Source organism: Aequitasia blattaphilus (genome assembly GCF_024721305.1).
GTDB classification, from domain to species: Bacteria; Bacillota; Clostridia; order Lachnospirales; family Lachnospiraceae; genus Aequitasia; species Aequitasia blattaphila.
The window spans coordinates 1-52,187 of record NZ_JAMXOD010000019.1; the positions used below are offsets into that span (position 1 = coordinate 1).

Sequence of the window (52,187 nt, forward strand, 5' to 3'; positions counted from 1 at the left end):
AGCCACTTAAGGCTTTTACGAGGGTGGAATGCAAATAAGGTGTCAAAGACCCGATAGTAAAAAAACTGGAAAGGAAAACGTATGTTAACAATAAGGGAAATTTTAGATCAAGTATCCATGGTGACTTACATGCGGGGACGTGAGATCTACAATAATAAAGGGGTTTATAATATTCGCATTGAGGAAGATTACGAAGATGAAACAGATACTGTTTCGGCTCAGATTCAAGGCAGTGGACGAAAAACTTATTACACAGAATTTATTTATGACTGGGTAAGTGAAGAAATTATCGATGAATTCTGTGAATGTCCGGCTTTTCGGAATTACTCGGATCCTTGTAAGCATTGTGTTGCCCTGGAGTTGGAATACATTTCAAAGAATGGAACGATTGGTTCTGGAGAAGAAGAGACATTGACAGAACAAGGAGAGCACCCGCGCTTATCCACAACGCCTTCGATGAAAAGGCTTCTGTCAAAAGGATTGTCAAGGAAAATCAATAGCTTGAATTTAAGCCCGGATATTGGGAGAGTTGAGCTGGTTCCAAAGCTTACATTAAGTCAGCGATCCTGTGAAGTGGAATTTACTATTGGTGTGCCTCAAAAGCATATGTATATTCTGAAAAATGTGAGAGAGTTTGCTTCACTTATGGTAAGTGGAGGGTTTCATTCTTATGGAAAAAGGTTGGAGATGCGCCATGAAATGGATATGTTTCGTGATGTGTCAAAAAAGTATGCAGAGTTTATTGTGGATTGGTGCGGGAGAAATCCAGATGAATATATTGATTATGGATTTGGCGGCTACGGAGCAAGCGTAAGGGGAATTAGTCTGAATAGTATGGAGCTGATAAGGTTCCTTGATATAGTAGAAAACAAAAGCATACACTGCATATTTTCAGGAGTAGAGAGTAGAGAAACAAAGATTGTAAGGGGTGGATACCGTCCTGAGGTTTCCATTCTTGGCGGGGAAAAAGGAATAAAAATACTTTTGGAAAGTGCGTCGATTTTTGCGGTGATAGGTGAATTTTTGTTCCTGAGAGAAAGCACAATCCACCGTGTAGATGAAAACGACCTCAAACCTGTAGAAGAGTTTTTGGAGACGATGTTTTCTACTCCCGGCAAGCAGGCATTTATAGAGAATAAAGATGTTCCAGCTTTTTGTAGGGAGCTGCTTCCTGCAATTCGGGCGTGTCTGAATCTTAAGAAGATTAACTTTGATGAAGAAGATTTTGGGATTGTACCAGTGGAATTTGAAATTTATCTGGATTTACCAAAGCCTCAGGTTATTTCAGCTAATATTAAAGCGGTGTATGAGGAAGAGAAATATGACTTGATTGGAAAAACTATTGATGCCGGAAAGAGAGATTTGGAAAAAGAATATCAGGCAGGGCAGAAGATAGCACGTTTCTTTAATAGGGAGGATGCATTTAAAAATGTACTTCTTCTGGAAGATGATGAGGAGCGTATGTATGAACTTTTGACGACTGGTATCGATAAAATGCGAGAAATTGGTGACGTATATATATCAGATGAGTTGAAACGTATCAACGTATCCAGGTCACCTAAAGTTGCAGTCGGGGTTTCCTTGTCAGGAGATTTATTGGAGCTCCACATAGCAACGGAAAATATGACGACAAAGCAGTTGGTAGAGCTTCTGACAAAGTACGACAGGAAGAAGAAATACTATCGTTTGAAAGATGGCACTTTTTTAGATGTGCAGGATGAGGGACTGCAATCTTTGGTAGAGCTTAATGACGGATTGGCGTTGAATAAAAGCCAATTAAAGGATGAACAGATATTTCTCCCCAAATACCGCGCACTTTATCTGGATCAGGAGCTAAAGGATAATAAAGGAATCAAAACCAATAAGGATAAAGCCTTTAAAACCTTGATTCGAAATATGAAAACAATTGAAGACAGTGATTTTGAAGTGCCAAAACCTCTGGAAACTATTCTAAGGAACTATCAAGTACAGGGATATATGTGGCTTAAGGTATTAAAGAGCAACGGTTTTGGAGGAATACTTGCAGATGAAATGGGTCTTGGAAAAACACTTCAGGTCATTACCTTTCTGCTCTCTGAGTTTATGGAGAATGAAGGGAAAATGCCAAATACACTGATTGTTTCTCCGGCGTCCTTGGTGTATAACTGGCAGGCGGAGATTGGAAAATTTGCGCCACATTTACCAACTGTTGTGGTTGCAGGAACCGCACAATCAAGAAAAAGTATGATACAAGAGTCTCATACAGGAGCTGTGCTGATTACGTCCTATGATTTGCTGAAACGGGATATAGAGGATTATTCAGACATCTCTTTTGCAAATCAGATAATTGATGAATCTCAGTATATTAAAAATCATGGAACTCAGGCAGCCAAGGCGGTAAAGGAAATAAAAGCGGGATTTAAAATCGCGTTGACGGGAACGCCGATTGAAAATAGATTAAGTGAATTATGGAGTGTATTTGATTATGCTATGCCAGGGTTTTTGTATGGATACACCCGTTTTCGGGACGAGATAGAGCTTCCGATTGTTCAAGGAGAGGCACCGGAAGCCTTGGAGCGGATTCGGAAAATGGTTTCACCCTTCATACTACGTCGGTTAAAAAGGGATGTATTAAAGGATCTCCCAGATAAAATCGAAGAAAATTACTACGCAAGACTTTCAGGAGAACAACAGAAGCTTTATGATGCACATGTGAAGAACCTCCAGATGACATTAGGAAAACAAAATGAACAGGAGTTCAAAAGTTCAAAAATTCAGATTCTTGCAGAGCTTACGAGACTGCGCCAGATTTGTTGTCATCCGGGGCTTATTTTCGATCAATATAAGAAGGAATCTGTTAAAACAGACCTGTGTATGGAGCTTTTGAAAAAAGCCAGCGAAGGAGGTCATAAGGTGCTCTTGTTTTCTCAGTTTACCTCTATGCTGGAACTACTACAGGAACGTTTGCAAAAGGAGAAAATTTCTTTTTATACATTGACAGGCTCCACACCGAAGAAAACAAGAATGGAACTGGTGGATTCATTCAATCACGACGATACGTCAGTTTTTTGTATTTCTTTGAAAGCAGGAGGAACAGGGTTGAACTTAACGGCAGCAGATATTGTGATTCACTATGATCCGTGGTGGAATGCAGCGGTGGAAAACCAAGCGACAGACAGAGCCCATCGTATCGGACAAAAAAATGTGGTGACAGTCTATAAGCTGGTGGCAAAAGACACCATTGAGGAGAAAATTGTCAAGCTTCAGGAAAAGAAGAGTCAGTTAGCAGATCAGGTTCTTGAGGGAGAAGGGATTGCTACAGCCAGCTTTTCGAAAGAAGAGTTGTTGGAACTTTTACAATAGAAACGCCTTGATAAACGAAATAAATAAGTGTATAATAAAAATATATTTACAAATAAACGATATTTATGAGGTGAAAATGAAGAGGGTTTCAACAATTGCGGATACAATACATGGAACGATTGAAATAACCTATTTCGAAAAAAAGGTTATTTCTCATGTGATATTTAATCGGATGCATGATGTATATCAAAATTCTACGGTTTATTTGACTTTTCCGTGCAATAGGACAAAGAGATTTGAACATAGTGTAGGAACAATGAAGTTGTGTAGTGATATTTTTTACAATTCTTTTAAAAATGCGGATACAGAGACTATTAATACTTTTCTGGATGTATTTAAAAAGAGTTTATTAGAGTTGTTAAAGAATATGAAAGAAACAAAACAGGCAAAGTATGAACATAAGTTTGGTGGACGCTTAAGGAAAATACCAATAGATGTTATACCGAATAAAATTGAGTATGTAGATAAGATATTCAATATTCCGCAGAAAATGAAAGACAATTCGGCGGTTTATGTGATTTTGATGCAAGCAATACGTGTTGTGGCGTTATTGCATGACATAGGTCATCCTCCTTTTAGTCATATATCAGAGTTTGCATTGGAAAGCATATATGATAATTATAAAACTACGGATGAAGGTGGGAAAGAGAGACCGCGCGAATTTGTTCAAATCCTTGATGCTGCGAAGAAGGAGGGAACAAATAAGAAGCTACATGAGTTAATGGGGGATCATATTGTTAATCTTATTCTAGACAGTGTTATTGAAGATTTAAAAGCCGAAGACGCTAAAGATTGTGAAAAATATGAAATGCAAATATACGAAGTTCTAATTAAAGAGACGGTTTGTGCTATCTTTGAAAATAAACCACCGTTTGACCAATTACATAGGATAGTAGATGGTTCTTTGGATGGTGATCGATTGGATTATGTTACGAGAGACGCGCTGAATTCTGGACTTGATAAAGGGAAAATTGAATATGACCGATTGTTTAGCAATATGACATTGATCGAAATGCCTTTGCAAGAAAGGCGTGAATTTGTATTTTGTCCAAACATTAAAGCGTTAAACACTGTTGAGGATTATTTAATGAGAAGATGGGATATATACAAGAATATTATATTTCATCACAGAGTGGTAAAAACGGATTATCTGATGCAAAGTGTTATTGAAAAATTGGCAATTTATCATATGGAGTCAAGTGGAGAAAATAATGCAATGAGTGAGCTCTTACCATCTGATATTTCAGGATTATGGAAGGCCTTTAAACGAGAAGCTTCTCTGGATAGCATACATGCAATATCACAGTGGGATGATTCTTGGCTTATTACGGTCTTGAAAAAGCATTATTTTGAAGAATTTTTGGATGATCCGAAGAATGTGATTTTACACAAACAGCTATCCGAGTTGCTGACAAATCAGAAATATTATTTTTCGGCAATTAAACGATTTGAAGATTTTCAAATTGTTGATAAAGCAATTGCAAAGGTAGTAAGTGATAATACTAAAAAACTGGATGAGAAGATAGATGAGTTACGGAAATGCAGCACATGTTACTATAAGGAAGAGCTGGAGAATACAGAAATAAATAGTGAGGATGATTTTGTAGACATTCATCAATTTTTAGCAGATATTCAGGAAATAGTAGTACAAGCAAATTCCATTATGAATAAAGATATAAACCAAAAATTGATTTTTGCGAAATTGCGAAGAATGTTTAATTCGAGCAGTAGGTTGTTTACATCGAAGGCGTTAAGTGATATTCTAAAAGAGCTAATCCTTCGGTCAAAAGAAGAATTTTTCAAGTCGAACGAAGTAGTCGATGTAGTTTGTGTTATGAAAAAGTATGATATTGGAGTGAAAGATCCGATTTACTTATACAGTGCACGTAGTAAAAGTGTGCAGAATATCATTGATATAAGTCCTATTGTTCAGATACTTGAATTAAGTTATGATACATTTCCACAATTTTTCATTTATATACTTAAGGCAGAAGATGCGAGAAAGATGATTGACGTTGACGGCTATTTAAAACATGTAGGTGAGAGTATTGGTACATTTTTTATGGATGAATGGATGCAAGTTATGAATGAGTCGATTGACGATATGATGAAAGAGGAGAAAAGATATGTGTAGAGTACCATTAAGAATGAAAAGAGATAATACAATTGATTATATCATATATAGTTTGGTTTCTTCTAAATCGAGAGGAAGATTTACAATCGAATTTGTTTCAGAAGAGTTAAGAAAAGCTAATATTGATGTACCAGAAAAGAGAATTGTGGATGTGGTGGATAAATGGGTGGATGATGGAATTGTTTATGATAATCGAAGAGAATATGTGTTTAGTTCGGCACAGATTAATTATAATGCAGAATTATTAACCTTAAAAAGTGCAAGATAAGGTGTTGGAAATTTTCGGTAAATTTGAATTCATAACATATCCTGGAAGACAAGCGTGTTTTCCGGGATTTATTATTTTAAATGCAGATGAATTGTAAGACTTAAGCTAGTAATTTTTGGTTAAAAGCTGTACAATGTACAATATTGGTAAAAGATATAAAGTGATGTAAGTAGGGAAGGTATATATGAAAACAAGAGCAAATCTATCAGTAGAAGAGATGGAACGTTTATGCGATAAGGCGAATATAGGGCTATTGAACTTAAATGTCCAAACAGGAGAAATACAATTAAACAGACCACTTACCCTTTTAGCAGGGTATGAACCAGGGGAGCTTCCACACTCAAAAGATACGAAGCTTCTCTTGGTGTGTGAGGATGATAGACCAAGAGTGATGGCGGCTATGGGCAAGCTGATGTCAAGAGAAGCAGAGGAATACAGTCTGGAATATAGAATGCGAAGAAAAGATGGAAGCATGGTTTCAATCTTTGAACATTGTTACGTGGCAGAAACAGATGAAAAGGGTGGAGTGGTTCGTATTGTGGGAATTGCGACAGATCTCTCAATATTAAAATGGGCAGAAGAAAAAGCTCGAATGATGGAAAGAGAAAATCGAAAACTATCAAAATCTGCAACCCACAGTGAACTGGAAGAACAAAACCGCATGCTTCGTGCGGCCAATCATGCAGCGACAATGATTATTGGTGGATTCCATCAAGATTATGAAGTGGTCTTGCAGCAATCCTTACAGATTTTAGGAGAAAGTATCCAGGCTCAGCGAGTGAGACTTTGGAGAAATGTTGAAATTGAAGGAGAGCTATGCTGCTTTAACAGAGCCCAATGGTGGGGACAGATTTCGCCAATGGTTGAGGCGGATGAAACAGTCTTATCTTATCGGGACATTATTCCAAATCAAGAAGACCAGTTTGAATACGATAAAGATATAATCAGTTTGACAAAGGAATTGAGTAAAGGCTTTGAGCCTTATGTAAATAATGAAATCAAATCTCATATTGTGATTCCCCTCTTTTTACATGGTGAATTCTGGGGAGCAGTAGCTTTTGGTGATGTCAACAGAGAACGTGTTTTTACAGAAGATGAAATTGAAATTATGTGCTCTGGAACTCTCGTGATTGCATCCTCTGTATCAAGAAATGAGACGTTTGGAAAACTGAATGAGGCGCGAGAGAAGGCGATGGCAAGTACAAAGGCAAAAGGCGAATTTTTGTCTCGAATGAGCCACGAAATACGTACCCCTATGAATGCTATAATTGGAATGACAACAATAGCAATGGAGACAGATGAACCGGAGAGAGTACGGTATTGTCTGGAAAAGGTTGATACGTCTTCAAAACAACTTCTGGAGCTTATAAATGACGTTTTAGATATGTCCAAAATTGAAGCGAATAAATTGGAAATCATGAGAGATGCTTTTGACTTCGAGAAAATGATTCAATATGTGGCTGGAATGATGCAAGTGAAAATTGATGAAAAAAATCAGGAATTCCACGTTGCAATCGAACGGCCATTTAAGCGCCAGATGATAAGCGATGAGCTTCGGCTTTCCCAGGTGCTTTTGAACCTTCTCAGCAATGCAATTAAATTCACACCGGAACATGGTCAGGTTACCCTTAAAATAAAAGAGACGGAACTCAATGCAGATAAGTCCCGCCTTCATATCGAAGTAATTGATACTGGTATCGGAATTGAAAAGGAAAAGATCGAAACGCTATTTGATTCTTTTGAGCAGGCAGATGGCAGTATTACAAGACAATATGGCGGTTCTGGCCTTGGGCTTTCCATTAGCCAAAGTATTATAAAGCTAATGGGTGGAGAAATTTGGATTGAGAGTGAGGTAGGAGTTGGATCGAAATTTATATTTGAGATTGATGTAGATTGGAACGGAGCAATTGAAGATACAAACTTCGATATGGAGCTGCCTTCAAAAGTGAGAGTATTAGTAGTGGATGATAAAGAAGATGTGTTGGAATACTTCTACAATATACTTCATGGTTTCTCAATTCATACAAATGTAGCATTAAATGGAGAGACTGCTATTGAGCTAGTGAAAAAAAGCCTGGAAAGTAATAAGCCTTACGATGTAATCTTTGTTGATTTTAAAATGCCGGGATTAAATGGTGTAGATACAATCAAGGAAATCAGAAGCTTAGTAGATAAAAAAACATCTTGTGTTATGATGTCTGTCTCAGAGCGAAGTGATGTGGAAGAAGATATGAAGGACTTAGGAGTTTCCAACTTCCTTACGAAGCCAATTCTGCCAAGTGTTTTATATAACAATATTTTAGAGCTGACACAGAAAAACATTGTAAAGCCTATGACGGAAAAAACGAAAGAAGTGCCGGATTGGTCGAATAAAACAATTCTTCTGGCAGAGGATGTAGCAATTAACCGGGAGATTGTAGATGCAATTTTAAAGAAAACCCACGTCAATCTTATTTTTGCAGAAAATGGAAAAGTGGCACTGGATCAATTTAAAGAATACAATGAGAAGATTGATTTGATACTAATGGATGTGCAAATGCCTATAATGGATGGATTGTCTGCAACCAGAGCAATTCGGGAGTTAAGCCATCAGGAGTATGAAAGAATACCAATTGTTGCTATGACGGCTCATGCATTCAAAGAAGATATAGAACGTTGTAAAGCTTCTGGTATGGATGATCATCTGGCAAAACCCATTAATGTAGATGAGGTATTCCGGGTGCTAAACAGATATTTATAGTAAAGAGAAAAAGAAACTCAATTACGAAAGTAATTGGGTTTCTTTCTTTTTACTATTGCAATATTTTGAAAAAGGTATTATAATAACACCAACAGTTAACCAAAACATGTCTAAAATATAACAAATAGACAGAGAAAGAGAGGAAGAAAATGAGCGAAACAAAGAGATTAATGCCTTTTATAAATGGCGAATTTGTAGAATCAAAGACAGATAAATACACAGATGCGTTTAATCCAAGCACTGGCGAAGTGATTGCAAAAGTACCGTGTTGTACAGTGGATGAGGTTGAACTTGCAGTAAATAAAGCAAAAGAAGCGTTTGGACCCTGGTCATCCACTCCGGTTATTAAAAGAGTTCAGATTTTATATAAACTGAGAGATTTAATCGTAGAGCATATGGATGAATTAACAGAACTCTTGGCAAGAGAAAATGGGAAAACCTGGGCAGAAGCACAAGGTGACGTTTTAAAAGCGAAAGAAGGAACAGAGCAAGCAATCGCTGCACCTTCTTTAATGATGGGGGACAGCATGCTGGATGCATCCAGAGGATACGATACCGTTCTTTATAACGAACCAGTTGGAGTATTTGCAGGAATTGTTCCTTATAACTTCCCGGCTATGATTCCAATGGGATGGATGGCGCCTATGTGTATTGCATGTGGAAACACAATTGTAATCAAAGCAGCAACTTTTGTACCTCAAAGTGCACTTCGCTTTGCAGAATTATACAAGGAAGCAGGCCTTCCAGATGGTGTGTTAAATGTTGTTACGTGTTCCAGAACAGAAGCAGAAATTTTCTTGAATCACCCAGATGTAAAAGGAATTTCCTTTGTAGGATCTACCTCTGTAGGAAAACACATCTATACAGTGGGAGCAAGCAATGGAAAAAGAGTACAGGCTCTTTGTGAAGCAAAGAACCATGCACTTGTATTAGATGATGCACCAATTGAAAGAACGGCAGCAGGAATTATCAACTCAGCATTTGGCTGTGGCGGACAAAGATGTATGGCATTACCTGTCGTAGTTGTACAAGAAGGTATTGCAGATCAGTTAGTAGCGAAAATTAAAGAAATTGCGTCCAGAATTAAATTAGGACCAGCATATGAAAAAGACTCAGGACTTGGACCTGTAATCAATGCAGGACACAAGAAATTCGTGCAGGATTGGATTCAAAAAGGAATCGATGAAGGTGCAACAGTTGTTCTGGATGGAAGAGATCCTGTAGTAGAGGGATACGAAAATGGATTCTACATTGGACCTACAATTTTAGATCATGTAACAGAAGATATGAGCGTAGGACAAAAAGAAGTATTTGGTCCAGTTCTTTGTATCAAGAGAGTAAAAAGCTTTGAAGAAGGATTGAAGATCATGAATGCAAATGAATTTGCAAACGGTTCCGTAATCTATACACAAAGCGGATACTATTCAAGAGAATTTGCAAGACACACAGACGGCGGAATGGTTGGTATCAACGTAGGAATTCCTGTTCCAGTTGGAATGTTCCCATTCTCAGGACATAAAAACTCGTTCTTTGGTGATTTACACTGTCTTGGAAAAGACGGCTACCGCTTCTATACAGAGACGAAGGTTGTAACAAGCCACTGGTTTGATGAAGAAGAGGGTAAAAAAGAAGAAACATCCACATGGGATGGAACCATCTAAGTAATTAAATATACAAAAAATGCGCCCAGCCAGGCGCATTTTTTGCTAATTAGTAGTATCTAATGTAATATTATGTTCTTTAAAGTAAGTTAAGTATTCTTCTGTTGGCACGTCGTCTGTAATGATGTGCTGAATGTCATCTAAGTTCGCAAAAGTCATTAAAGTAAATTTTCCAAACTTGGAATGATCTGCCAGAAGAAAATGCTCCTCTGTATTTTCCATAACTGCCTGTTTTACCAAATACTCTTCGGTGGTAGCATTTGTGAGCCCATTTTTAATGGAAACCCCGGTACTGCACATAAAGGCTTTGCTTATGTTGTATTTTTGGAGATAGTGTCCGGCATCATTTCCAACATAGGAGAGCGTGTCCCGCTTTAGCTTTCCCGGTAAAGAAAAAATTTCTAGATTAGGATACTGGACGCCTTTTATAGCGACCTGAAGGCTGTTTGTTACAACGATACAATGGCGGTCTCCAATATAATCAATTAGATTTTGGCTGGTAGTTCCGGTGTCAATATATATGATGTCATTGTCATTTACAAAGGATGCAGCAAGCTTGCAAATATTGTTTTTTTCCTTTTGAAATAACTCACTTCGTTTTGAAAAGGGTGTAAGAGTCATGAAATTCGAACTACTGCTTGTTGCTGTGACCCCTCCATAAACTTTTTTTACAGAGCCCCTCTTAGTAAGGGTGTTAACATCTCTTCGGATTGTGTTTAAAGAAACGTTGAATTGGTCACAAAGTTCCTCTAAAGAGACATTCTTTTTATTTATAATATAATCTTCAATTAAATCAATTCTCTCGGCTCTCATGATTACCTCCTTTTGCTACATTATAATATAATATTGACAAGTTGGCAAGAAGATGATAATATAATCAAAATATACTCATGAAATAATCAATATATAACAAGAAAGAGGTACGAAGATGGCGTTGGTTAAAATGAAGGATCTGCTTAAGAATGCAGAGAAAAAGAACATTGGAGTAGGAGCCTTTAGTGTAGGGAATATGGAGATGATTCTAGGTGCGGTCAAAGCGGCGGAAGAGGAAAACACTCCGATTATTCTCCAGATTGCAGAAGTGCGTTTAAAACATTCTCCATTGTATCTGATGGGGCCTATGATGGTAATGGCAGCAAAAAAAGCAAATGTAGACGTAGCGGTACATTTGGATCACGGACTTACGATTGGAACAGTACAGGAAGCATTGGGCTACGGATTTACCTCTGTTATGTTGGATGCTTCTCAAGAGAGCTTCGGAAAAAATATTGAAATGACGAAGGAAGTAGTTGCAATGGCTGGAAAGACAGGGGCAACCGTTGAGGCAGAGCTGGGCCTTGTTGGAGGCAGTGAGGACGGCAGCAGCGACCACGGGATTTTGTGCACGGATCCAGAGGAGGCAAAGACTTTTTGCCAAGAGACAGGAATTGATGCCTTGGCAGTAGCCATTGGAAATGCACATGGGAACTATCCTGTTGCACCTACCTTGGAATTTGGTGTGTTGGAAAAGATTAAAGAGAAAGTGAATATTCCTTTGGTTCTACATGGAGGAAGCGGCATAACAGACCGTGATTTTCAAAGAGGTATCTCTCTTGGTATTCGAAAAGTGAATATTGCGACAGCAAGCTTCAATTGCCTGACGGCAAAGGCAAAGGAATATATAGTAGGTCATGACAAGATTAATTATTTTGGTTTGAATGAAGCAATGGTGGCAGGTACTTATGAGAATGTAAAAAAACATATCAAAGTATTTAATGAACCGTTTTTGGCATAATGTTCTCACAACCGAAAAGCACGCAAAGTCTTGCGTGCTTTTAAAGCGTATGATATGATTGTGTAGAAGACAAAGGAGAAAGATTATGGCAGGAACAATAAAAGAAATCGCAGAGCTTGCGGGTGTATCCAGAGGTACAGTGGATCGGGCCTTAAATGACAGAGGTAGAATCAAGCCGGAGGTTGCGGAGCGGATTAAGAAAATTGCAGATGAGCTGGGTTATATTCCACGGAAAAAGAAACAAGCAGCTGGTTCCTCAAGTGCTAAACTTGGCGTTGTAACACAACTGGCAAAAGCCTCTTTTATGGTCCAGGTGTATAAGGGAATTGAAGACGCACGAAAAGAACTAAATAACAGAGAAATTGAGATTTATTTAGAAGAGTGTGAAAGCGTAGATGAAGAAGAACAGCTAGGGGCAATTAGCAGGTTGGAAAATCGTGGCATTACTGGACTGGCCATTATGCCTGTAGAGAGTGATAAGATTCGTGGTAAGCTCAATGAGTTGATTGATAAGGGGATAAAAGTCGTTACATTTAATTCCGATATAGTGGGAACAAAACGAAGCTGTTTTATCGGCTTGGATAACCAAAAAAGTGGAAGAACGGCAGCAGGACTTATGGGGATGCTAACAGGCAAAGAAGGGAAAATTCTTGCCATAACCGGATATTTTGGAAACAGTGTAAATAGTATGCGGGTGGATGGGTTTATCCAGGAGATTAAGGAAAACTATCCAGACATGAATCTGATAGGTGTGCAAAGTAGTTTTGATGATGAAAAGGAAGTAGAAAGCATTATTATTTCAGCTCTTTCGACTTTTCCGGAGTTAAAGGGAATTGTGGTGTTTTCAGGTGGTCAGTCAGGTGTGACAAAAGCATTTTCTAAAATGAAGATGGAAAAAAGGCCCAATGTAATTGTCTATGACTTGACAAAAGAAAACATTGGAGCCTTAAAAAAGGATGTGACAGATTTTGTAATTGATCAAAATGGGTACACACAAGGGTACCGATCCTTGATGATTTTGGCCAATATGATTCAGGTCAGCCAAAAACCACTGAAAGAATTTTTGTACACAGATATCATTATCAAAACAAAGTATAATGTATAATTTATTCGTAGAATTTCATTAATGCCTGGGTGCCAAGATCGCCCAGGCCATTTTTTTCTAATTCTTTATAATGAGCAAGGGTGCGGGACAGTATTTCTAAGGAGAGAGAGCTGTTTGTGGCTTCTTTTTCGGCCAGAGCCATATCCTTAATAAAGTGTTTGATAAAAAAACCGGGAGCGTAGTCTTTTATAAGCATTTTCGCGCCATTCGTATCCAACTGCATGCTGCCGGCAGCTCCGGTAGATACGGAATCAAATAGAGTTTGTAAATTTAGCCCCTTTGTTTTTCCATAGGCAAATGCCTCGCAGATACCGGAAATGGTACCAGCAATCATAATCTGATTCGCTAGTTTGGCATGTTGCCCACAGCCTGCTAAGCCTTGATAGTTGATGTTTTTCCCCATGGACTGAAAGAGCGGCATGGAAGCGTTAAAATCTTCCTCATCCCCACCGACCAAAATTGAAAGGGTGGCATCTTTTGCCCCAATATCTCCGCCGGTTACAGGAGCATCTAACACATGATACCCCTTTTCTTTTCCAATCCCATATAATTTTTCGGACAAAGTAGGGCTTGTTGTAGTCATATCAATGAGATATGCACCCTCTTTTCCAGAATCGAAAATCCCACCTTCAGTTAAGTAAACCTCTTCTACATCTTCTGGATATCCTACGATGGTAATCACGGCATCACATTCTTTTACACAGTCTCCGATGGATGGAAAGAAGAGGGCTCCTTCCTCGATGACATCTTTCACCTTTTCCTTTGTTCTGGCGTAAATATGCAGTTCGTAACCCGCCTTCATTAAATTACGCACCATAGATTTTCCCATAATACCCACACCGATAAATCCTATTTTATTCATTGGTCTCCTCCTTGATTTCATATTCTGTTCTAAGTTTATCACAAGATACCCAGAAATAAATCTTAATTTTATCGAAAAGTGCTTGCACGCTAGTTGAGTGCATGATATAATAAAGCACATATAAAAGCACGTTAAAGCACGCGAAAAGGAGTAAAGGTATGAATTATTTTGAAATGGACAAAAACAGGGAATTTGACTTAATACTATTGGGAAGAGTAGCAATTGATTTCAATCCTGCTTACAATGATCAGGTCAAAGAAGATTTCAAACCTCTTAAGGATGTACATATGTTTGAAAAGTATGTGGGAGGATCACCGGCAAATATCGCAGTGGGTATTTCGAGACATGGAATGAAAGCGGGATTTATCGGAAAAGTATCGGATGATCAATTTGGGGATTACGTAACAGAATACTTTGATAAAGAAGGGATTGATACATCTCAAATTACAAGATGCGTAAATGGTGAAAAGCTTGGATTGACATTTACAGAAATGCTCTCTTCTAGTGAAAGCCACATTTTAATGTACCGTAACTGCATTGCAGATTTACAATTAAGTGTAGATGATATTCAGGAAGACTATATCAAAAATTCAAAGGCTATTCTAATTTCAGGGACTGCTCTTGCAGAGAGCCCATCCAGAGAAGCTGCGATTAAGGCAGTCATGCTGGCAAAGAAAAATAACACAAGAATTATTTTTGATATTGATTACAGAGAATATAACTGGAAAAATCCAGATGAGATATCTATTTACTATTCAATTATTGCAAAAGAAGCGGATATTATCATGGGATCAAGAGAAGAGTTTGATTTGACAGAAAAATTAATCAAGCCAGGCATGAAGGATGAAGAAAGTGCTGCATACTGGCATGGTCATAATGCTACAATCGTTGTCATTAAGCATGGTATGAAAGGGTCTACTGCTTATACCTGTGATGGACAACAATTCTCAATCAAGCCATTTCCAGTGGATGCCAGAAAAGGCTTTGGAGGCGGAGACGGTTATGGCTCTGGATTCATATATGGATTGTATCAGGGATGGGAATTAATCGACTGCCTGGAATTTGGTTCTGCTGAAGCGGCAATGATGGTAAAGAGCAATAGCTCTTCCGATACTCTTCCTGGACCAGAGGAGGTACACGCATTTATAAAAGAGGAAAAAGAGTTGTACGGCGAAATGATCGCACGTGTATAGAAGGAGATTTAGAATGGAGAAGACAATCAGAATGACGACGGCTCAGGCCATTGTTAAGTTTTTAGATAATCAATACGTTTCTATGGATGGAGTGGAGACGAAATTCGTAGAAGGATTTTTCACAATCTTTGGACACGGTATAGCTGTTGGACTTGGAGAAGCACTAGATTCTGACCCTGGACAGCTTCGTGTAATGCAGGGAAGAAATGAGCAGGGAATGTGTCATACAGCAATTGCATTTGCAAAACAGAACAATCGGAAAAAGATTATTCCTTGTGCATCATCTGTTGGACCAGGTGCAGCAAATATGGTAACCGCCTGCGCAACGGCTACGGTAAATAACATTCCGTTATTAGTATTTCCAGCAGATACTTTTGCCTCCAGACAACCAGATCCAGTGCTGCAGCAATTAGAGCAAAGCAATAGTCTTGCGACAACAACGAATGATGCTTTTAAACCAGTATGTAAATATTGGGATCGTATTACCAGACCAGAGATGATCATGACTGCGTTGATTAATGCAATGAGAGTGCTGACAGACTCCAGTGAAACAGGAGCGTGTGCAATCGGCTTATGCCAAGATGTAGAAGGGGAATCCTTTGATTATCCAGAATACTTCTTTCAAAAACGAGTTCATAGAATCACCAGACCTGTAGCAGTGGAAGAAGAGCTTAAGGATGTAGTGGAAGCAATTAAAGAAGCAAAGAAACCAATCGTTATTGTAGGCGGTGGTGTGCGTTATTCAGAAGCAGGAGAAACAGTAGAAAAATTTTGTGAAGAATTCAAGATACCCTTTGGCGAGAGCCAAGGTGGAAAGAGTGCTTGTATTTCCAGCCATCCTTACTGCTTAGGCGGTATCGGAGTTACCGGAACCTACGCTTCAAATATCATTGCGAAAGAGGCAGATTTAATTATCGCAATTGGAAGCCGCTTAAGTGACTTTACTACAAGCTCAAAACATCTTTTCCAGAATGAAGATGTAAAATTTGTAACCATCAACTGCAGCCGATTCCATGCATATAAGATGGATGGGATAAAAGCAGTAGGTGATGCGAAAGCCACGGTTGAAGCATTAAGTGAGAAATTAAGAGAAGCAGGTTACACATCTTCTTATACAACGGAGATTAAAGAGGCAAAAGCAAAATGGGATGAGGAAATGGAGCGTCTTGGAGCAATTGCATATACTGGAGATGATTTCGAGCCTATTATTCAGGCAAGAGACCCAAGAACAATCCCAGAATTTGTAAAGCTGACAAAGGGTAAAATTACCCAGACAGCGGCTCTGGCTGCAATCCGCAGAGGAATTGATGCAGATGCAACGATTATAACAGCCGGAGGCTCGCTTCCAAGCTGTATGCAGAGGATGTGGACGACAGATAAAAGAGGCGGATACCATGCGGAATACGGATATTCTTGTATGGGGTATGAAGTACCGGCAACCTTAGGCGTGAAGTTTGCAGAGCCAGAGAACGAGGTTTACTGTGTGGTAGGAGATTCCAGTTTCCAAATGCTTCACAGTGAGATTATGACCATTATGCAGGAGAAGCAGAAGGTCAATATCCTTGTATTTGATAACTGTGGATTTGGCTGTATCAATAACCTGGAAATGAATCACGGAATCGGTAGTATCGCAACAGAATTCCGCTATACAGATGGGAAAAAACCAGCGGGAGACTTAATCCCAGTTGATTATGCAAAGATTGCAGAGGGCTATGGATTAAAAGCTTATACGTGTAAAACAATAGAAGAGCTTGAAATTGCCTTAGCAGACGCAAAGAAACAAGACATTGCGTGCCTGTTTGATCTGAAAGTTATTCCAAAGACAATGACCGATGGATATGAGTCCTGGTGGAATGTAGGTATTGCCACCACATCCACAAAGGAAAGTGTGGTAAAAGCTTGTGAAGGAGTTATGGAAGGAAGAGAAGAAGCAAGAAAGTATTAATTGGCAAAGGAGATTCACGATGAAGAAGGTATTTGGTTATCCAAGTTATGATGAAAAAGGTGAAATGATTTTAAGCACCTATACCAACGAATACCAGGATATGCTTATGGATGTTCGTGTATATAAGATGAAAAAGGGCGAGATACGAACTTTTGAGAAGAAGGGAGAAGAGACGGCAGTCCTGCTTCTTTCCGGAAAAATTGTCTACCACTTCAACGGCACAGAAGAAGAGGCGTCCAGAACAAATGTATTTGACGAAGGACCCTACTGTGTCCATGCTGCAACAGGCAGCGTGGTAGCGGTAGAAGCAGAAGAAGAGTCTGAAATCTTAGTGCAGTCTACAAAAAATGAGAAAGAATTTGAAACGAAATTCTATGTGCCGGAAGATGCACCCTTTGTATATTCCAGTGTAGGGAAATTTGGAAATGTGGCCAAAAGAAGAGTCAACACCATTTTTGATTTAGATATAGCGCCCTATTCAAACATGGTTTTAGGAGAAGTATTGAATGACAGAGGAAATTGGTCCGGATATCTGCCGCATAGACACCCACAGCCAGAGTTGTATTACTTTCTCTTCGATAAGCCAGAAGGTTTTGGAGCAAGCTTTGTAGGAGATCAGGTGTTTAAAAGTGTGAATCAGAGTTTTTCTGCAATACCAGGAGGGGAATTACATCCTCAGGCAGTAGCACCAGGTTATCAAATGTATACCTGCTGGATGATTCGTCATTTAGAAGGAAACCCATGGCATCAAACAGACCGTAATGAAGATGAGCGCTATATGTGGCTCCATGATGCTGATTTTACAGAATAGAATTAAAAAGGGTTGTTGCAAAATGGAAACAGAAACATTTTGCAGCAATCTTTTTTTGTGATAAACTAATGGCATTAATGGAAATGTGAGGTGGCATATGATAAAGGTATTTCTTGTAGAAGATGAGATTGTGATTCGAAGGGCAGTGAAGAACAGTATTAATTGGGAGAAAGAGGGATATGAGTTTGTTGGTGAGGCAGCAGATGGTGAATTGGCTTATCCTTTGATTCTAAAAGAAAGACCAGATATCTTAATTACAGATATAAAGATGCCTTTCATGGATGGGTTGGAGCTGAGTGAGGCCGTAAAAAAGGAAATGCCAGATATAAAGATATTAATTCTGAGTGGATATAATGACTTCAAATATGCGAAGGAAGCTATCGGAATTGGAGTGACAGATTATTTGTTGAAGCCAATTTCCGCAGAAATGCTCTTAAAAGCTCTTGGTGAAATTTCGGAAGTGATTCAAAAGGAAAGGGGAGACCGGGAGATTATTGCACAGTATACAAAAGATATGCAGGAAAATTTGGAGCACAAAAAACTGGCTCTTTTGCGTATGTTAATATCTGGAACCAGCACGACGAAAGAACTCATCGACGGTGGCAAGGAATTGGGCTTAAATATTGGAGCTTCCCTTTATAATTTTCTGCTTTTTAAATGTACGGAAAACGATAATATCGATTCCTTTATTACTTTAGAAAAAATGTTTGGTGACATGAAAAACATTCTCTATTTTGAGCGGGGAATCGAGGGATGGGCACTTCTTTGTATGGCAAATTCAGAAGAAGAAATGGAAGCCCTGGGCTTAAATTTGAAAGAACAGATTGAAGAGATAATGGATTCCTACAATGAAATAAAATACTTCGGTGGATTTGGAGAAAACGTGTATCGGTTGGGAGACTTAGGGAGCTCCTTTGCAAAGGCAGAAAAGACCTTTGCAAGAAGATTTACGATGAAAGAAAATCAGATTATTTTCTGGGACAATATTTCGGATGTGAAAAGAGATTTGGAGTTGGAAGAAATCCCCTCCATTGATGAATACCGGAAATTGGTGGAGAGATTTATTAAAAAGGGAACCCATGAAGAGGTGGGAAGCTTTATTGAAGCATACTTTGATGTGATGTCAAAGGAGCATATTGAATCGGAGATGATGCGTCAATATTTGATTTTGGATATTTATGTGAGTGCAGTTTACGTTGCGGAGCAGATGGAAATAGATTCAGCAGAAATCGTAGAAGAGATAGGAGATTCGAAAATTATTATTCATGACTTGAAGAATCGAAAAGGAATTACTCAGGTAAAAGAGTATTTAAGGAGGATTTTAACAGGAATTATTCACATCCGAGACACGAAATCCGGAAGAGGGCATAAGGATATTATTGATAATGCGATTGCTTATATTCGGGGAAATTACATGTCTACAGAGATTAACCTTAATACGATTTCTAAATCAGTGGGAATGAGTCCTAGTTATTTTAGTGCGGTGTTTAGCCAAAGCATGGGGCAGACATTTATTGAATATCTGACGGAGACTCGAATGGAGAAGGCGAAAGAGCTTCTGATGTGTACATCTATGAAAACCACGGAGATTGGATTTGAAGTAGGATATAAGGATTCGCATTATTTCAGTTATATCTTTAATTACCATATCAGCATTATTGGCCTTCTTTATTATTTTGCAAAGTATCTTTGCCAATGCAAAGCTAAAGAAAAAATAAAAACAAAACCCGGAAATTCATAGGAGAGTTTCCGGGTTTTACTGTACTATTTTTCGTTTTTTGGTGCCATGTCTTCTTCATAGATGCGATAGCTGTTCTTTCCGCCATGTTTTGCGTGATACATAGCAATATCGGCATATTTAATAAGTACGTGGTAATCTTGGGTGTGCATGGGATAAAGAGCAATCCCAATGGAGAGTCCAAGACCGTAGTTTTCACGATATTTTAAAAAGCGTTCAGAAGAAAAGTGGCTTAGGGTATCTTGAGCAAACTTTTCTGCATCCTCTACAGTAGAAACATCGTCGACAATCTGGACAAATTCATCGCCTCCAACTCTGGCTGCGATATTAAGCTGTCCGGCTGAAGGCCGGAATGAATGCACTGTTGATTTGTTTTGATTTAAGAAGTCACCTACTTCCTTGAGGACTTCATCTCCCATGTCGTGACCGGCCGTGTCATTGATGTTCTTAAAGTTATCAAGATCAATGAAAACAAGGGCATAAGGTTTTTCCTTGGAAGTCATGGCCTGATCCTCCAGCAAATCCAGGAGATACTTCCGGTTTGGGAGTCCTGTTACCGTGTCATAGTGAGCCATAGTGTAGAGTTGATTTTGCATCTTCCAAACTTGGGAGAGGAGGAAGAAAATGAGTATAATCATAAAGGTAAGAATACTCGCCAGTACAATCAACAGAATCAGTTGATTGGTTTTCCCCCTGTCCAGACTTTCCTGATAGTAATGATCCCGGATATCGGTGCTGATAACGGCAATTACTTTTCCGTCCTTCATAATGGGAATGGCAGCAGTGTTATAGCTCCCATATTCATCCACTACGTTCATGACACCACTGGCATTTTCGCCAGCAAATGCCTCCAGATGTACGGGATCTGGATCGTAAGGAATGAAAACAGATTCATCCTCTTCATCAGTATCCAGGACAAACATTACCTCGTCCCCTACATATTTCAATATGTAGATATAGTCTGCCTGGGTGGTTCTTGCCAAATCTCTTAAGTTGGCTCTCATGGAAATGTAGGTTGCTTCGTCTGCTTCCATATCTTCTTTGCTTTTGTAAGAATCAATAACATCAGAATCTACCATATTCCTGGCGGCGATTGTGATGGAAAGCAGCTGGCTTTCAATACTGTTTTTCAAAAGCTCCCGCTGGGCGTTCGTACTTCTGATGTTCATGCTTGTTACAACAGCTAAAAGTGCAAGAGCGAATACGAGGATTGTTGTGATGACAATCTTTCTTGCCTTTTTTGTTTTTCTTCGTTCTGTTATGATGTTCATACGTCCCCTTTCTCTATTAGTATAGTACGATTTTACCATTAGGGTACGGTTTCGGTCAAGGAGTGGATTGTTTGACAGAAGGAAGCGGGTAGGATATAATGAAACATTGTATAAAGTGAGAAAACAAGGGAGATATGAGCCCTTTTATTATTAGGAGGAAGACCGTATGGAATGTGTTGAAAGAGAGTTTATTCCTGTTGTGTTGGGGGGAGATATTAATACATACAGTGTAGCAAGAGCGTTTTACGAAGAATATCAGGTAAAAACCTATATTTTCGGGAAATATTCATCAGGACCTAGTTATAATAGTAAGATTATTGAGTACACAGCGAACCCTAAAATTGAAACTCAGGAAGGTTTTTTAGAAACAATCCTTTCTTTTGGGAAAAAGCATGAGGACAAGACAATCATTCTGTTAGGAGCTGGAGATGCTTATATTGCACTGATTAGCCAGAATAAGGAGAGATTGCCGAAAAATGTAGTGGCTCCTTATATTGATTATGAGCTTATGAATCGTCTGCAGAGAAAGGATGTATTTTATGAGCTTTGTGATAAGCATGGGGTAGACTATCCAGACACCTTTGTGCATACTCCTGATATGGGGTATGATTTTGAATTGAATTTTTCTTTTCCGGTTATTCTAAAGTCTTCCGAGAGTATTACTTATTGGGAGCATCCTTTTGAGGGACAAAAGAAGGTCTTTCTGATGAATTCCAGAGAAGAGCTGGAAGAGACAATGAAGAAAATCTATGGTGCAGGCTATGAGAATGCTTTGATTATACAGGATACTGTTCCTGGAAATGATGAATATATGTACGTACTGACTTCTTATTCCGACAAAAATGCAGAAGTAAAGATGATGTGTCTAGGCCATGTTTTGCTGGAAGAACATACGCCATTAGGACTCGGAAACCATGCGGCAATTATTACGGAGGCAAACGAAGAGCTTGCAAGAAAAGCGAAGGCCTTATTAGAGGATTTGCAGTATGTTGGCTTTTCAAACTTTGATATTAAATATGATACAAGAGATGGGAAATATAAGTTTTTTGAGATTAACACCAGACAGGGAAGAAGCAATTACTATGTAACCGGTTCAGGGTTTAATATTGCAAAATATTTAGTAGAAGATTACGTATATGGTACGACAAGAAAATTTGAAATGGCCAAAGAAAACCACCTTTGGATGGTTGTTCCGAAAGGTGTTGCATTTAAGTATGTAAAAGACGAAAAGACAAAAGAACTTATGCATAAGTTGATTCGGGAAGACAAGTATGTGAATCCTTTGTTCTTTAAGGGAGATTTACGACCGGGAAGACTGTATCATCTTTTGCGCTCACACTTTAGTCACTATATTAAGTATCAGAAGTATTACAAATAAAGGGGAGACCATATGAAGAAAAAGCTGGGTGTAATTGGAGGAATGGGACCAGAGGCCACAAGTTATTTTTATGAAGAGGTGATTGCCCATACGAAGGCTCATACGGATCAGGAACATATCAATATGGTAATCCTGAGTCATGCAACGATGCCGGATCGTACAAAAGCAATTTTAACAGGTAAATCAGAGGTCCTTATTGAAAAGCTTGTAAAGGATGCTAAGATATTGGAAAAATTGGGTGTGGCAAATATTGGGATTCCATGTAATACATCCCACTACTTCTTTGATCAAGTACAGCAGGAGGTTGCAATTCCAATTATCCACATGCCAAGAGAAAGCGTGAAAAGTGCAATCCGTTCTTTTGACAATGTGAGAAAGATTGGAATCATGGGAACAGACGGAACTATTGAAGCGGGAGTTTACCACAAAGAGTGTGAAAGCCTGGGAGTGCTGCCAGTTTCCCCTTCGAAAGAGCGGCAAAAAGATGTTATGTCTCTGATTTATGACGACATTAAAAGTGGAAAAAAAGGAGACAAAAAGAAGTTTAACCGGGCGTTTGAGGAACTTGTAACAAAGGGCTGCGACGTTGTGATTTTGGCCTGTACGGAACTTTCTGTTTTTAAGAGGAATTTCGATGTGTCGGAACGGTGTATTGATGCCATGGATACTTTGATTTATGAATCCATTGTCAGAAGTGGCGCCAAGTACGTGGAATAGGGAGAGAAAATGGAGAATTTAAAAACCTATACTTTAAAGTACTATTTGAAATTATTAGCGGCTTCCAACCTTGTGGAAGAGGCAAACCTTTATCAGAAGGAGAGCATAAAGGTATTAGACATTACCTATAATTCCAAGGAAATCAAAAAGGATGCCTTATTCATTTGCAAGGGCTTGGCCTTTAAGCAGGAATACTTGGAAGAGAGTGTAAGACAAGGAGCTTTTTCTTATGTAAGTGAAAAGAAATATGCTTTGAAAGAAGAAGTACCTTATATTATTGTAAAAGACATCCGAAAAGCAATGGCAATATTGGCAGGACAGTTTTTTGATTATCCTCAGAATAAATTGAACTTAATCGGGATTGGTGGTACAAAAGGAAAGACAACGACAGCTTTTTATATGAAATCGATTCTTGATGAGTATATGACAGCTCAGGACAAACCTCTTTGTGGGATTATGTCTTCGATTCATACCTTTGATGGAAAGGAAACGAAGGTGGCTCATAATACAACTCCAGAGGCAGTGGAACTTTATCGCCATTTGTATGAAGCGGTAAAGAATGGGGTGTCCTATATGGTGATGGAAGTGTCGTCTCAGGCATTGAAATATAATAGGGTGGATGGTCTGGTCTTTGATGTGGGTGTGTTTTTGAATATTTCAAAAGATCACATCAGTCCAATTGAGCACAAAGATTTTAAGGATTACTTCCATTCAAAGCTTAAGATGTTTGCCCAGACAAAAACGGCAGTTGTGAATTTGGATATTGAGCATGTTGATGAAGTCCTCGAAGCAGCGAAAGCTTCCGAGTTTACGATTACTTATAGTCTGGAAAATGAAAAGGCGGATTACCTTGCATCTAATGTGAGGAAAGAAGGAATGGGAAGTGCTTTTGGTGCAGTTGGACCGGGAGTGAATGAGGAGTTTCAGCTTTCTATGCCAGGTCTTTTTAATGTGGAAAATGCCATGGCGGCTATTGCAGTTGCAAAGACTTTCTTTATTCCATTAGAATATATTAAAAGTGGCTTGAAAAAAGGGAAGGCCAAGGGCCGGATGGAAATTTTCAAGGATAAGAAGAGGGATGTAGTGGCGATTGTAGACTATGCCCATAATAAGTTGAGTTTTGAGAGGCTTTTTTCTTCCATGAAAGAAGAATTTCCAGGATATCGAATTGTTGCGGTGTTTGGAACGCCAGGGGGCAAGGCTTTTGACCGAAGAGAAGAGCTGGGCAGAATTGCAGGGAAGTATGCAGATTATATTATCCTGACGGCAGACGAGCCAGGGTTTGAAAGTGTAGAAGATATTGCAAATGAAATTGCGAAATATATAGAAGAGTATGATACGCCTTATGAGATTGTGGTAGAGAGACGGGACGCAGTGAAAAAGGCAATCCTTGAGTCGAGAGAGAAGACCTTGGTGATTGTAGCAGGAAAAGGTCACGAGGACTCCATGAAGGTGGGAAATAAATATCTGGAGTATCCATCCGATATTGAACTGGTAACGACGTATTTAAATCGATAAGAAGGAGAAAACTATGTGTGGATTTGTAGGATATTACGGTACAGGAGACTATAATCGTGAAAAAGTACTGGATGAGATGGGAGAATTAATTGTCCACCGAGGTCCTGATAGTAAGGGGAGCTATGTAGATGATAAAGCAGCCCTGGGATTTCGAAGACTAAGTATTATTGATTTGGAAGGCGGAACGCAGCCAATTCATAGTGCAGATGGAAAGCACCTGATTATTTTCAACGGAGAGGTTTATAACTATAAAGAGATTCGAAAAGAGCTGACGGAAAAGCATGGTGCTGTATTCCAGACGAATTCTGACACAGAAGCTATACTGCAGGCTTATAAGGTTTATGGAGAAAAAACGGCTTCTATGCTGCGAGGTATGTTTTCTTTTGTGATTTATGATAAAGAGAAACAGACAATGTATGGTGCCAGGGATTACTTCGGTATTAAGCCGTTCTATTATACAAATATGAATGATACCTTTATCTTTGGTTCGGAAATCAAATCCTTTTTAGCTCATCCTTCCTTTCAAAAGGAGGTGAATAAGGACGCCTTAAAGCTCTATTTAATTTTTCAGTATACGCCTACAAAGGAGACTATGTTTAAGGATGTATACAAGTTGGAGCCGGGAACATATTTCACCTATGATGGAAAAGAATTTAAGGAAACCAGATATTTTGATTTCAAATATCAAGTGAAAAAGAGAGGTTTTGACGAAGTCGTAAAAGAGATTGGAAAAACAGTACAGGAATCTGTGGATTACCATCAGATTAGTGATGTGGAAGTGGGCTCTTTCCTTTCAGGAGGAGTGGATTCCAGCTATATTGCCTCTTCGGTAAAGCCTATGAAAACTTATTCCGTTGGCTTTAAGGTAGAAGGCTTTGATGAAACGGTTTACTCTCAGGAGCTGTGTAAAATCCTGAATATGAAGAATGCCAAAAAGGAAATTACTCCAGACGAGTTCTTCGATATATTGCCCCGGGTACAATATCAGTCGGATGAGCCACATGCAAATCTGTCAGCAGTTCCTTTATATTTCTTATCTCAGTTAGCTGCTAAGGACGTAAAGGTAGTCTTGAGTGGAGAAGGTGCTGACGAGATGTTTGGTGGATATGACAGTTATATTGACAGTGGTGTGGAAGGAGCTTACCGAAAGCTTCCTTTGGCTCTTAGAAGAAAGCTTGGAAAGTGGGCTTCTAAGAAGAAGTACTTTAAAGGGCGTGAGCTGATGATGCGTAATACAAAGACTTTGGAAGATTCTTACGTTGGACAGTCTTATATTATGGATAATCATGAGGCGGATGCAATTCTTTCGAAGGAGTATCAGAGTAAGGTACGCTATCAGGATGTGACAAAGCCTTATTTCGATCAGGTAAAGGATTTAGATGATCTTCATAAGAAGATGTTCCTGGATATGAATGTATGGCTTCCTCATGACATTTTACTGAAGGCAGATAAAATGACTATGGCTCATTCGATTGAGCTTCGGGTACCTTATTTGGACAGAAAAGTATGGAATCTGGCAAGAACCTTAGAATCGAAGCAGTGTGTGGATGGAAAAAATACGAAAATCGCTTTCCGTACGGCTGCTTTGGCAAAAATACCTATGGAGTGGGCAAAGAGAAAGAAACTAGGCTTTATGGTACCGGTTCGTGTGTGGATGCGCAAGGAAAAGTACTACAATCAAATTAAGACTGTTTTCGAAAAAGATTTTGTCTCAGAATTTTTTAAGAAAGATATTTTGCTAAAGTGGTTAGAAGACCATAAAAACAAAAAAGGAAACTACCAAAGAAAGATTTATACGGTATACTCGTTCTTGTTATGGTATGAGCAATATTTTGTGTTAAGGTAACAAAAAAACAGCATATATTGATAAAAAAACTACGAAAATCATACAAAATATACAACGAATCACCGATAATCTTGTATTCTTTTCCGATATACGAAAGTATACTGAATATGATAATATAGCTAGCATAGGTGACATGAATAGGTAAGGTTACTTATAGAAACAGAAGATAGGATAATTAGGATAAGGTGATTCAAATGAGTAAGACGATGATTATGTTTCAGGATGCTCGTGATATCGAGGATTTTGCAAACAAGATGTCAAAGTATCCCTACGATATGGACTTAAAAAGAGGTCGGTTTATCGTAGATGCGAAATCGATTCTGAGTATCATGAATATGGGTGTTCACAACAAAATCGAGTTCAAGGTACACGAAGACGAAGAAGATTTAAGCAATCTCTGGGGAGACATCAAACCCTATATGGCATAAGAAGGAAAGACGGTAGTCTTTTCATTATAAAACTTGAAGTATAAAAGCTCTTCATCGTATTGTGAGTGCGATGGAGAGCTTTATAGATGTAAAAAGGAAAATATATTATTTGATAATAAGGCGTTAGCTGCTCGAATCATTTCACTGGTTGTTGAGCAGCTTTGTTTAATAAGAAAAGAAGGTATTGTAAGTAAGGGCAAATTCTTATATTATAAAAGGTAACGATATGGATATGAATGAGGAGGAAATCTCGTGAAGAAAGAGCGAATCATTGTCATCGATTTTGGAGGGCAATACAATCAATTAATAGCAAGAAGAGTCAGAGAAGCAAATGTGTACTGTGAAATTTATTCCTATAAGACAGATTTTGAAAAGATTAAAGCGCTGAACCCAAAGGGAATTATTTTAACGGGTGGACCAAATAGTGTGTATGAAGTAGGCGGGCCTACTTACACGAAGGAGCTGTTTGAGTTAGGAATACCAGTTCTTGGTATTTGTTATGGTGCTCAGCTTATGTCTTACCTTCTTGGAGGAAAAGTCGAGACAGCAAAGGCGGCGGAATACGGCAAAACAGATATTATAATTGATTGCCCAAGCTCCAAGATATTCAAAAATGTACCAACTAATACAGTGGGATGGATGAGTCATTTTGATTATATTTCAGCACCGGCAGATGGGTTTACTATAACTGCGCATACAGATAATTGTCCTGTGGCGGCAGCAGAAGATGAGGAGAAAAAACTATACGCAGTCCAATGGCATCCAGAAGTACTCCATTCGATTCATGGGAAAGAAGTGCTTCAAAATTTTGTTTACGATATCTGCGGATGTGTAGGTGATTGGAAGATGGATTCTTTTGTTACAGAGTCTATTGCTCAGATAAAAGAAAAAGTAGGAGACGGAAAAGTGCTTTGTGCTCTTTCTGGTGGGGTGGATTCCTCAGTGGCAGCAGTTATGCTCTCTAAAGCAATTGGTAACCAGCTTACTTGTGTTTTTGTGGATCATGGTCTTCTTCGTAAAAATGAAGGAGATGAGGTTGAAGAGGTATTTGGACCTGAAGGTCACTATGACTTAAACTTTATCCGTGTTAATGCACAAGAGCGCTTCTACGGAAAACTGGCGGGAGTAACAGAGCCGGAGCAAAAGAGAAAAATTATTGGTGAGGAATTTATTCGTGTATTTGAAGAAGAAGCCAAGAAAATCGGAACCGTTGACTTTCTGGTACAAGGAACCATCTATCCAGATGTGGTAGAAAGTGGTTTGGGTGGAGAATCTGAAGTGATTAAATCCCATCACAATGTAGGTGGGTTACCGGACTATGTAGATTTTAAAGAAATTATTGAGCCTCTTCGCGACCTTTTTAAAGACGAAGTAAGGAAGGCAGGATTAGAGCTTGGTATTCCAGAGAATTTGGTGTATCGCCAGCCATTCCCAGGGCCTGGTCTTGGAATCCGTATCATCGGAGAGGTGAATGCAGACCGTGTGAAAATCGTACAGGATGCAGATGCAATTTACCGGGAGGAAGTAGCAAAAGCTGGTGTGGCAGATGAACTGGGTCAATATTTTGCGGCTCTTACCAATATGCAAAGTGTTGGGGTAATGGGAGACGAGAGAACTTATGACTATGCAGTTGCACTGCGGGCTGTAAATACGGTGGACTTTATGACGGCTGAGGCCAGTGAAATACCATGGGATGTGCTTCATAAGGTAACGAGTAGGATTATTAATGAGGTGGATCATGTAAATCGGGTGCTGTATGATTTGACGAGTAAGCCACCTGGGACTATTGAGTTTGAGTAGCACAATATTACACGGATTATTTTAGATGGCAGATATTTATTTTGAGTATCTGCCATTACTCGCATTATTTCCATTTAGCCAATCTGAGCCGATTTTTTGTTGCCAGTAAAATGGCAGGATTATAAAAAGTTTGTGTCAACAGTGTTGTCGCAAAACAAGAAAAAAACTTGAGTCGTAACGACAAATGCGTTACAATAGTTATATAGGAGGTGCTTTACATGGAGAAAAGTACAACATTAAATTTAAGAGTTAATCCAGCGGTAAAACAACGTGCAGAGGATATATTATCTCAACTAGGAATACCGATGTCGACAGCAATAGATATGTATCTTAAGCAAATTTCTATGGTCGGAGGAATTCCATTTTCAGTTACACTACCTAAAGTTCCTGAATCCATTAATGCAGATATAATGGACGAAAAGGAAATTCGTGAAAAACTAGAAAAAGGGTACGCTGATTTTGAATCAGGAAGAGTGCAAAATGCGGCTGAAGCATTTGCAAAGTTTAGGAAAAGTATTTGACTATGAAAAGATATGTGGTAGAAATTACTGAAGAAGCACTACTGGATATGAAAAAACTTTATAACTATATTGCAATGAATTTGTCAGCACCAGAAAATGCTTTAGGGCAGTACAACAGAATAGCGGATGAAATTTTGAAATTGGAGTATTTTCCGGAACGCTTTAAGGAACTAGAATTGAATTTAGTGCGAGCAAAAGGGCTTAGAAGAATGGTGGTTGATAACTATTTAGTGTTCTTTGTTATTAAAGGTGATCGAGTAGTAGTTACCGATGTTTTATATAGTGCAACTGACATTGCTAAAGGTTTGAAATAGCAAAAGATAGATAACTGCATTGGCAACATTTTGGCAACAAAAATCAGTAAGTCAAAATAATACATGCAATAGAAGTAAAAAACGGCCTTGAAATGCAATGAAACTAAACAAATACGTTTAGCAACACCAAAGGACAGGCCGAGTTTGAGTAGTCCGAGCTAGCCGAGACCCCCCCATTTTACAGGGGTTCTAAGCTGATTGAGTGCCTAATGGCACAGTATTGGCACAGTTTTTATTATAACCAATTGTATGTTGATTTGTCTGGGTGGTATCTAAATTCTCTTTCGCGGGAGCAAATTCTAAGATGCCATCCAGTTTTTTTGCTACTTCATAGTTACTGTTTGGATATAAAGGACTATAAGTGCCTAAAGTAGTCTGAATATCTTCATGACCCAAGCGATCCTTTATGATAAGTGGATTCTCTCCCATACTAATCAATAAAGATGCGTGAGAGTGTCTGAGTCCATGGATACGAATTCGGGGAACAACTGCCATTTTGGCATAGCGGGTAATTGCATTACCGACTGCGTGCTTATTAAGTGGAACCGCATTGTAGGATAAGACAAAATCGGTAGATAAAAGTTCAGACTGCCGTTCTTTCCATTTTGTTAAAATATCCAATGTGGTTGGATCAAGATAAATTTTCCTGACGCTGGCTTTTGTTTTAGGATATGTGAAACGATAATCGTCCACACTTTTGTAGACGAGCGATTTATCAATACTAAGCAATCCTGTTTCAAAATCAATATTACTCCACAATAAGGCAGCAGCCTCACCGCGTCGCATTCCACTCATAAATAAGAGCCAAAGAGATACAAAGAGAAAATGCTGAAAGAAATCATCAATGTAAATGAATGAGATGACTTTTTCAAATTCTTCTTTAGTCCAGAATTCTATTTTGGTTTTTGTAGATTTGACATGCCCGACCGTTCGTGAGGGATTATCCTTCATAAGGCCAAGAATTATTGCTCGGTCAAATGATAATGATAGCATTCCCTGTAATAGGCGAACATAGTGAGCACTATATTCTGCTGAAAGGTTTACCTGCCATTTTTGGATATGTAATGGTTTGATATTACTCAGTTTAATATTGTAAAAAAATGCAAAGTGTTTTCTGAGCGATCCAAGTCGATTTTCATAGGTTGCTTGACGAACCGTTGTTTTGTACTATGGCAAATAGTACTTTTCAAAATAGGTTTTGAACTTCATATTTGACTGTTGTACTGCAATTTCCTCAGGGCTTTCAAGTAAGAGCTTTGCATATGCAGCACGCGCATCTTTCTTTGCATTATAGGAAATTTCGCAAATGGCAGAAATGGTGTATAATAGAATACGAAATAAAAACGAGCATGACAAAAGAGCGAATGTTGTGATTCGCCATGACGTTGTCGGTGAAGTTTTTGTTTGGTGTGAACTGTACTATCTGTCTATAGAGAAAGAACTGTGATTATGGCTTCAACCATATCCCATAGCCTTTCGATATTGATCAAATAATGCAGTTTTTTTGTAGTAAACTTCTAACACCAACATAGGACCACAAGTAGCTTAGAAAGAAAATGGATAATTACATATGTATCGAATAGAGTGGAATAAAGAATAGTTGTGGATGGTTTGAATTATAGTGTACAAGATAGTTAATGAAGACTTTAAATGGAAGTAATTAAATGGTGATAAGAGAAACAAAAGGTGGGGCAGAAAGGGGAAGCCAGAATGGTCAAGTTTGAGATTAATGAACTTTTTAGAGCAATTATCGGCGCTGAGATAATGATAAACGCGCTTTTCCTTTGGATAAAAAAACGCTCTGATTATACATTTCTTGACATTAATATACATAGAAGAAAGATTCGAAAAATAAAGTTAGTTGAAGGAATAGGGCAGTTGGTTTGCGTTATACTAATATTATTAGGGATGTGCTCTCTTTAAGAAAGAGATGTTTGAAAAACTCAAATAGACAATTACTGGAAAAAAATAGAAAGAGGAGTGTTATGTATAGAGTTGAGGATATAAAGCTTGCGACAGATATTATTGAAGATGAGTACAAAAAAAGAGGGATTACTTATTCGAAAAAAAGATATAAAGAGATGGCACGGGAATTATTATCTGTTTCGTATTCAATTGGTGGCTATCCGAGTAAAGAAATATTAGAAAAAATGGCCCCAATGTATATTGATAGGTTGAATAAGCAATAAATAGCGGAAGGGAATGAGATTGGTCAATATGGATAGCATGATGGTAGGAACATTATATATTTTCTTTATATTATTTATGATTTCTGGTGTAATGAAATTAGCTATAAAAAGTTTTGTGCATGACTTAATTACTCCAAGCGAATTAATCCAGAAAAACTTTAGCAATAAAAAACAATTGTTATGGTTTCTCTATACGTTTGGCTTTTTTGGTGCTATTTCAGGTGGTGGTTTGTTTGCCAGTTACATTCCTAGTTTAAGAGGTAATCTAGAATCTATATCGCTAATCGGAATCAGCGTAATATTGTTAGCATATGTCATCTTCAATTTTTTAAACCAAAGAAGTTTTTGGAGCGAGTGCAAAATTGAACAGAACACTCTAATGCAAGTAATAAAGAGAGTTTGGCAGATAAGTGTATATACATACAGTGGAATTGTATTGAGCTGTATTAGTGCGCATATAAGCGAAAATGCAATAACGAGAAAGGTGCTATTTGCGTTATGCGCAATTTATACGCTATGCAGTATAGTGTGTTATTTTTATTGTTACGTAAAGCAGAGTGGACAAAGTTAAACTGCGATAAATGCAAGTAAAACAGAAGAAGAAAAACCGTCTTCAGAAATTACAGTCAATTAGAAATAAGACTCTAGACCAAAACATTCAATCTGTGAGAGCGAATCAAATGAGAGTTGTAGTAACTTATGACAATGGTATGATCTTCAGGAGGGTAAGGGAGTAGGTGCCCAGATTATTCCAGTTTTTGGCTAGTTGATGATTTTTGTTGCTATGCCGATATCGGCAAAAACATTAAATATACACGGAAAGTAAATTGAAATATTGCCGATAATATTATATCATAAATACACTTGGAGGTAGTACTTATGAAATATATATCGGTTTCAGAAATGGCTAAAAGATGGGGAATATCTGAACGTACCGTGCGAAATTACTGTGCTCAAGGGAAAATCGAAGATGCTTTTTTAAGGAGTGCCTGCGTAATAATGTTGTTCCATTTATTATAGATGAAAAATTGAAACTGTTTTATTATCGGGGACTAAATGAATGGGAAAATGAGCAAGGATATCTAAAGGATACTTGTTTGACTGCACAAGATCAATTTAAAGAGTATTTGGATTATTTTCAGATTCTGTACTAAGAGGTATAATGCAGTGGCAACATTTTGACGGCAGAAGAATCGGTAAAGTCAAAATAACATATACAATAGAGATAAAAAACGGTCTTGAAATGTAATGAAACTAAACAAATATGTTTGATAACACCGATGAATAGGCTGAGTCTGAGTAGTACAAAATTATACAGGTTATTTTTGGTGGCAGATATTTATTTTGAGTATCTGCCATTACACGTATTATTTCTATTTAGCTAATTTAAGCCTAATTTTTGTTACCAGTAAAGGGATAGGATAATAAAAAAGTTTGTGAAGATATGCAGGTAAATATAAAAAAATTGGTCTCGATGACAGAGGCTAATCAAAATTTTTCTAAAGTTATTAAAATGGTTGATGAGAATGAAAATGCTGCCAATGATTAGATATAATGATGCATTTAATGTTAATAAGGCAAACTGGCGGATTAGATGGAATCAGAGATGAAGGATTATTAGATTCAGCAATAAACACTCCATTTCAAACCTTTGCAGGGGAAGAGCTATATCCGACAGTGCAGAAAAAGGCAGCATGTTTATGTTTTAGTTTGGTAAAATGGAACTTAATAACGTATTTGTAAATTGTTCAGATGAAGAGTTGATAAGTTTAGGACTAAATATTGCATCAGGTGAAGCTGAACAAGAGGAAATTTTATGGTATTAGTATATAATATTTTTTAAGATCGCTATTGTTTTACCCAGTGTTTTCTCAACGGAAAAAAAGTGTGGTGCTGCATGTAAAATAGAAGGGAAAAATATATTTCGAGAATAAGAATAAATAAACATATAAAAATATTGTCCGATAACACCGGACCAAATAGCGTTAAAAACGGAAAGAAGATTTAAATTCATATTTTCATATTTGTAACTCGAAATTAAATGCATTCAGCCAAAAAGCATTCCACATATTAGAGAGCCTTTATGCTTGCCAAATAATATAACCAATCGCGGCCATAAATACCCTCTGAAAATAAATTCTTCTGCAAAACCTATGGAAATAAGGGTGGAAAACATATTGTAAAAGAAGTCGTATATGGTAACTTCATTTGTGCTTATCTTTTTTAGATTTAGTAATAATGCTAATGCAAAAATAATACCAAATAGTATAAGGGTTTCTTTCAATTTGTTTTTAGTTATTCCCAGTGCGTGTATTTTTTTCTTGTTTAAAATAAATGCGATTAAACAAAAGGAAATAGAAAAAATTGAACCTACAACATATATTTGTTTTGCATTTGTAAACATCACTAACAGTGTGAAAGACGAGATGAGTCCGACACTATATATAACTGAAAAAAGACCATCTTTTTTTGTGATATCTTGAAAGTTAATAGGGTTATACAAAAATTTATTAATTTCATTCAAACGTTCTTTGCCTTGTTGCACCTTTCTATATCTCCCTTCTCTGAATTGCATGATATTTTTCTTGAGAAAAACCTAAACTTATTTTAAAAGTACAGTTTAAAATAGGTTACTTTTTTAATATAACGTTTTTAAAATCGATTTGTCAACATAAAATAAATTAAAAATCTAGAATATAATATATTTTAAAAGCTTAAATAAATTTTGCATTTAAGACAAAATAAAAATCGTATAGATGAGTTGTAAGACGAGATGTCACATTGTAATTTTAAGAAGTAACTTTTGTAACCCAAATACAGTTTGATTTTCAGCATTTTCAGCGATATTATAATAACTATTAACATACCCAAGGGAGGTCGATTCCCTCTCAATTTTTTGTCATCGGAGAACCCATCCCTCCTTCATATCTCATAAGGAAATCATACACCTTATCTCCAGTAATCAAAGAGGAAGCTGAAATTGTATAAGTTTAACAAAGAAAGGGTAGATTAGGCGGGGCTGTCTCTAAAGTAAGAGATGCAGATCCACCCTTTCTTTCCCAAGACATAAAAACAGAACACAATCATTCCACAGATAATTATGAGTATGTCAAAAAACTGCTGTAGAGTAATAACTTCATGTAGTATAAAATAAGCAAGGATGCATGTGCCAATCGATTCATTTAGTATGTTCATGGTAATTGCCGAAAAGTCTCCTACAGAAGTTTAAAATCTATCTAATAGATGTTGTGAAATATCCACAAAAATATCATCAAATAATCATCATAAGTAACGAAAACATGAAAAAAAGTTGCTTGAAAGATATAACTGTGCTATCCTTTGAACATAAAATTAAAACGTTCAAATGGAGTGGATATGACAGAATTTAAACGCGCAACAATGCATGATGTGGCCAAAAAGGCAGGAGTCACGATAGGAACAGTTTCAAACGTAATAAATAATCCGGAGAAAGTTGCGGAGGAGACCATTGAAAAGGTAAATGAGGCAATAAAGAGTCTCAATTATGTTCCAAACATCCTGGCACGAAACATGAGAAGTAAAAACAATAAGATGATTGGCTTGCTAATTCCGAACTTATCAAACAATTTCTGCTCTGGTATAACGACTGCTTTATCGAATAAAGCTTACAATGAGGGATACACCATTATTGTTCTCGGCTTTGAGTACTCAATCGAGAAGGAGAAAAAGGCTCTGAAAAGCTTATACGAACATAATGTTGAGACAATTATTATTTTGAATGGGCATAGTGATGAGAAGTATTTGGAGTCATACATAAAAAAAGGTGTAAAGTTTATATTAGTAGACCGTCGAGCAGATGTGGAAGGTGTATCGTATGTAGAATTTGACAACAAAGCCACAATGGATATTTTGGTGAGAACCTTGAAAGACAAAGGATATCAAAGCATCGGTTTTATTTCCGAACCTCTAGATTTGTCGAATATTCACGATCGATATGATGGTTATCGAGATGCTTTGGTAAAGTATGGTTATAGTTTTAAAGAAAGCTATGTTTTTATATCAGAAGAATTATGTTTGAATAATGCAGAAAATGGATATTTGCATATGAAAAGAGTTTTAGAGAAGCACAGAAGAGATGAATTACCGGATGTATTTATTGTGTCTTCTGACTTCCAGGCTATAGGTGTTCAAAAAGCAATCCTGGAAAAAGGATATCGCATTCCAGAGGATTTTGGGGTAATTGGTTGTGATGATATTAGTATAGATGAGTATGTAACGCCACGACTATCTTCAATTCATCAGGATCGTGAGTTGCTAAGTGATGCAATATGGAAAATGGTCAAAAAGAAGCATAAAGGACAGGAAATAGCGAATGTTATGTTACCTCAAAGTTTGACATTAAGAGATTCGATTTAGTTTTTTGCTAAAAATTAAAACGTTTTAATAAATGAAGAATGATGATAAGGAGGCATCTATACTTCATAAAATGTTTTATATAAATCAATCAAAGAGGAGAAGATGTATGAAAAATCTTAAAAAAGTATTATCAATATTAGTATTAGCAGCAATGGTATTTAGTTTAGTAGCGTGTAGCGGACAAGGCGGTGCAAATGAGACAGACTCATCAGAAGAGAAAGCATCTGGGGAAAAGTCATCTGAAGATTATGAGATTGTTGTTGTGCCAAAAGATTCATCGAACCCATGGTTTGTTCGCATGGAGACTGGTGTAAATGAATACGCTGAGGAAACAGGACTTAATGCATATCAAAAAGGTACGGATGAAATCGATGCAACAAAACAAGCTCAGTTAGTTCAGGATTTAATTGCACAAGGTGTAGATGCTATCTGTGTTGTACCAGTTGATCCAGAATCAATTGAGCCTGTACTTAAGCAAGCTAGAGAAGCAGGCATTGTAGTAATTGCTCATGAAGGAGCATCGTTGGAAAATGTTGACTATGATATTGAGGCGTTCTCAAACCAAGGATATGGAGCCTTCATCATGGATAACTTAGCTGAAGCAATGGGAGAAGAAGGTGTGTATACAACTATGGTTGCAAATGTTACAAATGCATCTCATAATGAGTGGGCTGATGCCGGGGTAGAACACCAAAAGGAAAAATATCCAAACTTAACATTATTAGAAGCAGAACCAAGAGTTGAATCAAATGACAATGGAGACACAGCTTACAACGTGGCAAAAGAGCTATTAAAAAAATATCCAGATTTAAAAGGTATCATGGGAACTTCTTCCTATGATGCACCAGGTGTAGCAAGGGCAATTCAAGAGCTGGGATTAACCGGTAAAGTATTTACAACAGGAACAGGTATGCCAGCGGATAATGCTGAACTCTTAAAAGATGGTGTTATCAAGTCTCTTACTCTCTGGGATCCAGCACAAGCAGGAAAAGCAATGATTTCCCTAGCAGTTAGTGTGTTAGATGGGGAAACAGTTGAGGCACCACTTGATTTGGAAGTGGAAGGATATACGAATCTTCAATTTAGAGAAGGAAGCAAGACAGTACTTGAAGGTGAAGGTCAAATTATTATTGATGCAGATAATGTTGATTCCTTCGGATTCTAAATAAATTCTAAAGGCCTGCTTAGACAGGCCTTTGATTTAAAATATGAGGAGGCGCATATGGAAGATTATGTTCTACGAGCAGTTGAAATAGAAAAACACTTTTCAGGAGTTCGTGCGTTAGATAAAGTTACATTGGAAATTAAAAGAGGAGAAATACATTGTCTCGCCGGTGAAAATGGCTGCGGTAAATCCACGCTGATAAAGGTGATTTCTGGAGTTTATCAGAAAGACGGAGGGATAGTTGAATATGATGGAGAGAGTGTGGAAAAGCTCACACCAATAGATGCGATTAAAAGAGGAATACAAGTGATTTACCAAGACTTTTCGATTTTTCCAAATCTTACGGTAATGGAAAATTTAGCCATCAATAGTGAGCTAGTAGAGAATAGAAAATTTGTCAATTGGAAGCATGTGAGAGAAATAGCTCAGCAGGCGATAGCAAAGATTGGATTTAAAGTAGATTTAGATGCTCAGCTTGGCAATTTATCAGTAGCGGATAAGCAAATGGTAGCAATTTGCAGAGCTCTAATGTTTAATGCAAAGCTGATTATTATGGATGAGCCTACAACTGCTTTGACTAAAAGAGAGGTAAAAGCATTATTTAAAGTAATTATGGAACTTAAGGCACAAGGAATAGCAATCTTATTTGTTAGCCATAAGTTGGATGAAGTGTTTGAAATAGCAGATCGATTTACTATTTTTAGAAGTGGTAAATTAATTGCAACAGGTAATACGGAAGACTTAGACGATAAAAAGTTTTCCTTCTATATGACAGGTAGAGAATTTGATAATGCGGTATTTAAACCGACCAATGTTACGAAAGATAATATAATTCAGGTGAAAAATTTATCCCTTGATGGATTTTATAAGAATATTAATTTTGCAGTTAAAGGCGGCGAAATTATAGGTATCACAGGTTTGCTAGATTCAGGAAGAACGGAGCTTGCATTATCTCTTTTCGGACTTAAGCCTTCAACTTCAGGAGAGATACTGATTGAAGGAAAGGAGACAGTCATTGATAGTCCACAAGCAGCAATCAATAGTGGGATTGGTTTTGTTCCTGAAGATCGATTAAGCGAAGGTCTTTTCTTAGAGCGTAGTATTGGAGATAATATCGTTATTTCTGAAATCGATAAACTAACCAAAAAAGGATTTGTTGATAAAGAAAAGTATGAACGAGAGATTCAAAGGTGGGTTAGTGAACTAACGATTGCCACTCCAAATGCAGATAATGCGGCATCTACGCTATCAGGTGGGAATCAACAAAGAATCGTTTTGGCGAAATGGCTTGCCTGTGAGCCCAAAGTACTAATTTTAAACGGACCCACAGTAGGCGTTGATATTGGATCCAAGCATGACATTCACAGCATCTTACAAAAACTTGCCAATGCAGGGATGGCTGTGATTATTATTTCGGATGACTTACCGGAGGTTATGCAAAACTGTTCAAAGGTCGTGGTACTTAGAGATGGGCAAGTGGCAGGTGAACTTGATACCAATGACATCCAAGAACGACAAATTATCGATATTATGATGTAGGAGGGACACAGTGAATAAAAGAATAAAAAAAATATTACAACAGAATGAAGTCTATATATTGATTATTATATTTGCTCTTTCATTGTTGATTCAATTTCGGTCAGGGCAATTTTATACTCCTAATAATATCGTAGATATTTTATCCGCAATGGTGGTTCCGGGAATGTTTGCTGTAGGAGCATTTCTCGTACTTTTGTCCGGAGGTATAGATGTATCTTTTCCGGCATTAGCATCGTTGTCCGCATATGCTATTACAAAAAGTCTTTTGGATGCAGAGTATTCAGGGAACATTTTAGTGCCAATATTATTAGCTATTGTTATTGGGATTATATTAGGGAGTATAAATGGTTTTTTTGTAGGATATTTAAAGCTTCCAGCGTTGATTGTAACGCTAGGTACATCCAGTGTATTTAAAGGGTTTATGCAAGGAACATTGAAGTCGAAGCAATTGGCAGTTATTCCTAGTGGAATGAAAAAATTTGGAACATCAGCATTGGCAACAGCAGAGAATGCTAAGAGTGGGCTTACTTCGGTCTTACCCGTTGCCTTTTTAGTGTTAATACTCGTACTGATTATTACGTTTTTCGTTCTTCGATATACCATGTTTGGTCGAGGGATATATGCTATTGGTGGAAATGAGTCGGCTGCCTATAATGCAGGATTTAAAGTAAAACGAACGAAGTTTTTACTTTATGTGTTTGCCGGTGTAATTGCCAGTGTAGCCGGAGTTATCCGTGTATGTATGATGCAACAAGCACATCCAACGAATATGTTGGGAATGGAGATGAACATTATTGCCGGTGTTGTCCTAGGCGGAACCTCGATGGTCGGTGGAAAGGGAACACTAACAGGTTGCATGTTAGGAACATTGTTGATTGTTCTCGTTGAGAATTCACTGATTCTAATTGGTGTTCCTGTTGTTTGGAAAAAAGTATTTGTAGGTCTGCTTATTGTAATTGGTACAGCGATGAGTGCTTACCAAGTAAAAAGAGCGGATAAACAAAGAGTGAAACTGACAGTAGATAAGGAGGTGGCATAATGAAGAAAACCTCATTTTTGAAAGATAAACACGTGAAAAGATTAGTTATTATTATGGTATTATGGGCTGTTTTTATGGCAATTACTCGTTTCTCGAAATTCTATACTGTGATTAACTTTCAGACGATGTTCGCCCAGTTCCCAGAATTTGGTCTTATGTCACTAGGTGTAATGGTATGTATGATTACTAGTGGAATCGACTTATCGGTAGTTGGTGTAGCCAATACGACAGCGATAGCTTCTGCACTTCTTATGAGAAGTATAGGTGGTGATACAGGAACAATGGCGGTATTCTGGATTCCAATTCTCTTTTTATTTGCTATCTTAATTGGAACGGTTGCAGGAGCACTAAACGGTTTTTTGATTACGACCTTTGACATTCCACCTATCCTGGTAACGTTGGGAATGGGAGAGCTATTTACTGGTATTGGAATTGTATTGACTAATGGAGCAGCCATTAGTGATTTCCCCAAAGACTATGCTTACGTTGTGAATTCAAGATTTGCTGGAATTCCAGTTCAATTTATCATCTTTGCTTTAGTTGCTATAGTTCTTGCAATCATTCTGACAAAAACTACTTATGGAAAGAAAATCATGATGATTGGTACAAGTCAAAAGGCAGCACGTTTTAGCGGACTTAAAGTGAATTATTTGCTTATAAAAACCTATATTATTTCAGGTATATGTGCAGCCCTTGGAGGCATGATTATGTTGGCGAATTACAATTCGGCACGTGCAGATTATGGAACCAATTATACCCTGCAATCGATTTTAATTGTCGTGCTTGGTGGTGTTAGTCCAGCAGGAGGAAGAGGGAAAATATCAGGTGTAATTTTAGCAACTATTTTAGTGAGAGTATTGGAAACAGGAATCAATCGATTTCCACAAATTAGTAGCTATTATATCTCGTTGATCTGGGGGGCAGTTCTTCTATTTGTTATGGTTTTGGATTACTTTTCGGAAAATAATATTAAGTTATTAAAAAGAAAATGATACGATTACAGGAGGAGTTTATATGAAGACGGTAAAAGATAAAAATATATTAGTAGCTGCAGACTTTGCTGGGTTTCCCCTAAAGGAGGCTGTGGTGGAGCACTTGAAAAGTAAAGGCTGGAAGGTTACGGATATCGGTGTTAAGTCAGCGGATGAAAAGGAGCCAGAAATGTTCCACCGTATTGGTCTTAAAGCGGGGGCAAAGATAACGGAAAAAGAATTTGAAAGAGCAATTTTATTCTGTGGAACAGGGATGGGGATCCATATCGCTGCAAGCAAGTGTCCGGGAGTGCATGCTGGGGTTGTGGAAAGCGTACCGGCTGCTCGCAGAGCAATCACAGGTAATGGTGTAAACGTATTAACAATGGGGGCTTTTTATGTAGCGCCACAAATGGGTAAAGATATAGCGGATGCCTATCTTAGTGCGGAGCTTGGAACGGGATATGAGTGGTGGCCAAATTTTTATGAGTTTCATAAATTATCAATTGATGAGTTAGATGCTTTTGATTACGAAGAATTTAAGAAGAATGATTTTGAAGTAAAAAGGCTAGGGGATTATCCACTCGCTCTAATGGACAACCCGAATATCTAAACAGAAGTGAGAGGATTGCATATGAAAAAAATATTATTAGCAGGAGAGTCTTGGATGAGTTACACGACTCATGTCAAAGGGTTTGATTCTTTTTATACATCAGCGTATGAAACTGGTGAAAAGTACTTAAAACGAGCTTATGAAGACGGCGGGTATGAATTTATATTTATGCCGAATCACCTGGCCGCAGAAGAGTTTCCATTTACTATTGAAGAATTGAGTGTATATGATATGATTATTTTGTCAGATATTGGTGCGAATACATTACTGTTGCCAGGGGATACGTTTACAAAAAGCATCAAAAGACCAAATCGCTGCAATCTGATTAGAGATTATGTAAGGAATGGTGGTGCCCTACTGATGGTTGGTGGATACTTAACATTTTCAGGTGTTGATGGAAAAGGAAAGTGGCAGGATACGGCAGTTCAAGAGGTTCTTCCAGTACAGATTCTTTCCACAGATGATCGTATGGAGCATTGTGAAGGTATCACGCCAGTTACTACCGTGTCTCATGAAATTCTGGAAGGTCTTGGGCCATGGCCTAATGTTTTGGGCTACAATCGCACACTTCGGCGAGAAGAAGGAACCGTGATAGCAGAAGTAGAAGGAAATCCTTTTCTTGCGATAGGCGAGTTTGGAAAAGGACGCTCAGCAGCATTTACAACAGACTGTGCACCTCATTGGGCGCCACCTGAGTTTTGTGAGTGGAAGGGTTACAATAAATTATTTGTAAACATTGCAAAATGGTTGATGAAAGAAGAGAAGGCAAGCTTATGAAAGTATTAGTATTTGGAGCACTTAATATTGACTACACCTATAACGTGGATCATTTCGTAGGAAAAGGTGAAACAATTTCCTCTAGTGGACTTTCCGTTTTTAGTGGTGGTAAGGGACTCAATCAGGCCATTGCTTTTGCAAAGGCTGGTGTGGAGACCTATCAAGCGGGAAGCATTGGCATGGACGGCGAGTTTCTACTAGCAACACTAAAGGAGGCTGGCGTTCATACGGATTACGTTCATGTAAGTCAGTCACATCGTTCGGGTAATGCTATTATACAAAACGACAAACACGGTGATAATTGTATTATTTTATATGGTGGATCGAATCAGGCAATTGAAAAAGAATATGTGGATGAAGTACTTTCGCATTTTGGATCTGATGATTATATTGTTTTGCAGAATGAAATCAATGAGATGCCTCATATTATAAAGCAAGCAAAGGAAAGAGGAATGACAGTGATTTTAAACCCATCACCAATGGATGAGAAAGTCTTTGCATTTCCACTTTCTTTGGTAGACTATCTCCTGTTAAATGAGGTGGAGGCGTGCCAGCTTTTAAACGCATCTACGCAAAGATGTATGGACGAGGAAATTCTTGACGATTTACATGAAAAGTTTCCTGAGGCAAAGATTTTATTGACTTTAGGGAGTCATGGATCCAAATATTTGGATAGTCATGAGAGGATTAGTCAATCTTGTTACAAAGTGAATGTTGTAGACACTACTGCAGCAGGAGATACCTATACAGGCTATTTTGTTGCATCACTAATTCAGAAAAAAGGGGTAAAGGAAGCGATGGATATTGCCTCAAAGGCATCGGCAATTGCAGTGGGAAGAAAAGGAGCATCCTCCTCAATTCCAAGCTATGATGAGGTTATGAATAAAAAGAGGTAAAAAGATACGCCTACTCTGTTGGCAGACAGAGTAGGTGTATCTTTTTACCTCTTGGGAAGTACAATTTCAAACACAGTACCAGTAGAGTCAGCATCCTTAACTTGAATGGTGCCGCCATGGAGGGTAATAATCTGCCTTACAATTGTAAGTCCAAGGCCATTCCCGGCGGTGGTACGGGAAGCATCACCCTGATAGAACTTATCAAAGAGATGATTTGCGGTTTCAGGTGTCATGTCAGGTCCTTGGTTACAGAAAAGGATGGTAACGTCATCCATTTCTGATAGAATCTGAATGGTAACTTCCCCGCCATCTGGTGAAAATTTTATGGCGTTATCCATGAGGTTAAGCCATACCTGTCTTAATAATTCTTCATCACCGGATAGGTATATCTCATCACTGTCAAAGATGATATTCACGTTTTTATTCGGCCATTTACTGAGCATCATGGCGATTACTAAGCGAATTTGTTTGCTGACGTTAAAATATTCTCGCCGGGTAAGGATGGTCTGTTGTTCAATCTTTGAAAGACTCAGGACGCTATTAGCTAAAGAGCTTAAGCGTTCGGATTCGCTGATAATTATGTCTAAATATTCTTCTCGTTCTTCTGTAGTTAGATCATTTCGTTTTAACATCTTGGCGAAACCCTTAATGGAGACAATAGGGGTCTTGAATTCGTGAGAGAAATTATTGATAAAGTCAGAACGTAGTATCTCCACACTACCTAACTCTTTCGCCATATGGTTAAAGCTTTGGAACAGGTCTTTCACGACTTCCGGATCTTTCGGTTCTACCCGGACATTGTAATTACCACTGGCAATCTCGTTAGCGGCACCGGTTAATATATGCCAAGTCTTTAAGGGTCTTCGACCAAAAAAGATGGCCATAAAGACAGCAACGAGGAGGCTGATTGCAGCAAAGAAATACATAGGACGCTGAAAGGTTTCGGAACGGATTAGTAAATTCATTCCGCCAAAGACGAGAAACATGGAAACCGACATAATAACAAATATAAAGGCGGTAAAGATAAGGAGCATGCTAAAGTGCTTTACTAGTGTTCTTAGTTTATTCACAGGTAATCACCGCCTTATAGCCGATGCCGCGAATAGCCACGAGTTCAAACTCAGGGTACTTATCAAAGCGCTTTCGCAGTCGGTTGATGTGGACATTAACAGTGGTGTCAACGGTATTGGACTCCATCCCCCAAATTTCATCCATCAGTTGCAGCCTTGTAAAGATTTTGTTTGGATATGAAAGTAATTTATAGAGAAGATAAAACTCTTTTTGTGGCAAAGTCTGGGTGTCTCCTTCCCGGGAAACAGTAAGGGCATCATAGTCTAATTCAACTTTACCGAGATGGAGTTTACGTTCATTGGCAATTTGAGAGCGGCGCAGCAATGCCTTGATTCGTAGCAGCATTTCCTCTTCGTTGACTGGTTTGACCATATAGTCATCGGTTCCCACAAGAAAGCCTTTACATTTCTCCTCTGGCAAATGCTTTGCCGTTACCATCAAGATTGGTGTAGAATCTCCACTTTTTCGCAGCTCTTCGGTAAATTCATAGCCATCCATTTGGGGCATCATCACATCTAACAAGATTAGATCAATATGCTGCGTATCCAGCAAATTCAGCGCTTCAATGCCATTTTCAGCCATAGATTCAAGAGATTGCCGCGTCTCAGCTTTCAGAGGAGGAATTAAAAAATGGCAGATAATGGAAAGAAAACAGGGGTAATGCCCATGGGCGGACGAGGCAATATAGGTGGTGGAGAAAAAGCGAAGAATTTTGGTGCTGCGATTTCTAAACTCGTGAGCTATTGCAGGCGCTCACTGCCCATTTTAGTTATTGCTGTAATTTTAGCAATTATAGGTTCGATATTTAACGTCATTGGTCCTGATTACCTTTCAGAGATGACGAATATTATTGTGGAGGGAATACGCACAGGGATAGATGTATCAGCGTTTACCTCAGTCGCTTTATTTTTAGCAGGACTCTATGGTTTGGGTTTTTTGTTTAATGTAATTCAAGGGGTAATGATGTCTAATTTGGCACAGCGTACCACGAAACGTCTGCGCAGGGATTTACTGGCAAAGGTGAATCGCCTGCCCCTTAAATATTTTGACGGAACTACAGTGGGAGATACTCTTTCCCGGATTACTAATGACGTGGATACCATTGGTCAGTCCTTAACCCAGAGTCTTAGCTCTTTGGTAACTTCGGTAACGATGTTTGTTGGTGCTTTGGTAATGATGTTTCATACGAATTGGTTGATGGCTTTGGCAGGGGTGGCAAAACAAGAATTTAATGAAATGAATAAGGCGTTGTACAATTCTGCATGGAAATCTCAATTCATGTCAGGTCTTATGATGCCGTTAATGGGATTTGTTGGTAATTTAGGCTACGTTGTGGTTTGTGTGGTAGGAGCGGTATTAGTGATGAATGGCTCAATTTCTTTTGGTGTGATTGTTGCATTTATGGTCTATATTCGTCTTTTTACCCAGCCTCTTTCCCAGATTGCTCAAGTAATCACCAGCTTACAGTCGGCAGCAGCAGCCAGTGAGCGGGCGTTTGCTCTTTTAGAAGAAGAGGAGCTCTCTGACGAGGAAGGAAAAATAGAAAATTTCCAGGTAGAAAGAGGTGACATTGAATTTACCAATGTACGATTCGGCTATCAGCCGGACAAAGAGATTATACACAACTTCTCAGCTTCGGCGAAGGGAGGACAAAAAATAGCTATTGTAGGCCCAACCGGTGCAGGGAAGACGACCATGGTAAATTTGCTTATGCGTTTCTATGAATTGAATGGTGGTTCGATTTCTATTGATGGTAAGCAGATGGATGGTCTTACGAGAGAAAACGTACATCAACTTTTCGGCATGGTTTTACAGGATACCTGGCTCTTTGAAGGAACCATTAGGGAGAACATCATCTACAATAAAGAAGGAGTTACCGAAGAGCAACTTATAGAAGTGTGTAGGGCAACGGGATTGTACCACTTCATTAAGACCTTACCGAAAGGTTTAGATACTGTCTTAGATGATAATGCCAGTCTTTCAGCAGGGCAGAAGCAATTAGTAACGATTGCAAGAGCGATGGCGGAAAATGCTCCCTTGCTAATTCTTGATGAAGCCACAAGCTCAGTGGATACCCGCACCGAGGTGTTGATTCAAAAGGCGATGGATCGTTTAATGGCAGGAAGAACTTCTTTTGTAATCGCCCATCGGCTCTCCACAATCCGCAATGCTGACCTGATTCTCGTGATGAAGGATGGTGATATAATTGAAAATGGAACCCATGATGAGTTAATGAGCAAAAGTGGCTTTTATATGGACCTATACAATAGTCAATTTGACAAAGCTTCATAGATATAATCCTATAATTAAAAACGTATGACTGGAGGTTTTGAAGAAAAGCATGTTATACTATGTGATAGATGACTACTGGTGGAAAGCCAATGACAGGAGATCATGAAAATATATTTTTTTGGATGATTCTTCTGGTTATGTCATTTGTGATTATTAAATATCAGTCTCAAGAAAGGACTAATAAATGAGCAGCTTAATAGAAATGGTAAAAAAGAAAGAGGGAAAAGCATTTACACATGGAGGGAAATTCCATGCAGATGACGTGTTTTCGGCAGCACTGCTTCTCTATTTGAATCCGGAAATCGAAATAGTACGAGGCAATACCGTGCCGGAAGATTTTGATGGAATCGTATTTGATATAGGCAGAGGGGAATTCGACCATCATCAAAAGGATAGTCGCATACGTGAAAATGGAATTCCTTTCGCTGCCTTCGGCCTCTTGTGGGAGAAGCTGGGAGAAGAAATACTTGGTGAGGAGTTGGCTCTTCGCTTTGATGCAGATTTTGTACAGCCCCTTGACCAAAACGATAACACAGGTGAAAGAAATGAAATGGCTTCTTTAATCGGTGATTTCAACTTATCATGGGACGAAGAAGGTAATAACGACGAAGCATTTTATGAGGCAGTAAAACTTGCAGGAAATGTATTGGAAAACAAATTCGCGAAATATCGTGGAAACGAGCGGGCAGACCAGCAGGTGGCAGAATTTATGGATCAGGCAGAGGACGGAATCTTAGTGATGCCCAGATTTGTTCCCTGTCAGAAAAAACTGACTGACACAGAAATTGAATTCATTGTATTCCCCTCGAACCGAGGCGGGTACTGTATTCAGCCTCTGAAAAAACCAGGATCAATGAATTACAAGTGTGATTTTCCTGGGGAATGGTTAGGGCTAGAAGGTGAAGAACTACAAAAGGTAACCGGGTTAGCATCAGCCAATTTTTGTCATAAAGGCGGCTTTATTATGACAGTTGGTAAAATTGAAGACGCAAAAGAGGCCTGTAAAATCAGTAGACGAGCATACGTAAATGCACCAGTGATTATTTATTACAAAGAGAGGGATAAGGAGAGTCTGACCGATATTGCAGTGAAGAATCTGGAAGAAAAAGTTAAGATGGTGGCAGGAATGGAGCATACAACAATTAAGAGAATGTATTTTCCGGAAATGCCTCGTTTAATTGAAGATGAGAAGGATGGATTTTACGATAAAATAGATATGAAAAAAGAAGACTGGAAGAATATGCAAAAGAAAGAATTAAAGAAGATACTTAAGTATAAACCAGAGGCAGTAGTCATGGAAAGTGGAATGCTCATGAATTATCCAATGATACATCTACTCCGAAAGAAGCACGTTCCAGTGTTGATGGCGGTTCAAGAAGGTGAGAAGGTGCGACTTGTAAGAGTACCGTCTGGATCTTAGGTCTTTTCCATCGAGAGTATAATTATATAAAAAACTATAGTTTTAAATAAAAGAAGGAATTGCAGATATTTATTTTAAGTGTCTGCAATTTTTTTCTTTATAATAATTTCGAAGAAGATGGCTGGATTTGACAAGTGATAAAATATCCAGGCTTAGTGGATTGAAAACAAGGATACATAAGCGTATAATCTGAAATGAGGAAGGTTGTGTGAAATGAAAATAGATAAAAAGAATTTATTGTTTACAAATAAAGCACTGTTTCTGCTGATTGTCCCACTAATCATTGAACAATTTTTGGCCGTTATTGTTGGTATGGTAGACTCCATGATTGTGGCAAGAGCAGGAGAGGCAGCGGTATCCGGTGTATCGCTGGTGGATCAAGTCATGATTCTGATGATCAACCTATTTGCGGCTTTGGCAACGGGTGGTGCCGTGGTGGCAGGACAATACCTGGGAAGGCAAGAAAAAGAAAAAGGAAGCAAGGCAGCCAGCCAGTTGATTTATTTTATTCTTATTTCTTCAGTAGTTGTTATGATAGTAGTATACCTGTTAAAGCCCTTTGTGATACACGTTCTGTTTGGAAAGATAGATGCTGCGGTAGAAAGACATGCTAGTATTTACTTTGATATTGTAACGGCATCGATTCCTTTCATTGCTCTTTATAATGGTGGGGCGGCAATTTTTAGAACCATGGGTAATTCTGGTGTGACAATGAAAATAGCCCTTTTGATGAATGTGATTAATGTGGTAGGTGATATCGGCTTAGTCTATGGTTTCGGAATGGGTACAGCTGGCGTTGCCATTCCAACATTGGTTTCCCGGGCAGTAGCGGCATTTGTGATTTTGTTCCTGCTCTTAGATCAAAGTCGTTTACTGCATATTGCGAAAACGGCTAAAATAAGGTTGGATTTTAAAATGGTGAAACGAATTCTGCGTATTGGTATTCCCAATGGATTGGAAAATAGTATGTTCCAAGTAGGAAAAATCGTTGTCCTGGGTTTGGTATCATCTTTTGGAACTTATGCAATAGCAGCAAATGCAGTTTCCAATATTCTAGCTCTTTTGCAGATACTTCCGGGGATTGCATTAGGCTTGGCAACAACGGCAGTTATCTCTCGGTGTATAGGTGCAAACGATTACGAGCAGGCAAAATATTACAATCGCAAAATTATTATAATCGCTCACATTGCGATTGGAATGATGTCGGTTGTGACCTATTTACTTTTGCCTGTTTTTATGAAAATTTATGGACTGTCACCAGAAGCAGAAAGAGAAGTCTATATTATTATTACGATGCATAGTATTGGATGTACTTTGATTTGGCCGGAATCCTTTATTCTTCCAAGCACTTTACGAGCGGCAGGAGATGCGAATATCGCCTTATATATTTCCACTTTTTCTATGTGGGCTTTCCGAATCGGCTCGGCCTTTTTGCTGGCCAAGGTTTTGGGAATGGGGGTAAGTTCTGTTTGGGTTGCAATGATGATTGATTGGGGCTTTAGATGTGTGTTGTTTATAATTCGCTATTATAGTGGAAAATGGAAGGATAAGGCAGTTGTTTGATTGGTGTTATTTATATTTCGTATAACTTTATGCTAGATCAGAATTTCTCATGAGAGTGCCCTGATGCTATGATAAAAACAAGTAAATCATAGTATCAGGGTACTGTTTTTTTGAAACCACTTAATAAAGAGAGGAACTGCCGGGTTGATGTTCTTGTGGGAGTACCCAATTACCATATTTGTAGAAGGCACATTTTGAATTGGGATTGCAACTAGATTTTCTGGCATTGCATCCCGGCACCCATCCGTTAGAATGGTAATTCCTTTGCCTAAAGATACCATCATTAATAAGGTTATTACGCTGTCACAAGTTCCGCTGTGAAGGGGAAAAAAGCCATTGCTTAGGTAGAGGCTAATCACATATTCATACCAAGCATTTGTAATGTGTTTGTGAACACAGAGATATGGCTGATCGTAAAAATCCTGGAAGCATACACTGGTTTTGGATGCCAGCGGGTGGTTTTTAGGAACGATTAAAACGGTAGTTAAATTACTGAAAGGAAGGTGCCCAAGACCAGCATTGCCTGCAAGGGTACTGCCCATTGTTAGGGTGAAATCATGAGTCCCATATTTAAGAGCAGACAATAAGTCGTTGTGATTCCCATCATGAAGTTTCAGCTGAATTTTGGGATGATCAGCTGTGAAATTTTGTAGTAGAGACAAAAGTGAGTTCTCAGTACCGCCACGAAGAAAGCCAAAGTTCAGAGTGTCGGCATTTTGAAAGGCTTCGCCGGTGATATGTGCTAAACCACGGTTGTATTCCAGCAATATATTGGTTGCGTATTTCAGGAAGGATTCGCCTTTTGCTGATAGACTTACTTGTTTCGTGTTACGGTCAAATAGCCGACATCCCAATTCTGTTTCAAGATGTTTTATATGGCGGGAGAGAGTTGGCTGGGTGATATATAGGTTTTCTGCAGCCTTGGTATAATTAAGGGTTTGTGACAAGGTGAGAAAAGATTGTAGTTGTTCAATATCCATCAGAAAACCTCCTTTTGATATTTGTATCTTTATAAAACATGGTAACAAATCAATGTAAAATATACAACAAAAAGAAAAGGAGAAATGTGTAATGATTCTAGTAACGTGTGCAGCTGGCGGTGCAGCCAGTCATGTGATCCCTCAGTTAGTAAAAAAAGGTTTGGAGGTTCGGGCACTGGATATCTCTGATAAGGTAGAAAAGTTAAAAGAGATAGGTGTAAAAGAAACAATAGTAGGAAATTGTCGTGACCGTGAAGTGATTAAAAAGGCAATCAGTGGATGTGATCAAATACTCTATATGCCACCACTTTTTGTGTACGATGAAGCAGACATGGCAAAGCTTTGTATTGATGAAGCAATTGAAGCGGGAGTAAAGCAATTTGTTATGATGTCTGTGACACATCCGAATATGTCAACGCTTTTGCAACATACTCAAAAACTTTATGCGGAGGAATACCTGGTTTATAAGGGATTATCTCATAATCTTAACTATACCATTTTACAACCAATGCATTACAATCATAACTTTTCGATTCCGATGGTTTGGGAAACGGGAGCATACAATTGTTTCTACACTAAGACAACTAAATTAAGTTATGTCGATGCAGCAGATGTAGGAGAAGTTGCGGCTAAGGTGTTAAGCGAAGATGGGCATCAGAACGCCACATATGAATTGGTAGGCAATGACTTTTTATCACCAGTGGATATGGTGGAGCTCTTTAATGAAATTACAGGACGGGGCGCTGTGTGTAATCAGGTGCCGGTAGAAAATATTATTGAATACTTTGGGAATGGGAAGTATGACAGCTATTTCGTGAAAACATTTAAGTGCCTGTCAGAGACATATGGTGATTATGGGATTGCAGGAAATGGAAATGTTTTGACGTGGCTGCTTGGAAGAAAGCCAACAACTTTTAGAGAATACATTAAAAATGAAATGGATAAGTATGGGTTACAGCCATAAAAATTGAAACGATAAGGGCATTTCTTTGGAAACCGAAGAATTCACATGACAAAAAAGAGGGGAGTATAGTATGATAGAGGGACAGTAGATTATTAGTAGAAACAAAAGGAGACCAGAATGAAAAAACTATATGATGGAAAAACAAAGGATGTCCTTAAGGACGAAGAAACAGGAGCTGTTTACTTACTATTTAAAGATAGCGCAACGGGAGAAAACGGTGTCTTTGATCCTGGATCGAACACAGTAGGTGGCAGCGTTGAGGGAAAAGGAAAGACGGGGCTGAAAATCTCCAGCTATTTCTTTGAACTGATGGAAAAAAATGGCATTCCAACGCATTATAAAGGTGCGGATATTGAAAAAGGATTAATGGAAGTACGAGAAGTAACCGTTCCGCCACTGGAGTTTGTTCTTCGTTATTTTACTGCAGGAAGCATGTGCCGTCGTTTTACTCTTGAGGAAGGCATTCCATTTGAGCCACCATACTTAGAAGTTACGTTAAAAGATGATGAGCAAGGGGATCCGCTGATTAGTGAAAGGTTATGCTTGATGAAAAATCTGTTGGCGCCAGGTCAGTATGATGAGGCTCTTGGAGTACTAGAGAAAGTAGGAGCATTACTGAGAGAAGAAGTGGCAAAGATGGGTTATACACTGATTGACTTTAAGATTGAATTGGGTTATGACGAGACTGGAAAAGTAGTTGTTGCAGATGAAATCACTCCAGATATTTGGAGAATTAAAGATGAGAATGGGAACATTCCGAATCAAATTGATTGTGCAAAGATGCTTTTAGAAAAGATAGGTTAAGAAAATAGAAAAGTTTTAAAGAGGGGACCGTTGCAACAGTTCCCTCTTTTTTTGCTTTATAGGAAAGTCCGTGACTTTCCTATAAAGTTAAAAAATAGTGCCCTTGAGATTAAGGACACTAAAAGAAACGATGTATATTTTAG

44 protein-coding genes and 2 pseudogenes are annotated in these 52,187 nt (G+C 38.3%); 37 read left to right on the forward strand and 9 right to left on the reverse strand.

All coding sequences use genetic code 11. From position 1 onward, the window contains the following. Window positions 1-81 precede the first annotated feature (81 nt). The 5 genes from NHH15_RS12100 to NHH15_RS12120 all read left to right on the forward strand — a co-directional run bounded on the left by NHH15_RS12100 (window position 82) and on the right by NHH15_RS12120 (window position 10,145). Complete coding sequence (locus tag NHH15_RS12100; protein WP_262066930.1) at window positions 82-3,342, forward strand: DEAD/DEAH box helicase; 3,261 nt, start codon at window positions 82-84, stop codon at window positions 3,340-3,342. Window positions 3,343-3,418: 76 nt separating this feature from the next. Continuing rightward, the gene (locus NHH15_RS12105; RefSeq protein ID WP_262066931.1) at window positions 3,419-5,476 is read left to right on the forward strand and encodes an HD domain-containing protein; all 2,058 of its coding nucleotides are present in this window, start codon (window positions 3,419-3,421) and stop codon (window positions 5,474-5,476) included. Then, window positions 5,469-5,744 carry a hypothetical protein gene (locus tag NHH15_RS12110; protein ID WP_262066932.1) on the forward strand — a complete coding sequence of 92 codons (276 nt, stop codon included), beginning with the start codon at window positions 5,469-5,471 and terminating at the stop codon, window positions 5,742-5,744. The genes NHH15_RS12105 and NHH15_RS12110 overlap by 8 nt, the downstream gene beginning before the upstream one ends. 184 nt (window positions 5,745-5,928) lie before the next feature. Continuing rightward, a complete protein-coding gene (locus tag NHH15_RS12115) occupies window positions 5,929-8,484 on the forward strand; it encodes a response regulator (protein WP_262066933.1) in 2,556 nt (851 codons plus the stop codon). Between the two features lie 149 nt (window positions 8,485-8,633). Then, window positions 8,634-10,145 (forward strand): CoA-acylating methylmalonate-semialdehyde dehydrogenase, encoded by a 1,512-nt coding sequence (locus NHH15_RS12120; protein WP_262066934.1) that lies wholly within the window; start codon window positions 8,634-8,636, stop codon window positions 10,143-10,145. Between the two features lie 45 nt (window positions 10,146-10,190). Here NHH15_RS12120 and NHH15_RS12125 read toward each other — a convergent pair whose 3' ends face one another. Then, window positions 10,191-10,958, reverse strand: coding sequence for a DeoR/GlpR family DNA-binding transcription regulator (locus tag NHH15_RS12125; RefSeq protein ID WP_262066935.1), 768 nt, complete (start codon window positions 10,956-10,958; stop codon window positions 10,191-10,193). 115 nt (window positions 10,959-11,073) lie between these two features. On the opposite strand from NHH15_RS12125, the gene NHH15_RS12130 reads away from it, so the two are divergent. Together NHH15_RS12130 and NHH15_RS12135 are read left to right on the forward strand one after the other, a co-directional pair. After that, the gene (locus tag NHH15_RS12130; RefSeq protein WP_262066936.1) at window positions 11,074-11,919 is read left to right on the forward strand and encodes a class II fructose-bisphosphate aldolase; all 846 of its coding nucleotides are present in this window, start codon (window positions 11,074-11,076) and stop codon (window positions 11,917-11,919) included. Between the two features lie 85 nt (window positions 11,920-12,004). Further along, window positions 12,005-13,024, forward strand: a complete 1,020-nt coding sequence (locus NHH15_RS12135; protein ID WP_262066937.1) for a LacI family DNA-binding transcriptional regulator — start codon at window positions 12,005-12,007, stop codon at window positions 13,022-13,024. Window position 13,025: 1 nt separating this feature from the next. Here NHH15_RS12135 and NHH15_RS12140 read toward each other — a convergent pair whose 3' ends face one another. Next, the gene (locus NHH15_RS12140; protein ID WP_262066938.1) at window positions 13,026-13,886 is read right to left on the reverse strand and encodes an NAD(P)-dependent oxidoreductase; all 861 of its coding nucleotides are present in this window, start codon (window positions 13,884-13,886) and stop codon (window positions 13,026-13,028) included. Window positions 13,887-14,044: 158 nt separating this feature from the next. Here NHH15_RS12140 and iolC point away from each other — a divergent pair, with 158 nt between their 5' ends. The 4 genes from iolC (at window position 14,045) to NHH15_RS12160 (ending at window position 19,576) form a co-directional block, all read left to right on the forward strand. Continuing rightward, entirely contained in the window at window positions 14,045-15,079 is a 1,035-nt protein-coding gene (gene iolC, locus NHH15_RS12145; RefSeq protein ID WP_262066939.1) for a 5-dehydro-2-deoxygluconokinase, read from the forward strand. 13 nt (window positions 15,080-15,092) lie between these two features. Continuing rightward, window positions 15,093-17,024: a 3D-(3,5/4)-trihydroxycyclohexane-1,2-dione acylhydrolase (decyclizing) gene (gene iolD / locus NHH15_RS12150; RefSeq protein ID WP_262066940.1), complete on the forward strand. Its 1,932-nt coding sequence runs from the start codon at window positions 15,093-15,095 to the stop codon at window positions 17,022-17,024. A 19-nt stretch (window positions 17,025-17,043) separates the two neighbouring features. Further along, a complete protein-coding gene (locus NHH15_RS12155) occupies window positions 17,044-17,835 on the forward strand; it encodes a 5-deoxy-glucuronate isomerase (RefSeq protein ID WP_262066941.1) in 792 nt (263 codons plus the stop codon). 97 nt (window positions 17,836-17,932) lie between these two features. Beyond that, entirely contained in the window at window positions 17,933-19,576 is a 1,644-nt protein-coding gene (locus NHH15_RS12160) for a response regulator transcription factor (protein WP_262066942.1), read from the forward strand. Window positions 19,577-19,599: 23 nt separating this feature from the next. Here NHH15_RS12160 and NHH15_RS12165 read toward each other — a convergent pair whose 3' ends face one another. Further along, complete coding sequence (locus tag NHH15_RS12165) at window positions 19,600-20,844, reverse strand: GGDEF domain-containing protein (RefSeq protein ID WP_262066943.1); 1,245 nt, start codon at window positions 20,842-20,844, stop codon at window positions 19,600-19,602. Window positions 20,845-21,010: 166 nt separating this feature from the next. On the opposite strand from NHH15_RS12165, the gene NHH15_RS12170 reads away from it, so the two are divergent. The 8 genes from NHH15_RS12170 (at window position 21,011) to NHH15_RS12205 (ending at window position 29,366) form a co-directional block, all read left to right on the forward strand. Continuing rightward, window positions 21,011-22,222 carry a carboxylate--amine ligase gene (locus NHH15_RS12170; protein WP_262066944.1) on the forward strand — a complete coding sequence of 404 codons (1,212 nt, stop codon included), beginning with the start codon at window positions 21,011-21,013 and terminating at the stop codon, window positions 22,220-22,222. A gap of 12 nt (window positions 22,223-22,234) precedes the next feature. After that, window positions 22,235-22,939, forward strand: a complete 705-nt coding sequence (cuyB, locus tag NHH15_RS12175) for a cysteate racemase (protein WP_262066945.1) — start codon at window positions 22,235-22,237, stop codon at window positions 22,937-22,939. Between the two features lie 9 nt (window positions 22,940-22,948). Then, window positions 22,949-24,457: a Mur ligase family protein gene (locus NHH15_RS12180; RefSeq protein WP_262066946.1), complete on the forward strand. Its 1,509-nt coding sequence runs from the start codon at window positions 22,949-22,951 to the stop codon at window positions 24,455-24,457. 13 nt (window positions 24,458-24,470) lie between these two features. Continuing rightward, window positions 24,471-26,303 carry an asparagine synthase (glutamine-hydrolyzing) gene (asnB, locus tag NHH15_RS12185; RefSeq protein WP_262066947.1) on the forward strand — a complete coding sequence of 611 codons (1,833 nt, stop codon included), beginning with the start codon at window positions 24,471-24,473 and terminating at the stop codon, window positions 26,301-26,303. A 194-nt stretch (window positions 26,304-26,497) separates the two neighbouring features. Then, window positions 26,498-26,731 (forward strand): HPr family phosphocarrier protein, encoded by a 234-nt coding sequence (locus NHH15_RS12190; RefSeq protein ID WP_262066948.1) that lies wholly within the window; start codon window positions 26,498-26,500, stop codon window positions 26,729-26,731. A 252-nt stretch (window positions 26,732-26,983) separates the two neighbouring features. Beyond that, a complete protein-coding gene (gene guaA / locus NHH15_RS12195; protein WP_262066949.1) occupies window positions 26,984-28,531 on the forward strand; it encodes a glutamine-hydrolyzing GMP synthase in 1,548 nt (515 codons plus the stop codon). Between the two features lie 218 nt (window positions 28,532-28,749). Continuing rightward, window positions 28,750-29,052, forward strand: a complete 303-nt coding sequence (locus NHH15_RS12200) for a type II toxin-antitoxin system RelB/DinJ family antitoxin (protein WP_262066950.1) — start codon at window positions 28,750-28,752, stop codon at window positions 29,050-29,052. Between the two features lie 2 nt (window positions 29,053-29,054). Then, window positions 29,055-29,366, forward strand: a complete 312-nt coding sequence (locus NHH15_RS12205; RefSeq protein WP_262066951.1) for a type II toxin-antitoxin system RelE/ParE family toxin — start codon at window positions 29,055-29,057, stop codon at window positions 29,364-29,366. A gap of 189 nt (window positions 29,367-29,555) precedes the next feature. On the opposite strand, the gene NHH15_RS12210 is transcribed toward NHH15_RS12205, so the two are convergent. Continuing rightward, on the reverse strand, window positions 29,556-30,359 hold the full coding sequence (locus NHH15_RS12210; protein ID WP_316044074.1) for a site-specific integrase: 804 nt from the start codon (window positions 30,357-30,359) through the stop codon (window positions 29,556-29,558). Window positions 30,360-30,416: 57 nt separating this feature from the next. After that, window positions 30,417-30,521, reverse strand: a pseudogene (locus NHH15_RS15780) (tyrosine-type recombinase/integrase); the annotation flags it as partial. A gap of 151 nt (window positions 30,522-30,672) precedes the next feature. Between NHH15_RS15780 and NHH15_RS12220 the strand changes: the two are divergent. The 5 genes and pseudogenes from NHH15_RS12220 (at window position 30,673) to NHH15_RS12240 (ending at window position 33,298) form a co-directional block, all read left to right on the forward strand. Beyond that, window positions 30,673-30,813 (forward strand): hypothetical protein, encoded by a 141-nt coding sequence (locus NHH15_RS12220; RefSeq protein ID WP_262066952.1) that lies wholly within the window; start codon window positions 30,673-30,675, stop codon window positions 30,811-30,813. Window positions 30,814-31,351: 538 nt separating this feature from the next. Then, complete coding sequence (locus tag NHH15_RS12225; RefSeq protein WP_262066953.1) at window positions 31,352-31,555, forward strand: hypothetical protein; 204 nt, start codon at window positions 31,352-31,354, stop codon at window positions 31,553-31,555. Window positions 31,556-31,583: 28 nt separating this feature from the next. Next, a complete protein-coding gene (locus NHH15_RS12230; protein ID WP_262066954.1) occupies window positions 31,584-32,126 on the forward strand; it encodes a hypothetical protein in 543 nt (180 codons plus the stop codon). 400 nt (window positions 32,127-32,526) lie between these two features. After that, a pseudogene (locus NHH15_RS15785) lies at window positions 32,527-32,709 on the forward strand (cell filamentation protein Fic); the annotation flags it as partial. A 412-nt stretch (window positions 32,710-33,121) separates the two neighbouring features. After that, window positions 33,122-33,298, forward strand: coding sequence for a type II toxin-antitoxin system death-on-curing family toxin (locus NHH15_RS12240; protein ID WP_316044075.1), 177 nt, complete (start codon window positions 33,122-33,124; stop codon window positions 33,296-33,298). Window positions 33,299-33,602: 304 nt separating this feature from the next. On the opposite strand, the gene NHH15_RS12245 is transcribed toward NHH15_RS12240, so the two are convergent. Then, window positions 33,603-34,100 carry a CPBP family intramembrane glutamic endopeptidase gene (locus NHH15_RS12245; RefSeq protein ID WP_262066955.1) on the reverse strand — a complete coding sequence of 166 codons (498 nt, stop codon included), beginning with the start codon at window positions 34,098-34,100 and terminating at the stop codon, window positions 33,603-33,605. 830 nt (window positions 34,101-34,930) lie between these two features. On the opposite strand from NHH15_RS12245, the gene NHH15_RS12250 reads away from it, so the two are divergent. From NHH15_RS12250 to NHH15_RS12285, 8 genes are all read left to right on the forward strand, one after another. After that, window positions 34,931-35,950 carry a LacI family DNA-binding transcriptional regulator gene (locus NHH15_RS12250; protein WP_262066956.1) on the forward strand — a complete coding sequence of 340 codons (1,020 nt, stop codon included), beginning with the start codon at window positions 34,931-34,933 and terminating at the stop codon, window positions 35,948-35,950. Between the two features lie 106 nt (window positions 35,951-36,056). Beyond that, complete coding sequence (locus tag NHH15_RS12255) at window positions 36,057-37,115, forward strand: autoinducer 2 ABC transporter substrate-binding protein (protein WP_262066957.1); 1,059 nt, start codon at window positions 36,057-36,059, stop codon at window positions 37,113-37,115. A gap of 57 nt (window positions 37,116-37,172) precedes the next feature. Then, entirely contained in the window at window positions 37,173-38,654 is a 1,482-nt protein-coding gene (locus NHH15_RS12260) for a sugar ABC transporter ATP-binding protein (RefSeq protein ID WP_262066958.1), read from the forward strand. 10 nt (window positions 38,655-38,664) lie between these two features. Next, on the forward strand, window positions 38,665-39,693 hold the full coding sequence (locus tag NHH15_RS12265) for an ABC transporter permease (RefSeq protein ID WP_262066959.1): 1,029 nt from the start codon (window positions 38,665-38,667) through the stop codon (window positions 39,691-39,693). Further along, complete coding sequence (locus NHH15_RS12270; protein ID WP_262066960.1) at window positions 39,693-40,685, forward strand: ABC transporter permease; 993 nt, start codon at window positions 39,693-39,695, stop codon at window positions 40,683-40,685. The genes NHH15_RS12265 and NHH15_RS12270 overlap by 1 nt, the downstream gene beginning before the upstream one ends. A 22-nt stretch (window positions 40,686-40,707) precedes the next feature. After that, on the forward strand, window positions 40,708-41,277 hold the full coding sequence (locus NHH15_RS12275; RefSeq protein WP_262066961.1) for an RpiB/LacA/LacB family sugar-phosphate isomerase: 570 nt from the start codon (window positions 40,708-40,710) through the stop codon (window positions 41,275-41,277). Window positions 41,278-41,298: 21 nt separating this feature from the next. Further along, on the forward strand, window positions 41,299-42,054 hold the full coding sequence (locus tag NHH15_RS12280; RefSeq protein ID WP_262066962.1) for a glutamine amidotransferase: 756 nt from the start codon (window positions 41,299-41,301) through the stop codon (window positions 42,052-42,054). Further along, entirely contained in the window at window positions 42,051-42,950 is a 900-nt protein-coding gene (locus NHH15_RS12285; protein WP_262066963.1) for a ribokinase, read from the forward strand. Before NHH15_RS12280 ends, NHH15_RS12285 begins: the two co-directional genes overlap by 4 nt. Before the next feature lie 44 nt (window positions 42,951-42,994). Here the strand turns inward: NHH15_RS12285 and NHH15_RS12290 are convergent, their stop codons facing one another. Together NHH15_RS12290 and NHH15_RS12295 are read right to left on the reverse strand one after the other, a co-directional pair. After that, on the reverse strand, window positions 42,995-44,020 hold the full coding sequence (locus NHH15_RS12290) for a sensor histidine kinase (protein ID WP_262066964.1): 1,026 nt from the start codon (window positions 44,018-44,020) through the stop codon (window positions 42,995-42,997). Next, window positions 44,013-44,603: a response regulator transcription factor gene (locus NHH15_RS12295; protein WP_330639231.1), complete on the reverse strand. Its 591-nt coding sequence runs from the start codon at window positions 44,601-44,603 to the stop codon at window positions 44,013-44,015. Before NHH15_RS12295 ends, NHH15_RS12290 begins: the two co-directional genes overlap by 8 nt. Window positions 44,604-44,651: 48 nt before the next feature. On the opposite strand from NHH15_RS12295, the gene NHH15_RS12300 reads away from it, so the two are divergent. The 3 genes from NHH15_RS12300 to NHH15_RS12310 all read left to right on the forward strand — a co-directional run bounded on the left by NHH15_RS12300 (window position 44,652) and on the right by NHH15_RS12310 (window position 49,296). Next, window positions 44,652-46,313 carry an ABC transporter ATP-binding protein gene (locus NHH15_RS12300; RefSeq protein ID WP_262066965.1) on the forward strand — a complete coding sequence of 554 codons (1,662 nt, stop codon included), beginning with the start codon at window positions 44,652-44,654 and terminating at the stop codon, window positions 46,311-46,313. A 184-nt stretch (window positions 46,314-46,497) separates the two neighbouring features. Beyond that, the gene (locus NHH15_RS12305) at window positions 46,498-47,733 is read left to right on the forward strand and encodes an MYG1 family protein (protein WP_262066966.1); all 1,236 of its coding nucleotides are present in this window, start codon (window positions 46,498-46,500) and stop codon (window positions 47,731-47,733) included. Between the two features lie 213 nt (window positions 47,734-47,946). Then, window positions 47,947-49,296, forward strand: coding sequence for an MATE family efflux transporter (locus NHH15_RS12310; RefSeq protein ID WP_262066967.1), 1,350 nt, complete (start codon window positions 47,947-47,949; stop codon window positions 49,294-49,296). Between the two features lie 86 nt (window positions 49,297-49,382). On the opposite strand, the gene NHH15_RS12315 is transcribed toward NHH15_RS12310, so the two are convergent. Next, window positions 49,383-50,276: a LysR family transcriptional regulator gene (locus tag NHH15_RS12315; RefSeq protein WP_262066968.1), complete on the reverse strand. Its 894-nt coding sequence runs from the start codon at window positions 50,274-50,276 to the stop codon at window positions 49,383-49,385. 91 nt (window positions 50,277-50,367) lie between these two features. Here NHH15_RS12315 and NHH15_RS12320 point away from each other — a divergent pair, with 91 nt between their 5' ends. After that, window positions 50,368-51,240: an SDR family oxidoreductase gene (locus NHH15_RS12320; RefSeq protein ID WP_262066969.1), complete on the forward strand. Its 873-nt coding sequence runs from the start codon at window positions 50,368-50,370 to the stop codon at window positions 51,238-51,240. A gap of 117 nt (window positions 51,241-51,357) precedes the next feature. Beyond that, the gene (locus tag NHH15_RS12325; protein ID WP_262066970.1) at window positions 51,358-52,044 is read left to right on the forward strand and encodes a phosphoribosylaminoimidazolesuccinocarboxamide synthase; all 687 of its coding nucleotides are present in this window, start codon (window positions 51,358-51,360) and stop codon (window positions 52,042-52,044) included. Window positions 52,045-52,187 lie beyond the last annotated feature (143 nt).

Coding starts and splice junctions, on each gene's coding strand:
- NHH15_RS12100 (WP_262066930.1), top strand. CDS start 82: ATGTTAACAATAAGGGAAATTTTAGATCAAGTATCCATGGTGACTTAC.
- NHH15_RS12105 (WP_262066931.1), top strand. CDS start 3,419: ATGAAGAGGGTTTCAACAATTGCGGATACAATACATGGAACGATTGAA.
- NHH15_RS12110 (WP_262066932.1), top strand. CDS start 5,469: ATGTGTAGAGTACCATTAAGAATGAAAAGAGATAATACAATTGATTAT.
- NHH15_RS12115 (WP_262066933.1), top strand. CDS start 5,929: ATGAAAACAAGAGCAAATCTATCAGTAGAAGAGATGGAACGTTTATGC.
- NHH15_RS12120 (WP_262066934.1), top strand. CDS start 8,634: ATGAGCGAAACAAAGAGATTAATGCCTTTTATAAATGGCGAATTTGTA.
- NHH15_RS12125 (WP_262066935.1), bottom strand. CDS start 10,958: ATGAGAGCCGAGAGAATTGATTTAATTGAAGATTATATTATAAATAAA.
- NHH15_RS12130 (WP_262066936.1), top strand. CDS start 11,074: ATGGCGTTGGTTAAAATGAAGGATCTGCTTAAGAATGCAGAGAAAAAG.
- NHH15_RS12135 (WP_262066937.1), top strand. CDS start 12,005: ATGGCAGGAACAATAAAAGAAATCGCAGAGCTTGCGGGTGTATCCAGA.
- NHH15_RS12140 (WP_262066938.1), bottom strand. CDS start 13,886: ATGAATAAAATAGGATTTATCGGTGTGGGTATTATGGGAAAATCTATG.
- iolC (WP_262066939.1), top strand. CDS start 14,045: ATGAATTATTTTGAAATGGACAAAAACAGGGAATTTGACTTAATACTA.
- iolD (WP_262066940.1), top strand. CDS start 15,093: ATGGAGAAGACAATCAGAATGACGACGGCTCAGGCCATTGTTAAGTTT.
- NHH15_RS12155 (WP_262066941.1), top strand. CDS start 17,044: ATGAAGAAGGTATTTGGTTATCCAAGTTATGATGAAAAAGGTGAAATG.
- NHH15_RS12160 (WP_262066942.1), top strand. CDS start 17,933: ATGATAAAGGTATTTCTTGTAGAAGATGAGATTGTGATTCGAAGGGCA.
- NHH15_RS12165 (WP_262066943.1), bottom strand. CDS start 20,844: ATGAACATCATAACAGAACGAAGAAAAACAAAAAAGGCAAGAAAGATT.
- NHH15_RS12170 (WP_262066944.1), top strand. CDS start 21,011: ATGGAATGTGTTGAAAGAGAGTTTATTCCTGTTGTGTTGGGGGGAGAT.
- cuyB (WP_262066945.1), top strand. CDS start 22,235: ATGAAGAAAAAGCTGGGTGTAATTGGAGGAATGGGACCAGAGGCCACA.
- NHH15_RS12180 (WP_262066946.1), top strand. CDS start 22,949: ATGGAGAATTTAAAAACCTATACTTTAAAGTACTATTTGAAATTATTA.
- asnB (WP_262066947.1), top strand. CDS start 24,471: ATGTGTGGATTTGTAGGATATTACGGTACAGGAGACTATAATCGTGAA.
- NHH15_RS12190 (WP_262066948.1), top strand. CDS start 26,498: ATGAGTAAGACGATGATTATGTTTCAGGATGCTCGTGATATCGAGGAT.
- NHH15_RS12200 (WP_262066950.1), top strand. CDS start 28,750: ATGGAGAAAAGTACAACATTAAATTTAAGAGTTAATCCAGCGGTAAAA.
- NHH15_RS12205 (WP_262066951.1), top strand. CDS start 29,055: ATGAAAAGATATGTGGTAGAAATTACTGAAGAAGCACTACTGGATATG.
- NHH15_RS12210 (WP_316044074.1), bottom strand. CDS start 30,359: ATGCTATCATTATCATTTGACCGAGCAATAATTCTTGGCCTTATGAAG.
- NHH15_RS12220 (WP_262066952.1), top strand. CDS start 30,673: ATGGCAGAAATGGTGTATAATAGAATACGAAATAAAAACGAGCATGAC.
- NHH15_RS12225 (WP_262066953.1), top strand. CDS start 31,352: ATGTATAGAGTTGAGGATATAAAGCTTGCGACAGATATTATTGAAGAT.
- NHH15_RS12230 (WP_262066954.1), top strand. CDS start 31,584: ATGGATAGCATGATGGTAGGAACATTATATATTTTCTTTATATTATTT.
- NHH15_RS12240 (WP_316044075.1), top strand. CDS start 33,122: ATGTTAATAAGGCAAACTGGCGGATTAGATGGAATCAGAGATGAAGGA.
- NHH15_RS12250 (WP_262066956.1), top strand. CDS start 34,931: ATGACAGAATTTAAACGCGCAACAATGCATGATGTGGCCAAAAAGGCA.
- NHH15_RS12255 (WP_262066957.1), top strand. CDS start 36,057: ATGAAAAATCTTAAAAAAGTATTATCAATATTAGTATTAGCAGCAATG.
- NHH15_RS12260 (WP_262066958.1), top strand. CDS start 37,173: ATGGAAGATTATGTTCTACGAGCAGTTGAAATAGAAAAACACTTTTCA.
- NHH15_RS12270 (WP_262066960.1), top strand. CDS start 39,693: ATGAAGAAAACCTCATTTTTGAAAGATAAACACGTGAAAAGATTAGTT.
- NHH15_RS12275 (WP_262066961.1), top strand. CDS start 40,708: ATGAAGACGGTAAAAGATAAAAATATATTAGTAGCTGCAGACTTTGCT.
- NHH15_RS12280 (WP_262066962.1), top strand. CDS start 41,299: ATGAAAAAAATATTATTAGCAGGAGAGTCTTGGATGAGTTACACGACT.
- NHH15_RS12285 (WP_262066963.1), top strand. CDS start 42,051: ATGAAAGTATTAGTATTTGGAGCACTTAATATTGACTACACCTATAAC.
- NHH15_RS12295 (WP_330639231.1), bottom strand. CDS start 44,603: ATGGCTGAAAATGGCATTGAAGCGCTGAATTTGCTGGATACGCAGCAT.
- NHH15_RS12300 (WP_262066965.1), top strand. CDS start 44,652: ATGGCAGATAATGGAAAGAAAACAGGGGTAATGCCCATGGGCGGACGA.
- NHH15_RS12305 (WP_262066966.1), top strand. CDS start 46,498: ATGAGCAGCTTAATAGAAATGGTAAAAAAGAAAGAGGGAAAAGCATTT.
- NHH15_RS12310 (WP_262066967.1), top strand. CDS start 47,947: ATGAAAATAGATAAAAAGAATTTATTGTTTACAAATAAAGCACTGTTT.
- NHH15_RS12315 (WP_262066968.1), bottom strand. CDS start 50,276: ATGGATATTGAACAACTACAATCTTTTCTCACCTTGTCACAAACCCTT.
- NHH15_RS12320 (WP_262066969.1), top strand. CDS start 50,368: ATGATTCTAGTAACGTGTGCAGCTGGCGGTGCAGCCAGTCATGTGATC.
- NHH15_RS12325 (WP_262066970.1), top strand. CDS start 51,358: ATGAAAAAACTATATGATGGAAAAACAAAGGATGTCCTTAAGGACGAA.